This window comes from Myxococcales bacterium (genome assembly GCA_016703425.1).
Taxonomy (GTDB): Bacteria; Myxococcota_A; Polyangia; order Polyangiales; family Polyangiaceae; genus JADJCA01.
This window is the reverse complement of sequence record JADJCA010000007.1, coordinates 286,089-343,759: the sequence shown is the minus strand read 5'-3', so window position 1 is coordinate 343,759 and position 57,671 is coordinate 286,089. Positions and strand designations below refer to the sequence as shown.

45 protein-coding genes (1 of these 45 only partly in view) are annotated in these 57,671 nt (G+C 68.3%); 29 read left to right on the top strand and 16 right to left on the bottom strand.

Annotated elements, in window-relative coordinates; all coding sequences use genetic code 11:
- Window positions 1-97 precede the first annotated feature (97 nt).
- The 5 genes from IPG50_13410 to IPG50_13390 all read left to right on the top strand — a co-directional run bounded on the left by IPG50_13410 (window position 98) and on the right by IPG50_13390 (window position 4,698).
- Complete coding sequence (locus IPG50_13410) at window positions 98-1,381, top strand: sigma 54-dependent Fis family transcriptional regulator (GenBank protein MBK6693183.1); 1,284 nt, start codon at window positions 98-100, stop codon at window positions 1,379-1,381.
- Window positions 1,378-2,481: a hypothetical protein gene (locus IPG50_13405; GenBank protein ID MBK6693182.1), complete on the top strand. Its 1,104-nt coding sequence runs from the start codon at window positions 1,378-1,380 to the stop codon at window positions 2,479-2,481. The genes IPG50_13410 and IPG50_13405 overlap by 4 nt, the downstream gene beginning before the upstream one ends.
- A gap of 143 nt (window positions 2,482-2,624) precedes the next feature.
- Window positions 2,625-3,680: a lipase family protein gene (locus tag IPG50_13400; GenBank protein MBK6693181.1), complete on the top strand. Its 1,056-nt coding sequence runs from the start codon at window positions 2,625-2,627 to the stop codon at window positions 3,678-3,680.
- 174 nt (window positions 3,681-3,854) lie between these two features.
- Window positions 3,855-4,184, top strand: coding sequence for a hypothetical protein (locus IPG50_13395; protein MBK6693180.1), 330 nt, complete (start codon window positions 3,855-3,857; stop codon window positions 4,182-4,184).
- Window positions 4,185-4,278: 94 nt separating this feature from the next.
- The gene (locus tag IPG50_13390) at window positions 4,279-4,698 is read left to right on the top strand and encodes a hypothetical protein (protein MBK6693179.1); all 420 of its coding nucleotides are present in this window, start codon (window positions 4,279-4,281) and stop codon (window positions 4,696-4,698) included.
- A 58-nt stretch (window positions 4,699-4,756) separates the two neighbouring features.
- On the opposite strand, the gene IPG50_13385 is transcribed toward IPG50_13390, so the two are convergent.
- Together IPG50_13385 and IPG50_13380 are read right to left on the bottom strand one after the other, a co-directional pair.
- Window positions 4,757-5,545, bottom strand: coding sequence for a hypothetical protein (locus IPG50_13385; protein ID MBK6693178.1), 789 nt, complete (start codon window positions 5,543-5,545; stop codon window positions 4,757-4,759).
- Between the two features lie 614 nt (window positions 5,546-6,159).
- On the bottom strand, window positions 6,160-7,020 hold the full coding sequence (locus IPG50_13380; GenBank protein ID MBK6693177.1) for a hypothetical protein: 861 nt from the start codon (window positions 7,018-7,020) through the stop codon (window positions 6,160-6,162).
- A gap of 533 nt (window positions 7,021-7,553) precedes the next feature.
- Between IPG50_13380 and pilQ the strand changes: the two genes are divergently transcribed.
- Complete coding sequence (gene pilQ, locus IPG50_13375; GenBank protein MBK6693176.1) at window positions 7,554-9,845, top strand: type IV pilus secretin PilQ; 2,292 nt, start codon at window positions 7,554-7,556, stop codon at window positions 9,843-9,845.
- 138 nt (window positions 9,846-9,983) lie between these two features.
- Here pilQ and IPG50_13370 read toward each other — a convergent pair whose 3' ends face one another.
- From IPG50_13370 to IPG50_13360, 3 genes are all read right to left on the bottom strand, one after another.
- On the bottom strand, window positions 9,984-11,516 hold the full coding sequence (locus IPG50_13370; protein MBK6693175.1) for a sigma 54-interacting transcriptional regulator: 1,533 nt from the start codon (window positions 11,514-11,516) through the stop codon (window positions 9,984-9,986).
- A gap of 238 nt (window positions 11,517-11,754) precedes the next feature.
- A complete protein-coding gene (locus tag IPG50_13365; GenBank protein ID MBK6693174.1) occupies window positions 11,755-12,024 on the bottom strand; it encodes a hypothetical protein in 270 nt (89 codons plus the stop codon).
- A gap of 377 nt (window positions 12,025-12,401) precedes the next feature.
- Window positions 12,402-13,166, bottom strand: coding sequence for a hypothetical protein (locus IPG50_13360; protein ID MBK6693173.1), 765 nt, complete (start codon window positions 13,164-13,166; stop codon window positions 12,402-12,404).
- Between the two features lie 505 nt (window positions 13,167-13,671).
- Between IPG50_13360 and IPG50_13355 the strand changes: the two genes are divergently transcribed.
- The 3 genes from IPG50_13355 (at window position 13,672) to IPG50_13345 (ending at window position 18,127) form a co-directional block, all read left to right on the top strand.
- On the top strand, window positions 13,672-14,619 hold the full coding sequence (locus tag IPG50_13355; protein ID MBK6693172.1) for a hypothetical protein: 948 nt from the start codon (window positions 13,672-13,674) through the stop codon (window positions 14,617-14,619).
- 68 nt (window positions 14,620-14,687) lie between these two features.
- A complete protein-coding gene (locus IPG50_13350; GenBank protein MBK6693171.1) occupies window positions 14,688-17,351 on the top strand; it encodes a HEAT repeat domain-containing protein in 2,664 nt (887 codons plus the stop codon).
- The gene (locus IPG50_13345) at window positions 17,348-18,127 is read left to right on the top strand and encodes an enoyl-CoA hydratase/isomerase family protein (GenBank protein MBK6693170.1); all 780 of its coding nucleotides are present in this window, start codon (window positions 17,348-17,350) and stop codon (window positions 18,125-18,127) included. The genes IPG50_13350 and IPG50_13345 overlap by 4 nt, the downstream gene beginning before the upstream one ends.
- Here IPG50_13345 and IPG50_13340 read toward each other — a convergent pair.
- Complete coding sequence (locus tag IPG50_13340; protein MBK6693169.1) at window positions 18,114-19,319, bottom strand: acyltransferase; 1,206 nt, start codon at window positions 19,317-19,319, stop codon at window positions 18,114-18,116. The two genes, IPG50_13345 and IPG50_13340, sit on opposite strands and share 14 nt — an antisense overlap.
- Window positions 19,320-19,426: 107 nt before the next feature.
- Here IPG50_13340 and IPG50_13335 point away from each other — a divergent pair, with 107 nt between their 5' ends.
- The 5 genes from IPG50_13335 to IPG50_13315 all read left to right on the top strand — a co-directional run bounded on the left by IPG50_13335 (window position 19,427) and on the right by IPG50_13315 (window position 24,689).
- A complete protein-coding gene (locus IPG50_13335; GenBank protein MBK6693168.1) occupies window positions 19,427-20,959 on the top strand; it encodes an acyl-CoA carboxylase subunit beta in 1,533 nt (510 codons plus the stop codon).
- 155 nt (window positions 20,960-21,114) lie between these two features.
- Window positions 21,115-21,741, top strand: coding sequence for a hypothetical protein (locus IPG50_13330; protein ID MBK6693167.1), 627 nt, complete (start codon window positions 21,115-21,117; stop codon window positions 21,739-21,741).
- Between the two features lie 221 nt (window positions 21,742-21,962).
- Window positions 21,963-22,790: a hypothetical protein gene (locus IPG50_13325; GenBank protein ID MBK6693166.1), complete on the top strand. Its 828-nt coding sequence runs from the start codon at window positions 21,963-21,965 to the stop codon at window positions 22,788-22,790.
- Between the two features lie 12 nt (window positions 22,791-22,802).
- Window positions 22,803-23,312 carry an HIT domain-containing protein gene (locus IPG50_13320; protein ID MBK6693165.1) on the top strand — a complete coding sequence of 170 codons (510 nt, stop codon included), beginning with the start codon at window positions 22,803-22,805 and terminating at the stop codon, window positions 23,310-23,312.
- Between the two features lie 81 nt (window positions 23,313-23,393).
- Window positions 23,394-24,689, top strand: coding sequence for a hypothetical protein (locus tag IPG50_13315; GenBank protein MBK6693164.1), 1,296 nt, complete (start codon window positions 23,394-23,396; stop codon window positions 24,687-24,689).
- 41 nt (window positions 24,690-24,730) lie between these two features.
- Here the strand turns inward: IPG50_13315 and IPG50_13310 are convergent, their stop codons facing one another.
- Entirely contained in the window at window positions 24,731-25,201 is a 471-nt protein-coding gene (locus IPG50_13310) for a winged helix-turn-helix transcriptional regulator (GenBank protein ID MBK6693163.1), read from the bottom strand.
- 183 nt (window positions 25,202-25,384) lie between these two features.
- Between IPG50_13310 and IPG50_13305 the strand changes: the two genes are divergently transcribed.
- Both IPG50_13305 and IPG50_13300 read left to right on the top strand, forming a co-directional pair.
- A complete protein-coding gene (locus IPG50_13305; protein ID MBK6693162.1) occupies window positions 25,385-26,011 on the top strand; it encodes a hypothetical protein in 627 nt (208 codons plus the stop codon).
- Window positions 26,012-26,089: 78 nt separating this feature from the next.
- Window positions 26,090-27,889: a hypothetical protein gene (locus IPG50_13300; protein MBK6693161.1), complete on the top strand. Its 1,800-nt coding sequence runs from the start codon at window positions 26,090-26,092 to the stop codon at window positions 27,887-27,889.
- Between the two features lie 799 nt (window positions 27,890-28,688).
- On the opposite strand, the gene IPG50_13295 is transcribed toward IPG50_13300, so the two are convergent.
- Window positions 28,689-29,024, bottom strand: a complete 336-nt coding sequence (locus IPG50_13295) for an HPF/RaiA family ribosome-associated protein (GenBank protein MBK6693160.1) — start codon at window positions 29,022-29,024, stop codon at window positions 28,689-28,691.
- Between the two features lie 111 nt (window positions 29,025-29,135).
- Between IPG50_13295 and nhaR the strand changes: the two genes are divergently transcribed.
- Window positions 29,136-30,035, top strand: coding sequence for a transcriptional activator NhaR (nhaR, locus tag IPG50_13290; GenBank protein ID MBK6693159.1), 900 nt, complete (start codon window positions 29,136-29,138; stop codon window positions 30,033-30,035).
- Window positions 30,036-30,120: 85 nt separating this feature from the next.
- Here nhaR and IPG50_13285 read toward each other — a convergent pair whose 3' ends face one another.
- The gene (locus IPG50_13285; protein MBK6693158.1) at window positions 30,121-34,425 is read right to left on the bottom strand and encodes a hypothetical protein; all 4,305 of its coding nucleotides are present in this window, start codon (window positions 34,423-34,425) and stop codon (window positions 30,121-30,123) included.
- A 157-nt stretch (window positions 34,426-34,582) separates the two neighbouring features.
- Here IPG50_13285 and IPG50_13280 point away from each other — a divergent pair, with 157 nt between their 5' ends.
- The 5 genes from IPG50_13280 to IPG50_13260 all read left to right on the top strand — a co-directional run bounded on the left by IPG50_13280 (window position 34,583) and on the right by IPG50_13260 (window position 41,623).
- Window positions 34,583-35,344 (top strand): lamin tail domain-containing protein, encoded by a 762-nt coding sequence (locus IPG50_13280; GenBank protein MBK6693157.1) that lies wholly within the window; start codon window positions 34,583-34,585, stop codon window positions 35,342-35,344.
- A gap of 274 nt (window positions 35,345-35,618) precedes the next feature.
- Window positions 35,619-36,122 (top strand): response regulator, encoded by a 504-nt coding sequence (locus IPG50_13275; protein MBK6693156.1) that lies wholly within the window; start codon window positions 35,619-35,621, stop codon window positions 36,120-36,122.
- Window positions 36,123-36,212: 90 nt separating this feature from the next.
- A complete protein-coding gene (locus IPG50_13270) occupies window positions 36,213-37,955 on the top strand; it encodes a peptidase M14 (protein ID MBK6693155.1) in 1,743 nt (580 codons plus the stop codon).
- Window positions 37,956-38,027: 72 nt separating this feature from the next.
- Window positions 38,028-40,535: a S8 family serine peptidase gene (locus IPG50_13265; protein MBK6693154.1), complete on the top strand. Its 2,508-nt coding sequence runs from the start codon at window positions 38,028-38,030 to the stop codon at window positions 40,533-40,535.
- A 47-nt stretch (window positions 40,536-40,582) separates the two neighbouring features.
- Complete coding sequence (locus IPG50_13260) at window positions 40,583-41,623, top strand: hypothetical protein (protein ID MBK6693153.1); 1,041 nt, start codon at window positions 40,583-40,585, stop codon at window positions 41,621-41,623.
- A gap of 6 nt (window positions 41,624-41,629) precedes the next feature.
- Here the strand turns inward: IPG50_13260 and IPG50_13255 are convergent, their stop codons facing one another.
- From IPG50_13255 to IPG50_13235, 5 genes are read right to left on the bottom strand one after another with little or no spacing between them, the layout of a single operon-like run.
- The gene (locus IPG50_13255) at window positions 41,630-43,045 is read right to left on the bottom strand and encodes a hypothetical protein (GenBank protein ID MBK6693152.1); all 1,416 of its coding nucleotides are present in this window, start codon (window positions 43,043-43,045) and stop codon (window positions 41,630-41,632) included.
- Between the two features lie 40 nt (window positions 43,046-43,085).
- Complete coding sequence (locus tag IPG50_13250; GenBank protein ID MBK6693151.1) at window positions 43,086-43,727, bottom strand: helix-turn-helix transcriptional regulator; 642 nt, start codon at window positions 43,725-43,727, stop codon at window positions 43,086-43,088.
- Window positions 43,709-44,626, bottom strand: coding sequence for a tRNA (adenosine(37)-N6)-dimethylallyltransferase MiaA (miaA, locus tag IPG50_13245; GenBank protein MBK6693150.1), 918 nt, complete (start codon window positions 44,624-44,626; stop codon window positions 43,709-43,711). Before miaA ends, IPG50_13250 begins: the two co-directional genes overlap by 19 nt.
- Window positions 44,613-46,340 carry a DNA mismatch repair endonuclease MutL gene (mutL, locus tag IPG50_13240; GenBank protein ID MBK6693149.1) on the bottom strand — a complete coding sequence of 576 codons (1,728 nt, stop codon included), beginning with the start codon at window positions 46,338-46,340 and terminating at the stop codon, window positions 44,613-44,615. Before mutL ends, miaA begins: the two co-directional genes overlap by 14 nt.
- Entirely contained in the window at window positions 46,337-46,960 is a 624-nt protein-coding gene (locus IPG50_13235) for a hypothetical protein (protein ID MBK6693148.1), read from the bottom strand. Before IPG50_13235 ends, mutL begins: the two co-directional genes overlap by 4 nt.
- 103 nt (window positions 46,961-47,063) lie before the next feature.
- Here IPG50_13235 and IPG50_13230 point away from each other — a divergent pair, with 103 nt between their 5' ends.
- From IPG50_13230 to IPG50_13210, 5 genes are all read left to right on the top strand, one after another.
- Entirely contained in the window at window positions 47,064-47,903 is an 840-nt protein-coding gene (locus IPG50_13230; GenBank protein ID MBK6693147.1) for a HEAT repeat domain-containing protein, read from the top strand.
- Window positions 47,900-49,771, top strand: coding sequence for a PQQ-binding-like beta-propeller repeat protein (locus IPG50_13225; GenBank protein MBK6693146.1), 1,872 nt, complete (start codon window positions 47,900-47,902; stop codon window positions 49,769-49,771). The genes IPG50_13230 and IPG50_13225 overlap by 4 nt, the downstream gene beginning before the upstream one ends.
- Window positions 49,772-49,778: 7 nt before the next feature.
- Complete coding sequence (locus tag IPG50_13220) at window positions 49,779-50,453, top strand: hypothetical protein (GenBank protein ID MBK6693145.1); 675 nt, start codon at window positions 49,779-49,781, stop codon at window positions 50,451-50,453.
- A gap of 169 nt (window positions 50,454-50,622) precedes the next feature.
- Window positions 50,623-51,333, top strand: coding sequence for a murein L,D-transpeptidase catalytic domain family protein (locus tag IPG50_13215; GenBank protein ID MBK6693144.1), 711 nt, complete (start codon window positions 50,623-50,625; stop codon window positions 51,331-51,333).
- A 270-nt stretch (window positions 51,334-51,603) separates the two neighbouring features.
- Window positions 51,604-52,047, top strand: a complete 444-nt coding sequence (locus tag IPG50_13210) for a hypothetical protein (protein ID MBK6693143.1) — start codon at window positions 51,604-51,606, stop codon at window positions 52,045-52,047.
- Window positions 52,048-52,093: 46 nt separating this feature from the next.
- Here IPG50_13210 and IPG50_13205 read toward each other — a convergent pair whose 3' ends face one another.
- Window positions 52,094-52,744, bottom strand: coding sequence for a YkgJ family cysteine cluster protein (locus IPG50_13205; protein ID MBK6693142.1), 651 nt, complete (start codon window positions 52,742-52,744; stop codon window positions 52,094-52,096).
- Window positions 52,745-52,812: 68 nt separating this feature from the next.
- The gene (locus IPG50_13200; GenBank protein ID MBK6693141.1) at window positions 52,813-54,477 is read right to left on the bottom strand and encodes a CTP synthase; all 1,665 of its coding nucleotides are present in this window, start codon (window positions 54,475-54,477) and stop codon (window positions 52,813-52,815) included.
- A 300-nt stretch (window positions 54,478-54,777) separates the two neighbouring features.
- Between IPG50_13200 and IPG50_13195 the strand changes: the two genes are divergently transcribed.
- Together IPG50_13195 and IPG50_13190 are read left to right on the top strand one after the other, a co-directional pair.
- Window positions 54,778-57,267: a protein kinase gene (locus tag IPG50_13195; protein MBK6693140.1), complete on the top strand. Its 2,490-nt coding sequence runs from the start codon at window positions 54,778-54,780 to the stop codon at window positions 57,265-57,267.
- A 155-nt stretch (window positions 57,268-57,422) separates the two neighbouring features.
- Window positions 57,423-57,671, top strand: partial view of a trypsin-like serine protease gene (locus IPG50_13190; GenBank protein ID MBK6693139.1) — the 5' end (the start) only. 687 nt of this gene lie beyond the right edge of the window; 249 of the gene's 936 nt are visible here — the first part of the coding sequence; the start codon lies at window positions 57,423-57,425; its stop codon lies off the right edge, out of view.

Here is a 57,671-nt window from a genome sequence, read left to right as displayed (position 1 = left end):
AGCGGCCGAAACGAAGATTCTGGTCCGGATCGATTTCGCAAGCCTAGCGCACCACAACACGCGTCGACGCGCGACGATGAGCGCGTATTCTTCGCCCATGTCCGAACCCGCTCGCACCGCCAAGCTGGAGCGCAGGCATGGCCCTTCTGTGGTCGTCCGTCTTGTTGTTGAAGCGGGCCGCGACGCGGGCCAATCACTCCTTCTCGACGTGGCGAGCGGCGAGCGTCCGCTCATTGGAACGAGCCCTTCCTGCGCGCTCCGACTGCACGACCCTCACGTGTCGCGGCGCCACCTGCTGCTCGAGCCTTCGAGCGACGGTCTGCTGCTGCGCGACGTCGGGTCGACCAACGGCACGACGATCCACGGGGTTCGGATTCGCGAAGCCATCGTCGATATGGGGGCGCGCGTCGTCATCGGTGAGACGACGCTCCGCGTCGAAGCGGCGACGGAGGCCGTTGCGGCTCTGCCTGAGGCCGACGCGTTCGGGCGCATGGTCGGTGCGAGCCGCGCCATGCGACGGCTCTTTGCCATCGGGGAGCGACTCGCGGCAACGAACGCGCCGGTCCTCGTGGAGGGCGAGACAGGGACGGGAAAGACGCTGTTTTGCGAGTCGCTCCACGAGGCGGGGCCGCGAGCGGACCAGCCGTTCTTGGTCTTCGACGCGTCGGCTGTTCCGTCGAACCGCGTGGCGCCGATGATTTTCGGGGACACGAGAGGTGTTGGGCTTCTCCGTGAGGCAGAAGGAGGCACGCTCCTCATCCAGGAGCTGACCACGATCCCTACCGACGTTCAGCGCCGCCTCCTTCACCTCATCGAACGCGGCGAGGTCATGATGCACGACGGCTTCAGGGCCGCGAACGTGCGCCTGATGTTCTCCTCCCGGCCCGACGTGGATGCGGCCGTCGAAGACGGTCGCGTCCGCGAGGACCTGTTCCAAAAGCTGGTGGTTTCCCGTGTCGCCTTGCCCCCGCTCTCGCAGCGCGCGTACGACACCGACGTCATGGCTCGGCTCTTCTGGACGAAGAGCGGGGGCGCGGGCGAGATTCCCCAGGCGCTCCTCGAGCGCTACGCCGGATACTCGTGGCCCGGCAACGTCCGAGAGCTCGAGAGCACGGTCGCCAAACATGCCGCCGTTGGCCTGATCGACGAGGCACCGGTCGTGCCGAGCGAGGCGTCGGGCATGGCCCTCATCGATCAGCTGCTCGAACGCGACCTGCCCATCGCACAAGCGCGAGAGGAGCTGGTTCTCTTGTTTGAGCGTCGCTACGTGGACCGAGTGCTCAAGCGCTACGGAAACGTTCGAGCGGCCGCAGCGGCGTCGGGGCTCGCGCTCCGATATTTTCGAACGTTGAAGGCGAAGTACGGATACGGCGCCAAGTGACGCGGTGGTCGTCGCGAGTCTCCGCTTGTTTGGTCGCGGGAGCGGTTTCCGTCATCGCGGCATGCACGTGGCTTGCGCCCGATCCGGACCGACTCGACCGAGACTTCGGGCGCGTTGACGCGGGCAGCGTGGAGGATGGCGCGGCCCTGCCACGCACCTGCACCGCGGCGCGCCCTCCGCCTAGGCCTGCCGGCAACGAGAACCCGGGAGGACTCTCGTTGAGCTTCGTCGTCTCCGATCTCGCGCTCGCCCGCGCCGACGCCGGCGTTGGCTTCGATCTCGACGAGAGCTGCACCTGCCCCGACGAACCGAGTTGCACGCCTCCCGCGGGCGCGGGCCCACTCTGCGATGATCCCGGCGGCGTCGACAACGGCCTCGACCGAATCTACTCGAGCATCAAAGCGGCCGAGGTCCTCCTCAGCCCCACAAGTCTGACGCGACGCCTCGCGGAGGGGCGCGACAACTTGCTCATCCAGCTCGAGAGCTACAACGGCGAGGCTGATGATCCGAGTGTGGATGTCTACGCCATCCGGTCGCGCGGAATGCCCGACCTCGCCGATGGCGGCAGCGCGCGCCCCGCCTTCGACGGGACCGATCCGTTCCTCTGCACCGCAGAGGACGTGGTCCTTTGCGGCGACGGTGGCGTCACGCCTGCGGGACAGCCGCTCCGCGGCTACGTGGCGAGTCATGTGCTCGCGGTACCGAACGTTCTGATCGAACTGGCGTTGGTGCAGGGCTTCGGCGTCCGCGTACGCGGTTCGCTTACGGCGCGGCTGGTGCGTCTCGCAGGCGGCGGCTTTCGCCTCGAAGGCGGTCTTCTCGCGGGGGCTCTCGCGCCCGGCGACCTGCTGCAGGCCGTCGCTCGCGCCGAGTTGGCCGGCAACACCACGTTGTGCGAGACGCCCGGGGCGCTCCCCGCCGTAAGAAACCAGCTGTGTGCTGGTCGCGATGTCCGCCTTCTTGCAGGACCGAAGGGGCAACCGTGCGACGCCGTTTCTGGAGTCTTCACGTTCACCGCCGTGCCGTTCGTCGCGAGTGGGACTCGTCCCAACCCCACGACGTCGCTTTGTGATGCCGCGGTGCCGCTCTCCTGCGACTAGCGCCGGGCGGCACGACCGCGCGCCGCCCACCTGGCCGCGGCGGTCGACGTTGGCTCTCACCCGAGGCCCCGCTGCGCTGGCACCGCACCCCGCCTCCGCGCGGTCTTCTGCGACGAATTGGCAACCGCCACCAACTTCGCGGGGTGGCCCGACCGTTGCTCTCCGTGGTCACCATGAACTGCGACGCGAAGAAGGTGAGCTTGCGTGATTGGGGCGTTGGGGCGATGTCAGCCGCGCTCGTGTTGTGGACGGCGGCTTGCAGCCCGGCGTTCGCGGAGGGCGAAACGTCGCAGGAGAGCGCGCTCGAGGATGCCCAAGACACGACGACGCTTCGGCTCCGCGCGGAGACGCAAGGGTCGGTCAACGTCGCGAACGCCTACTGGATGGCGCGGCTCTCGGCTCTTGCCTATCAAAGCGAGCACGCGCAGCGGACCGCGCTCACGGCCCTCGGCGCGCCCATCGACGACGCGCACTACCGCTTCTTCGATCAGGCGGGCATGCAGGCGTTTTACGTCGCTACCGACCATGCCGCGATCCTCGCGTTTCGGGGAACCGAAGGCGGGAGCCTCCGCGACTTGTGGACCGACGCAGCCGCGCTCAATCGTGTCCAGGCATGGGTCGGGCGAGTGCATCGCGGCTTCGAGGAAGGCACCGAAGCGTTGTGGCACGATGGCGGCCTGGGCGACTTTCTTCGAAGTCGACACGGCTACGATCGGAAAGTCGATGGCCCGAGGCCGAGCCGACTTCCGTTGTTCGTCACGGGGCATAGCCTGGGCGGCGCCCTGGCCACGCTGGCAACGATGCGCTCGCTCATCGATGGGTGCCTCGAGGATCAGAGGGCGACCTTGCCGCGTAGCCTCGGCTGCAAGGATCGCCGCATTGTGGTCACCTCGCTGATGACGTTTGGCGCGCCCCGTGTCGGCGACCCGACGCTCGCCGCCTGGCTCGGAGCGGAGCTGAGCGAGCGAGGCGTCTCCGCGCACCGCTTCGTCAACGAGTCCGACGTGGTGCCGCAGGTCCCGGTGATCGACTACCGTCATGTGGCGCTGCGGAACGACGAGGACGCGTTTCTTCGCTACCTCGACGGCGGCGGTCGTCTCGTGTCGGGCCGCTTCAACGAGAACCGCTCGAGTCGCGTGAGCGATCACGGCATCGAGAAATACGTCACGAAGCTCGCGGTGCTCAGCGGCGGGCGGTGAGCGGCCGGCTTCGCCGCACGACCGCGCCGCCTCGCGGAGGCGCTGCACAGATTGGCGTGCGACCGGGGGCCTTCGCGCGCGGACTCCGTTCGTGGCAACCTATCCCCCTTGGCCCGTACACTCTCGTTGCCCGCGTTTTGTAGGCGCACACCACGCCTCGCGCTCCTCCTTCTCGTGCTCACCCTTGTCTCTTGTGCTGCGCACCCCTCAGCCGATGGTCGCGCTGCCGAAGCGGGGCGCGGCAAAGGCACGGCGGTCGCGCGGCCGATCGCACCGTCGTCGCTCCCGCCACGGAGCGACGATTGCCGCCGCGACAGTTGCTTGGGAATCGCGGAGACTTGCGTCAACGTTGGCGGCTGTGGTGGCCGTTGGGCCTGCGTCGAGTGCGCCAACGCGTGGGTGCACAAGCCGGTCGCCTTCTGTGGCTGCGATGGCGTGACATTCTTCACGAACGTCATCGGCTGCGACACACGCGAGTCCGCGCATCCCGGCGCGTGCCCGTGAGCGCCCCTCGGTCGTTGCGGCCAAGTCGCAAGCCTGGTCCTGGCGCCGCCAGTCTCCTTCGACGCGCGTGACGGTCTCGGTCTACGCTGCTCGCATGCGCGTCATCCCCGCCCGTTCGAAGCTCACGGCCGCCACCACGCTTCTCGTCGCTAGCTTCCTCGTGAGTGCCTGCTCATCGTCCACCACCGGCAGCGACGTCACCAACAGCGGCGTCAGCAGCGGCACTTGTGCCGCAGGCCAGGCGTGCTCGAGCTGCGTCGGCAGCGGCTCATGCGACAGGACGTGGTCCGGCAAAGGTTGCACCCTCGCTTGTGACGGCACCGGCTCCTGCTCGCTGACGTGCGCTCAAGGCGGGTGCACGCTCACGGCGACGGGGGGTGGCTCCGCCGCCCTGAGCTGCGCCGGCGGCGGCTGCACGTTGAACTGCAACGGTACCGGCGGCTGCAGCATCAGCGAATGCCCTTCGGGCACCTGCAGCTGCAAGCAAAGCGGGGCCGGCGCTTGCGCGCCGTGAGCCCATCGGCGCGTGCCCCATGCGTCGTGGCCAGGACGGGTGAACGAGCCGCGCTTGGCTAGTCGACGCGGGTCATGGCGACCGTGACGCTCGTCACGTCTTTGCCATCAACCTTCTCGGTCCGCTCCTCGCGACGGTCCACTCGGAGCTTCGAGCCGGGCGGGCAAAGCACCTCACCCTCGTAGGGCTTCTCGGACAACATTCCGATGAGGGGGCAGGTCTTGTGGGTGATTTGCATGGTGCCCGTCCCGCGAAAGTCTTCCGGGACGCTGCCGTTGGCGCTGGTGCTCAAGAAGGGCGCCTCCACCACTGTGGCGCTCTTTTGGTAGGCAGAGAGGTATTCGGCCTTGGTTCCCCGGTGGACCACAGCCTCCTGACTCGGTGGCAGCTTGTTGAGCGCCGAGGAGAGGACCTTGATGGTGTTCGCATAGGGCCGAAGGGCCTCGAAGGCCGCAGCGGGGCATGCCCGCGGGTGCGCCTCACGGCACAGCGTGGACGACTTCCGCAGCGCTCCGTTCATGGCGTCGTAGATGTTGTCCGTCGAGTAGATCCAAATGGCGACGCGCTCCTCGTCGACGAGGTTCTTGCGCAGCGGGTCGTCGGGACTCAACGGGCCGAAGTCACTCGTGTCGCCGCTGATCTTCCCTGCCACGGCGTTCAGAAACGCTCGGTAGTCGCCGCCCTCTCGGCCGCGGGCACGCTGGTCGACCTCGCTCTTGAACGCCGCGAGGGTTGCGGCGTCCGCGCGGTAGCGTGTCAGGGCCACAGCCTCCTCTGGCGAGAAGCGTGTGAGCGTTGCATCGAACGCCGCGGGAGCGTTTGCCTTGAGGGCACCCTCGTCCTCCACGTCCGCTTCCTCTGGAGCGGACGCGCAAGCGAAAAGCGTTGCCGAAATGACACCAGCGAGAGCGGCTCGGAGCATGTTCGCGACGCTGCACCGGGCGTGCCGCGTGCGTCGCGAAGCGGCGATCCGGGGGGCGTGCCGCGCGGGATCCCGAACTGTGCGCCTCGCCCGCCCGCGGCGGCGCCTAGAGCGTGCTCACGAGCCTGCTCGTGAAGAGAAGTCGCCGCCGCGCCTCAAACGGCGCCACGACGTCGACGCCACCTTCGCCGATCGTTGCCTCGAGGCGACAGGACGAGGGTCAACGTCCAACACTGGATCGGCCCACGGCCGAGGGGAGCGGCTACAGGTCCTCGCAGCGGCACGTGGCGAAGAGGCGCTCCTCGTGACGGTGGCGGAAGCGGGCCTCGGCCTCTTCACCGGCCCGACGTCCTCGCTCGCGAATCGAGGCGCTCCTCGGGCATCGAGCGGGCAAACGAATCGTGGCCCGCCCACGCTGTCACGTTCCGGGGTTCTCCATCGACGCCCACGAGCCTGCACGTTTACGACCCATCATCGTTCGTCGTCATGAGGCTCGCGATGTAGGAAGCGCCGAGGTCGCGACGCCAATGCGCCATCGCTCACGAGTAGTGGTCGAAGCCGGTGCCACCACTGCCATCGAAGCTGCCGCCGTCGAAGGTGCCGTCGAAGCCGCCAGCCTCGGGCGCGTGGGCGTCGACTGGCGCGCCGACTTCACTCGCAGCGCTCGCCGCCGCGTCAGAGAGTGTGCCCGGGTCGCCCTGCTCAATCACTATGTAGCCGCCAACGTCGCCACTCGGGTTCACGGGACCCATGAAATCGGGCGAGCCCGGGAGACTTGGGGCAAACGGTGTGAACTCCGTGAACGTCCCGCCGACGCTCGTGCCGTCGCTGTACCCTTCCAGCGTGAAGAGCGTGAGCTCGCCCACCGCGCCGAGGTCGCTGCCCGAGGTCGCGACGGTTAGGGCAACGTCACCGCTAGGGTCGACTTGGCTGAGATCGCCCATTGGGTTCCCGAGAGGAGCAGGCGCGGCGGCGGGCCGTTGGGCGGCGGCGTCGCGGGCGTCGAGAATGGTGTCGTCGACGTCGGGGTGAAACGGCGTGTTCGTCGAGGGTGAATCGCGAAGAATGGTCTCACGAAGCTCCGCTTGATACCGGTTCATCTCGGCCTGGTCGCGAGCCCAAGATTCGGCGTTGCGCTCGTAATTGTTGAGCTCCGCGGGCGTATTGATGGTGCGGGGCGTTTGGTCCGGCCACGCATCGTTGGAAGCGTCTAGGTCGCGGTCGAAGCGAGCGAAGGCGCCCGGTGAATCGAGCGGCGTCCGGGCGTCTTCGACGTTGGCCGAGTCGCGGTTGCCTTCCCAGCGCAACCCGCCAGTGACCTCTCCAAGGGTAGCGTCGTCCAGTTCGGCGAGTGCCCCAGGAGCGAGCGCCGACAGTGTCCCGCTTGCGGTGAGCTTCAAGTTGACGTCCTCTGCTTGGCGGGCGCCCTTCGCGGACGGCCCGGCGAAACAATCGGTGCGGCGCAGTCCTGTCGAGCACCCTTCGCCGCTACCGACGTCCGTCGCACTCCAGGGGTTGGGGCCAAATCACTGAGCATCGATTCGTTGGTCATGGCGGTCCGTGCTGCAGCCGCCATGCCGCGAGCGAACCGCGACTTTTGCCGCGGTATTTTCGTGGATACCTCGTGATCCAGTGCAAGCGCTTGTCGTTATCGGCGAGTGGCGTTGCCGCCGGCAACCCAAGGGGCACGCGTCATCAACGCCGCCGTTGCACTGATCCCCACGGTCCACCCCCGGCGCACCGCGAACCGTTCTTCAGCAGCGCGCGCGCCACGGGCGCTTACGTAAGCATCGCTGCGAAAACACGACGCGCGCCCGCGAGGCCTCTGACGCCCCCGCTCGTCGGCCCGCCACAAACTGGGAATCGCTTGGCCCCTCCGCCTACGCTTCCACTTGGCGCGCCGCCCTTCGCGAGCGCACCTGGAGCGAGTCACATGAAGCGTAGCCCCAACGTTGCTCTCGTCCGCTGGATGGCCCGTCGCGCCGCCGCGTTCACGTTGGCAACTGCACTGCCCCTCTACGCGATCAGCGCGAGCGCGGCACCGGCGCCGAATCACCTGAAAGAAGTGCGCGTCGAAGAGACGCGCGACGGCGCTCAGGAGATCGTCGTCGTTGGCACGCAGGGCTCGACCTACAGCGCCCGCCTCGAGGGAGGCGGCAAGCGTCTGCTCGTCGACCTCGCCGGCACCGACACGGCCAAGGCCATCGAAGCCGTCACGCCGAAGACCGGCGTTGTCGGCGGGGTCATGGCCACGACCTTCGGGGAAGGGGACGCGCGCTCCACGCGCCTCACCATTCACCTTAGAGACAAGGTCACCTACCGCATTCGCCCCGACGGCGCGACGCTTCGCATCGCCCTCTCGCCGGCCGCCGAGACCAACGCGGCGCCGGGCAGCGCGCAAGCGAAGACCGGCTCCGATGACGGCCAGCTCTCGCACGTCAAATTCGATCGCGGCTCCGGCCGGAGCCCCGAGCGCATCCTCGTCTCCGTCAGCGGAAGCCCGACCTACGCCGTCACGCAGCTCCCCGACAAGCGCCTCCGCCTCGAGATCCGCAAGACCCGCGTCCCCGAGAGCGAGAAGCGCACGATGGACGTCGCGTCGCTCAAGGGCACCGTGAAGAGCATCAGCATCTTCGACGATCCGTCGGCCAGCGCGGCCATCGTCGAGGTTTCGCGCGACGGCGACTCGCAAGGCTCCGTGAGCATCGAGGACGGCAAGCTCGTCTGGGCCTTCGACGCGCCCACCGGGACCGTGGGTAAGGGCGTCCGCCGCACCGTGACGGTCGCGCGGGAAGAAGCGCCCGCCGACGTGCCGAAGATCGAGACCTCGATTCGTCCCGAGATCTACGTCGAGACCGAGAAGGGCGTTCAAGCCGGCTTCACGCAGGGTGTTGCTGGCCAGGTTGGCGGCGAGAACCGCCGCTTCGCCGGTCGACGCATCGACCTCGATCTCAAAGACGCCGACATCCACAACATCCTTCGGCTCCTCGCCGACGTGGGTCGCGTCAACATCGTCACCGCCGACGACGTGCAAGGCAACATCACCATCCGCATGCGCAACGTCCCTTGGGACCAAGCGCTCGACGTGGTGCTCCAGGCCAAAGGTCTCGGCATGGTGCGGCAAGGGAACCTGATTCGCGTGGCGCCGATGTTCACGCTCCAGAAGGAGCGCGAGCTCAAGCTCACGCAACAGAAACAAGAGCTGGAGCTGGCGCCCCTCGAGACGCGCCTCATCCCCGTCAGCTACGCCAGCGCCGACGAGCTGCAAGCGCGCGCGAAGGACTTCCTCTCGCCGCGCGGCTCGCTCGCCGTCGACACGCGCACGAACGTGCTTATCGCCCGCGACGTGGCCGGCAACCTGAACCACATCGAGGAGCTGGTTCGCTCCCTCGACACGCAGACGCCGCAGGTGCTCGTCGAGGCGCGCATCGTCGAGGCCACGAGCCGCTACCTCCGCGACGTCGGTATCCAGTGGGGCGGTGACGCGACCTTCAGCGAAGCCACGGGCAACCCCACGGGCGTCGCGTTCCCGTCGCGCGCGGGCATCTCCGGCGGTAACTACGACAACCTGACGCCGACGGCCGGTCTCTCGCCGTTCCAGCGCAACATCCCGAACCCGAACTTCGCCGTGAACCTTCCGGCCACCGTCGGTACGGGGCAAGGCGGTGCGCTCGGTCTGTCGTTCGGCTCCATCGACAACAACTTCAACCTCGGCGTGCGCCTCTCGGCGGCCGAGGCGAGCGGTATGCTCCGCATCGTCTCGAGCCCGCGCATCTTGACGCTCGACAACCGCGACGCGCGCATCAGCCAAGGAACGCTCATCCCGTTCTCGCAGGTGAGCGCCCAAGGCGTGCAGACGACCTTCCAGGAAGCGAAGCTGCAGCTCCTCGTGAAGCCGCACGTCACCGCCGACGGCTCCGTCGCGATGCACGTTCGCATCAACCGAGACGAGCCCGACTTCAACCAAACCTCGGCCCGTGGCGATCCGACCATCTTGAAGCGCGAAGCCGAGACCGATCTCCTCGTCATGGACGGCCACACGGCGGTCATCGGTGGCATCTTCACGCGCAACACCGGTCGCAACCTCGATCAGGTGCCGTTCTTCGGCGACATTCCGATCCTCGGCGTCCTCTTCCAGCGTCGCCGCGCGAGCGATTCGCGCAACGAGCTCGTCATCTTCCTCACGCCGCGCATCGTCAACCGCGCCGAGGCCCTCGGACGGTAACACGGCGAAGTCGCCGCACGCCCGGCGGCTTCCGTCGGGCGGGTGCGTCAGCGTCGCGGGCGCGGGAGGTTGTACTTCTCCATGCGCCCGACGAGCGCACGGCGCGTGATACCGAGCACCTGCGCCGCCCGCGTTTGGTTAAGGGTTGGACGGCGGCCGCGCGGCGCGCATCTCCGGCGGGAGGTTGTCGACGGTGATGACGCCGCGGGCCTCGATGACCATCCGCTCGACGGTGCTCCGGAGCTCGCGCAGGTTGCCGCGCCACGGCTGACGCTCGAGCGTCGCGATGACGTCCGGTGAGAAGCGCGGCGTCGCTCGCTCGAGCAGCTCGGCGGCGCCGGCCGCGAACAACGTGATGAGGCTCGCGATCTCGCCGTGTCGCTCACGGAGCGGAGGCACGGGCATGCTGACGGCATTGAGCCGCGCATAGAGCTCGGGCAAGAAGGTGCCGTCGGTCGCCGACGTCGCCAGATCGGCGCTCGACGTCGCAATCCAGCGCACGTCGACGGGATGTGTCCCGTTGCCGCCGAGTCGGACCACGGCGCGCTGCTCGAGGACGCGAAGCAACTTCACTTGTGTGGGCTCGGGAAGCGCACCGACCTCACGGAGCACGAGGGTGCCGCCGCGGGCCGCGTCGAGGACGCCGGCCTTGCCGGTGGTGGTGCCCGGAACGGCGCCGGCTTCGTAGCCAAAGAGCTCGCCATCGACGACGTCTTCCGGCAACGCCGCGCAGTCGAACACGACGAAGGGGCCCTGCGTGCGCGGCGATCGATCATGAAGGCGCCGCGCGAGGCGTTGCTTGCCGACGCCTCGCTCGCCGACGATGAGAACGCAGCGCGCGTCGTCGGTGGCTCGGTCGGCCCGTTCGAACAAGGCCGCCATCGGGGCGCTGGTCGCCACGACGGGGGCCGGAGCACGCTTCCGCGGCTTGGTCGATTCGTTGCTCTCGTGGGGGAAGAGGTCGACGAGCACGGCGCCGTCCTCCGGGAAACTTCGAATGTCCGTCGCGACGATGCCCGCGAGCGTCGGGGGATCGTCCTTGAGGCACGACGCGACGGCCTCGAACCACTCGATGGCCGCGGCGCGCGGGATGCCCGGCAGCAAGATCGACATGACGTTCTCGCCGGTCACGGCGAGGGTGGCCGAGGGCGGCGCGAGGCCGACGACGACGGGCAGCCACCGCGCGACTTGTTCGCCGCGCAGGGCACCTACCGTGAGCGGTTGCTCGTTGCCGCGACCCACGGCGAGGTTGGTGCGCAGAAGCTGTTCGAGATCGGTGGCGAGCGCCTCGCGACCGACGGCCCAGCGTGCCTGCGCCGTCGACGGGCCCTCGTAGACGACGGCGATGACGTCACCGAGGGAGAAGAGCTGGCTCAGCGGCAAAACGCACGCTTCGTTGGGAACGAGCGGCTGAACACCGATGCGCGTGCCGTTGGCGCTGCCGAGGTCTGTGAGCGATAGGCCCGAAGGACCGGACGTGAGCGCCGCGTGAAGGCGCGAGACGGTGCTGTCTCTCACGACCACTTGCGCCTCGGTGCCGCGACCCAGGACGTAACGGCCCTGGTGCGGCAGTGAGGCGACCTCGATGGTTTGACCCCCAACGAGAAGGCGCAGGCTCCGAAGGGGGCTCGGTGCCGGGGGGGCGTCGACTCTGTGGGCGGGAGCGTTCAAGGGAGTGATTATCTCTCGGGCGGGGAGCAGGTCACAAGGGGAGCGATGGGCGGTCTCTTCGCGGAGGCTTTCCCGCGCTTGCACGGGTGCAGGGCTAGGGGGTGTCATAGACTCGACACGCTCCCATCACACCACTCACCATCGTCGCCACCTGTGGTCTCGGCGAGGAGTCCATCGTCGGTGATCTCGATCAAGGCATGGCCGTTTGCGGTGGGCTCCCAATTGGAGATTCTCGTCCTCATGGCTGATTCCCTCGTGTCCGGGTGGCGCGGGCGGGCGGTGAGACTGTTTCAGCAAGTGCGTTGGCTTCGCTGCCGTTGGCTACGACGCGAGTCTGCGAGGCGGGAGCATCGCGGTGGCCGCCCAGGCGCGCCAAGATCTGACGCTGAACCTGGGAGAGCCAGGCGCGGAGCTCGTCGTGCTCCTCCGTCGTGAGGTCGCGCCCGCGTCGCGCCGGCGACGGCACAAGTGCAAGGATGGTCGTGTCGAAGGGCGCGTTGGGGGTCATGGGAGGGCCTGGTGCGTCGCCGGCGCGACGGAAAACTTCAGTGCAGCTGACGCGCCAGCGCGCAAAGCGACCAAATTTCAGCCCAAATAGGCGTTGCGCCGGGCGTACCGAACGCCCGCGGTACAACTTGGACCGGCTGCGTACACAGTTGAGCTGAGCACCTCGTTGGGGTGATTGCCGCGCGCGGCGGTACGTTGCCGCACAGGGCTAATCTCGAACCTCCGGGCGGCGATCACGTCTCCAACAGGCGCCACTCCGCCGAACGTCGGCTCTTCGGCGCGGCCCCAAGGGGTCGGCACCATCGTGGCGGCCGTGGCGGTGCCAGGCCCGCAGCGTCTCCGCGAAGTCGGCGTCACCGCTCCTCCGCGCCGCGCCGTTCAGGGGGCGACCACGTCGGCCATGTTGCCTAGGTTGTCGTTGTTGGACAGGTCGGCGCGCTCGATGAGCTCGTTCGCTGCCCAGCGGCCGAGCGCCCCGCCCACCGCGGCGCCGACGGGGCCGCCAACGACTGCGCCCAACGCACCGCCAGCCTGCGACAGAGCGTAGCCGAGCACCGCGTAGCCGACCTCTCTGTCGGCGGAGGGCGTGTGGTCGTAAACCGGATCATGGTAGGGCTGTCGCTCCGGCGCACGCTCCGGCGCCGACGTCGGCGTGCGAGGGCCATCGTCGGCCCACGGGTTGTTGCCGCCTATGACGTAGACCCCGCGCTGCGGGTCTTGCGTGATCGAGGGCTCCGTGGCGGGCGGCAGCGGATCGGGCTCGACGTGAACGCTACCGGCGGAGTTGTAGGCGCCAGCGTCGTTCGGATCGATGTCGAGTGATGCAACGAATGGCTCGTCCGTCACGTCCTGCGATGGGTCCACGGAAGGATCGAAGCCGAGATCACCGGCGGCATCGAAGCCGAGGTCACCGGCGGGATCGAAGCCGAGGTCACCGGCGGGATCGAAGCCGAGGTCACCGGCGGGGTCGAAGCCGAGTCCGCCAGAGGGGTCGAACCAACCTCCTCCTCCTTCGTCAATGGCCACAACGTCGAGGAAGCCGCCGCTGGACTCGGCCAGCACTGCCTCGTCGGTTATCTCGCTCATGCGCGAGTCGGCAGAGCCCTGCGTGGCAGCGGGAAAGAAGGTCTGGATGAGCTTCATGGCGAGTGTTTCTCCGGTTGGCGGGCAACTTCAACGGTGCGTACTTGTGAGGTCGGAGCGCCGCGACGGCCCCCGAGTTGAGCGAGAAGCCCGGATTGCACGGCCGACAGCCAGCCCCGGAGCGCATCGTGCTCTTCCGTCGTGCGGTGACGCGCCCGTCGCGGCGGAGCCGGACGCTTTGCAACGAGGGTCGTGTCGCGGGAGTGGGCGGTGCTGTTCATGACGAAGCCGTTGGAGGCCGGACGGAGACTTACCGTTGCAGCGGTCGGGCCAGGTCACGGACGCCGAATCTTGCGGGCCGAAGTGGCGGTGAAGAGGCGGACCGACCCGCGTCGGTACGATTTGGACCGCCTGCGGCAGCGCGCTCGGGGCGTGGCATTTTATGCGCTTGCCTCGCGAGGCAGGCGATTGCCGGAGGAGGCTTCCCTCGCGAGGCGCCGGCGCAAAGGCGCCCGCTTCGCTACCTAGAGGCCGTGGCCCTTCCGCGGCACGTTATGCTGCTCCCGTGCATCGCACCGCTTACGCAACCCGCGTCCTCGCCGCTGTTCCCGCCTTCGCTGCGCTCGCGCTGCTGGCGGCCACCGCATCCAGCTGCGTGAAGAAGAATCCCGGCCCGCCGCCCCCGCCGCTCGCGTACCCGTATTCCACGCCCACAGCCTACGCGCCGACGTATCCAACGCAGGTGCCCCCGCCGGCGCCGCCTTATGCGCCGCCCGTTGCCACGGGCATTGGCCCCGCCGCGCCGCCGCCCGTTGCGCCACCGCAACCGGCCGGTATCGCGCCGGCGCCTGGCATTCCCTGCGGCAGCGACAACGAAGCGCAATGCCCCTTCGGTCGATGCGTGCGCGGACGCTGTGGTGGATGCTCGACGAGCGCCGATTGCAAGACCGGTGCAGGCTGCATCCCGACGTGGTTCGGCGGGAGCTGCTGGCCCGGTGGCCCCGTTGCGTCGCCATCGCCCGCGCCGCCCCCCGCGCCAGCACCACGTCCCACGCCGCCGCCGGTCGTCATGACGCCCATTCCAGTGCCGGCGCCCACGCCGGCTCCCACGCCGGCTCCCACGCCGTCGCCAAACCCCGGCGACCCCTTCGCCGCGGCCCGCGAGCGATGCGTGCAGCTTACCAACATGTATCGTGCACGCGTTGGCGTCGGGCCCGTGGCCCGCGATCCGTCCTCAGAGGCCTGCGCCGACAACCAGTCGGCGGCCGATGCCCGCACCCGCGTGGCTCACAAGAACTTCGGCAGTTGCCGCGAGTTCGCGCAGAACACCTGCCCCAACTACCCCGGCGAGAACGTCGATCAGGTCATGACGCGGTGCTTTCAGCAGATGTTCGACGAGGGGCCCGGCGGCGGTCACTACGACAACATGACGCGGAAGAAGTACACCCAGGTCTTTTGCGGCTTCGCGCAGCTTGGCGGCGGGCGCTTCTGGGTCAACCAGGATTTTCGCTGAGGGAGCGCGCGGCGTCTCTGTAACCGCGCCCTTTTCGTCCCGAAAATGGCAAACTCGCCGGTCACCGCATGTCGCTCGAAACGCGTTTTCACCGCTGCTCCTGTGTTGGCCTCCACTCCGTCTCCCTTCGCGAAGAGCGCACGGAAGAGCTCGCGCTAGAGCGAAGCGAACGCGCTCTTGCGCGGCCCTTTGGCCTCGCCACGTCGACGCGCCACTTCGAGCCCGACAGGCCCTTCGCCGTCACGCACCTCGCGGCCGAGCTGACCCTCGACTTCGACGCGCGCCGCGTGAGCGGCGAGGTCACACTCTCGCTCCGCCGCGTCGACCCCGCGGCCGCCGAGATCACGCTCGACGCGGTGGGCTTCGAGGCCCCCACGGCGCGCCTCGACGGGAAAGACGTCCCTTGCCACAACGACGGCAAGACGCTTCGTGTGCCCATTCCGGTCCCATTCGCCGAGGGGCGACTCACGGTCAAGTACGCGGCGACGCCGCGCCGCGGTCTCTACTTCCTCGCGCCCGACGAGCACGTGCCGGGACGTCCGCGCCAGGCGTGGACGCAGTGCCAAGACGAAGACGCGCGCCACTTCATCCCGTGCCACGACAAGCCGCACGTGAAGATGACCACGGAGATGCGCGTCACCGTGCCCAACGGTTTCACGGTGCTCTCCAACGGCGCTCTCGCGGCGAAAGACACGCCGGCGCTCGGCGCGTGGACGTTCCACTGGAAGATGGATGCGCCGCATCCGAGCTACCTGCTCACCGTGGTTGCTGGCGAGTTCAGTGAGACGACGGCCAGCGCAGGCGGCGTCCCCCTCTCGTACTTGGTGCCCAAGGATCGCGCCGGCGACGTGGAGCGGACCTTCGGCCGGACGCCGGACATGCTCACGCACTTCGGAGAGCTCCTCGGCGTCCCCTATCCCTGGAACAAATACGCGCAGGTGGTCGTCAGCGACTTCATCTTCGGCGGCATGGAGAACACCACGGCCACGACGCTCTACGAGCACCCGCTCCTAGACGCGCGTGCCGAGCTCGACATCACCTCCGACGACCTCATCGCCCATGAGCTCGCGCATCAATGGTTCGGCGACTACGTGACGTGCCGAGACTGGTCCGAGGGCTGGCTCAACGAAGGCTTCGCGACCTTCATGGAGCACGTCTTTCGCGAGCACCGCCTCGGCAAGGACGAATACGACTACGGCCTCCGCAGCGATCTCGATGCCTATGTGTCGGAGGCGCACGGCCGTTATCGTCGTCCCATCGTCTCGCAGCTCTACGACGCGCCGACGGACCTCTTTGACCGCCACCTCTACGAGAAGGGTGGGCTCTTCTTGCACGTCCTTCGTATGGAGCTCGGCGACGCGCTCTTTTGGAAGGGCGTTGGCGTCTACCTCAAGCGTCATGCCCACGGCGTGGTCGAGACGCGCGACCTCATGCGGGCCCTCGAAGAGGTCAGCGGCCGCAGCTTGGGGCGTCTCTTCGAGCAGTTCGTGCATAGGCCCGGTCACCCGGAGCTCGATGTCACGGTGACCTGGGAGAAGGGCGTCCTTTCGCTCGCCGTCAAGCAGACGCACGCGCACACCGACGATGTCCCAGTGACCTTCGAGCTGTCGTTCTATGTCGATCTCGTCGACGCCGACGGTCGTGAGCGCCGGGAACGCATCGCCGTGCGTTCGCGCGCCGAGACTTTCGCGCTTTCGAGCGCCGAACGACCGGCCTTCGTCGTCATCGACCCAGACTTCCGCGTGCTCGGAGAGGTCTCCCTCAAGGTCCCTGACGACATGCTCCATGCTCAGCTCGCGGGCGCGAAATCGGCGCGCGGCCGCTGGCTCGCGGCGCTGTCGCTCTCGCGCAGCGATACGTCGCTGACCGTGGCGGCCCTCGCCAAGTGCCTCGCCAACGACGAGGAGTTCTGGGGCGTTCGCTCCGCGTGCGCCGAGGCGCTTGGCCGCATTCGCGGCAAGGAGAGCGAAGCGGCTCTCCGCGGCGCCGTGTCCGTCGCTCATCCGAAGGTGCGGCGCGCCGTCTGCGCCGCCCTCGGCGCGTTCCGAACGACGACCGCCGTCGAGGCGCTCAAGCCGAAGGCGCTCAAGGATCCGAGTTACCTCGTCGAGGCGGAGGCGGCGCGGTCTCTCGGTCGCACGCGGCAGACGTCGACCTTCGAAACGCTCGTCGATCTCCTCGAGCGGTCGTCTTGGGCCGACGTGATTCGCGGCGCCGTCATCGATGGCCTCGCGGCCCTTCGTGACGACCGCGCGACGCCTCACCTCCTGGCGCGAACGCGTTATGGCCACAGCACGCGGACGCGTCGCGCCGCCATCGCAGCCGTGCCCAAGCTCATGAGCGATCGGCGCGGTCGCGAGGCCCTGGAGGAGCTCCTCGATGACGACGACCCTCACTTGCGCATGGACGTCGTGCGCGCGCTCGCCGAATACGGCGACACCAAGGCACGGCCGGCGCTAAGGGGGCGCCTCGAGGTCGACCTCGACGCGCGCGTTCGGCGACGCATTCGCGAAACGCTCCGCGACATGGGCGGCGAGGGCAAACGCGCCATGGAGTCACTGCGCGAAGAACTCGAGAAGCTCCAAAACGAACACGCGGAGTTGAAGGCGAAGGTGAGCGCCCTCGCGGCACGCGTCACCCCGGAAGAGCCGGCGGGCGCGGCCAAGGGGGCCGCGACGCAGGCGACCAAGAAGCCCAAGAGCAAGCCCGCCAAGAAGGAAGGCTCACGATGACCGAAGTGCGCGCCGAGCGACGAGGCAAAGTCGCTCTCTTTACGCTCAATCGCCCCGATCGCTCCAACGCGCTCTCGCGCGGCGTCCTGCTCGAGCTCGGGCGCCTCGCCCGCGAAGCCATTGGCGACCCCGCCGTCTCCGCCATCGTGCTCACGGGGGCGGGCCAAAAAGCCTTCTGCGCCGGCGCCGACTTGAAAGAGCGCCAGGGCATGACGGAGAACGATATCCGCGTTCAAGTCGAGCTCTATCGGAGCGAGCTCGGGCCCCTTGATCGCTCACCCAAGCCCGTCGTCGCGGCGCTCAACGGCGTCGCCCTCGGCGGCGGCCTCGAGCTGGCGCTCGTGTGCGACTTGCGCGTGGCCGTTTCGTCGGCGGTGCTCGCGCTGCCGGAGACGACGCTCGGCATCATTCCTGGTGCTGGGGGTACGCAAAGGCTCACGCGCCTCGTCGGTGAGGCCCGCGCGAAGGAGCTCATCCTCTTGGGGCGCCGAATCGGCGCGGCGGAGGCCTTGTCCTTCGGCCTCGTCAATCGCGTGGTGCCCGACGGCGTCGACCTCGTCGAAGACGTGCTCGCTTGGATCGAGCCCATCACTCAGGGCGCGCCCATCGCGCAGGCGGCGGCCCTCGAAGCCATCGATCGCGCCGGCGACACGACCCTCGAGCTAGGGCTCGAGCTTGAGAAGGTGAGCTACGACAAGGTGCTCGTCTCGGAGGATCGCCGCGAGGCGCTGCGCGCGTTTGCCGAGAAGCGAAAGCCCGACTTCAAGGGCCGCTGAGCCGAGCCGAGCGTCCCCAGCGGAGGAGGGCCGGGCGCTCGATGAACACGTAAGACGCGGTGCCTGCGGCGATGGCCAACGCGAGCGCGGCGATGCCTACGAGCGCGCCGTGGAGCCAAGGCGCAGCGGGCATCGGGAGCGCGGCCGCCGCGCGCCTCACGGCTTCGAGGGCGAGCTGATGGAACAGGAAGACGCCGTAGCTGACGACCCCGAGGCCCGTTAGCCATCGCCACCGCGCAAAGCGCTGCACGACGCCCGAGCCCGTCGCCGCAAAGACGAGCCCCGCCAGCGAGAGCGACACGAGCGCGTAAGGCGCGCCGCCGCCGCGGTGCCCGTAGAGCTGCGCGTCGAGGCGAAAGGCGACGAGCAACCCCGCCAGCGACGCGGCGGCGAGGCCATCGGCGTGAAGGCGGGGGAGGCGCGGCCTTCGCGTGGCGAACGCCGCGGCGGTCATGCCGAGAACGAACTGATCGAGTCGCGAACTGATGAAGCGGCGCTGCGAGAGCTCGAGAAGGCCCGGCCACGTTGCCGTCTTCTCAAGGGCGAGCTCGTGGAGGGCGGCGCGCGAGAGCCACGCGAAGAAGAAAAGCGCGATGGCCCACGGGATAGCTCGCGTTCCCGGCGAGAGGACGCGAGGCGCGAGCCAAGGGAAGAGCAGGTAGAAGCTCACCTCGGTCGTCAACGACCAGCTCGCGCCGATGAGAACGAGGCCGCCCGGCGAGAGGTACCCTTGGAGCATCAGCGCATGCGTCGCGAGTGCCGCTGCCGCGTCGCCAGGCGCGAGCGCGACGATGCGTTCTCGAAAAACGAGCGCGGCGGCGAAGACCGCAAGGGCGTAGGCGGGCACGAGCCGAGCGGCGCGACGGCGAAAGAACGTGGCGGCGGGTTGCACGGGCTGGTTCGACGCCGCGCGCGCGAGCCAAGGCAACGACAGCGTGAAGCCCGAGAGGACGAAGAAGAGGTCCACCCCGACGTGAGCGTGTGAGACGGTCGCCTCGACGAGCAGCCCGAGCGGGGAGGGGAGGCGCGAACAGAATTGACCGAGGCTCGGCCGGTAGCCGTCGAGCAGGTGCTGGAGGAACACGGCGAGCACGGCGAGCCCGCGCAAGCCGTCGAGCGCCGGCAAAGGCTCCGTGCCCGCCGAGGTCGTGCGGGCCGAGAGAAGCGAGGCGAGCGAGGGAAACGGGGCCACCGATCGCTCGTTTCGATATCACCGGCGACGAGCCGCTGGCAGGTCAACCGCCTGGTCGCGCCCGATTCCGTTCATCGCGGCTGAAAGTTGCGATAGCGTGCGCGCCGATGTTGCGCGACCGAGAACTCGAAGAGGCCCGTACCCGCATCGAAAAGGGCGGCGCGGAGAAGTACCACAAGAAAAATGGCGAGAGCGGCAAGCTCTTCGCGCGCGATCGCATCGCGCGCATCATCGACGCGGGCACGTTCGTCGAAGACGCGGCCTTCGCCAACAACCTCGACCCCGAGCTCCCCGCCGACGGCGTCATCACCGGCACCGCCAAGGTCGACGGCCGCGTCGTCGCCATCATGGCCAACGACTCGACGGTGAAGGCCGGCTCGTGGGGCAAGCGCACCGTCGAGAAGATCTTGCGTATCCAAGAGACGGCGGAGCGGCTCCGCGCCCCCCTGCTCTACCTGGTCGATTCGGCCGGCGCGCGCATCACCGATCAGATCGAGATGTTCCCGGGCCGGCGCGGCGCCGGGCGCATCTTCTTCAACGAGGTGCGCCTCTCGGGCCAGGTGCCGCAGGTGTGCTTGCTCTTCGGCCCGAGCGCCGCTGGTGGCGCGTACATCCCGGCCTTCTGCGACGTCGTCTGCATGGTCGAAGGCAACGCGAGCATGTACCTCGGCTCGCCGCGCATGGCCGAGATCGTCATCAAAGAGAAGGTGACGCTCGAGGAGATGGGCGGCGCGCGCATGCACTGCAGCGTCTCCGGCTGCGGCGACGTACTGGTGAAGACGGAGGAAGAAGCGCTGGCTTTCGCGAAGCGTTACCTCTCGTACTTCCCGTCGAACGAGGGGCTGCTCCCGCCCGCGGCGCCGCCCCGCGAGCCCCGCTCATCAGGCAAGCGCATCGAGGACATCATTCCGCCGGAGGAGAGCAAGTACTTCGACATGCACGCCGTCATCGGCGAGCTCATCGACGAAGGCTCGTTCCTCGAGATCAAGGCGCTCTTCGCGCGCGAGATGATCACCGGCCTGGCTCGCATCGAGGGGCGCGTCGTGGGCATCGTCGCCAACCAGCCGAAACACCTCGGTGGCACGCTCTTCGTCGACTCAGCCGACAAGGCCGCGCGCTTCATTTGGCTCTGCGACGCCTTCAACATTCCGCTGCTCTACCTGGCCGACGTCCCCGGCTTCATGATCGGCTCCAAGGTCGAGCGGCAAGGCATCATCCGCGCCGGCGCCAAGATGATCGCGGCGGTGAGCGAAGCGACGGTGCCGAAGATCAGCGTCATCTTGCGCAAGGCCTACGGCGCGGGCCTCTACGCCATGTGCGGGCCAGCCTTTGAGCCCGACGCTTGCCTCGCCTTGCCGACGGCGTCGATAGCGGTCATGGGGCCCGGGCCGGCGGTGAACGCGGTCTACTTCAACAAGGTGCAAGAGATCCCCGAGGGCCCCGAGCGCGAGGCCTTCGTGAAGAAGCTCCAAGACGAATACCGCGCCGACATCGACATCATGAAACTCGCCGCCGAGATGGTCGTCGACTCGGTCATCTCGGGCGACCGGCTCCGCGCCGAGATCGCAGAGCGCTTCGCCCGCCTCGAAGGGCGCCGCGACGTGCGACCGCGCAGAAAACACCTCGTTCCGCCAGTTTGATGGCTTTCCGCTGTTGGGTGGGCCGATGACCAGGAGGCTTCTCAACCGGAGCGACGGCTACCCAATTGGAGTCGTCCATGTGGGGGCGCGGCGCGCAACGAGGGCGAAAAGCACGAGTTCCGTGTCGGCACGGTCGGTGCTTGGAGTTGGGCACCATGAAGACCCGCGCCCTGCTCGCAACCCTCGCCGCCCTGACGCTCGCTACCGCTGTCGGATGCTCCTCCGGCACCGAGTCCACGTCCGATGTGGATCAAGGAGCTGTCGAGCTAGCTCATCCCGAGGTTGATGGTAGCTTCTCGGTCCCGCTCAAGGCGGGCGGCGAGACCTACAAGGTCAAGTTCAGCTTCAAGATGTCGGAGATCGATCTCCACGCGAAGACCGTCCTCTGGAACGCGAAGATCACCGACCGGGCCGGGCATCCCAACCTTTGGGACGACGAGAACGTCGCCGGGAAAGTGACCCGCGTGGCGCGATGCCCCGGTTGCTTCACGGCGGAGATGCCCGGCAGCAACGGTCACCCGCTCGCAGTCGTCAACGTGGACGACTGGAAGGTCACCTCCATCAAGTACGAAAACGTCGACGCACGGCTGCTTGCCGATGAGGCACCCGAGCCCGGAGGCGGCGGCTCCAGCAGCACAACCGGCGCCTGCATCATGAACGGCGGCGCTTGTTGGATCTCGGCGGCTGACAAGTGCAACAACCAGGGCATTCCGCCGGAGCAGCCGCGGCCGCGCTGCTGCACGACCTTCGAGTTCAAGGCCGGCGAAGCCTGTCCGCGCTGACAGCGGAGCACGTACGGACGTCGTCTGAGCGGAGACCGCCTCGAGGCGCCGGGAGGTCGTGGGCTCCGTGCTAGCTTCTCGCCAGCATGGAGCCCGTGTCGCGTCGTGCGTTTGGCCTTGGCGTCGCTTCGCTCGCGGCTTGTGGGCGACTCGAAGAACCCGGAGCCCCGCGCGACGACGCAGGGACGTCTCCAGCCGCATTCAATCCGGACGCGCGGCCTTTGTGCGCTTTTCCCGCGTGGCCCGCGCTCGGCGTCGACCCCAACGCGCCGGCGAGGCGAACGCTCTATTCGTGGACGAGCACGGCGCAGGCTGAGCAGCTAGCGGCTGACAAGCAGCTCTACACGCGAACCGCCGATGATCTCGGCCGCGCCGGCTACCTCTTCGAGCTCTTGGCGCAGCGTGCTCGAGGTGGTGACGAGGTAGCGAGGGCGCTGAGTCACGAGGAGTTCCGCCTTGGTCGCTTTTGCTGGACCTCCCCTTGGGCGAGCCAACTCGCCGGCGAGGACTACGGCACGGAGCTCATTCGCATCGACCTTAGTCGCAACTCGCTGTTTGTTCTGGTCGACTCCGAACGCGAGACCTACAGCGCCGTCGACATCGACAATCGCCCCGTCGCCGTGGCCGAGGCGCTCCGACAAAAAGAGCGCGTCGCGGGCATCTTCTTCACCAACGCTGTGGCCGCGCAGTACGGCTGCAACGACACATTTGCTGGAGGCACGCTGTATCGAGAGTTTCACCTGTGCCACATCGCAACCGTTGACTCGTGGTCCCTTGCCACCGAGGAACTCGACGCTGAGCTCGCCGCGAACATCGAATTGCTGCGACCGCTGACGGCACTCGAGCCAAGCCCCTGCATGGTCGAATCATGTGACGATTTGATCCGCCAATGGCGCCGGCCGGCGGTAGAGCCGTTCGAGCGATTCGTATCCTGTCTGATGAGAGTTCCGTACGGAGTGTCTTTTGCTGATTGGATTCGTCGCGCCATCGGACAACTCGAAGTGGCGCGTCGCTCGCGCCGCAATGTTCGGCACCGGCCAAACGGCTGAGCCTTGCGACGCTTGGCGAAGGACGAGGCGGTCGCGTTCGTCGAACGTGAACGCGCGCGGCTGCTGACGGAGACGGAGCGCTGCCTCATGTGCGTGCTCGGGCGCGCCGACCGGGATGAGAACCTTGTGGTGGCGGAAAACGACCACGCCACGCTGCGGCTCAATCGCCTCCCGTCGCGCCGGAGCGAGCTCATGGTCATTCTCCGCCGGCATGCTGAGCAGAACGCAGACGTTCGGCCCGACGAATACCTCGCCCTCTATTCGTTGGCGCACCGCGCCGCGTGCACCCTCGAGCGTCACCGCGGCGCATTGCGCGTCTTCGTCGCCCAGCTCGGCGCACCCGACGAGGTGCTGACGAGCTACCCGCACGTTCACGTCCACGTGCTGCCGCTCTACGAGGGAGGCGACGCGTCACGGCCGGCGCGCGTGTTCTCGTGGTCCGACGCCATCCACGGCTACGACGACGGGGAGGCTGAGGCCGAAGCCGCGTCGCTTCGCCACGCGTTCGGGCGCGAGCCGTAGGCGCCGCCGAGGCGGCTTGTCGTGGTCGCGCAGCGATGTGACTCTTCATCGGACCGAGACTCGGCGATAGGCTCTCCGGCAATGGCCGCGCGCAAGAAGTCGAACCGCTACGAGAAGCGCCTTCTGCAGCTCGCCAAAGACCTCGGAAAGGCCCGCCCCAAAGCGAGACACCGACTCCTCTTCGAGGCCTTTGAGGTCGTGGCCGCAGCCGGCAGCGTGAAGCACGCGAGCGCGCTGCTCGACTGGGCTTACGGTCCGCGCTCGCCAGCGCCTACCGAGGTGGCCACGGCGCTCTCGACGGCCGCCATCGATGGCTTCTGCTACGCGGCGGGCCTCGGGGATCGCACGGGGGGGCTCCCTCGCCACGAACGAACTGTCACGAGCCACGGCCCGCTTGCCGAGCGGGTGCGAGAGGCTGAGCAAACGGTCCGCGGCCGTCTCACCATGAACGCCTACGGCGACGCCATGCCGAGCACCGACGCGTGGATGAACAAGCCGCCGAACGACCGATGGCGAAGCATCGACCGGTGGCGCCGGATCCAACGCCTCGTTCAAGAGGGACGGGAGGCCGACGCGCTCGACCGCCTCGTCTCGCTCCTGGGCGAGCAGAGCGCCGACGAGCGAGGCGCCGGCTACGGCGATGAGCTGGTGCTCGCCCTCGACCTCGCGCTTCGGCTCGGTCGCGAAGAGTTGATCGGGGGCTGGCTAACGCGGCACGGGCATCGCTTTGAGAGCGAGGGCCTCTTGCTTCAGCTTTCACTTTGCCTGCCGCTCGTCGCGGCGAAGCTTGCCGAAGGGCTGCTCCGCGCCACCATCGGCTTGTCGGAGCAGGACCTCGACGCCGCGATGGCGGCGCTCGATGCGGCGTTGACGCTGTCCAACGCCGCGCTGCCGGTGAAGGCCGCGGTCAAGGTCCAGAAGCGTCGCGTGAGCTGCGAGTACAGCCAAGTGCATCTCCAGCCCGAGAGTCTCGACGAAGCCGAGCTCTCGCAGGTGTTCTTCCAGAAACCGGACGACAGCCAGCAGGGCATGTCGCTGTTTCCGACAAAGGTCGGCATCGCGACGCCGAGCGACACCGACTACGTCGACGCCGAGATCACCCTCTCCGACGAGCGCGAACCGGCGCTCGCCGACGTCGTGCAGGCGGTGGCCTTTCCCCTCGTCGTGCGCGGTCCGTTGGTGCTTGCGAGCGTCAGCAGCGACGGCGAAGAGGAGCCGCTAGCGATTCCGCCGGGGACGTACGATGTCTTGGCGCGCTTCGTTCCGAAGAAGGCGCCCAAAGCATCGGCCAGCGCCGGGCTGCGCGTCTTTGCGTTGCGCTTGTCGTTCCACCCCACGATGTCGCTCGGGGCACCCCGGACGCTGCGCGTCGAGTAACGCCAAGGGGCGAGGGGAGCGAGGGGAGCGAGTCCGGGGGCCTAGCCAGAGGGCGGGTCGATCACGGAAAGGATCGCGAGCACGCCCTCGCGAAGCCCAGCCATGGTGGCGGTGCCGACGCGCTCCGTGAGCTCGGCCTCAAGTGCCCGGAGGACGCCCAGCCCCTCGAGCAGAGTCGCGCGACCCTTGTCCGTGAAGAGCACCCGCTTGGCGCGCGCGTCGGCCGCGTCGACTTCCCGCCGCAAGACGCCCATCGCCTCGAGGTCGTCGACGAGCTGCGACACCGCTTGCTTGGTGACACCGAGCCGTTCCGCGAGATCGCTCACGCGAGTCCCTTCGAGGTCGATGTGGGGCAAGAGGCTAGTGTGGGAGCGCCTTAGCCTCGGTGCGCCTTTTGAGCGGGCCACTCGCGCGATCGCCTCCTCGTCGAGCCTCCGAGCCGCCTTGAAGAGTAGCTGCAGCGTGCTGCCGTCTTTCTGCCGCTCGAGCTGTCGTTTGAAGGTTTTTGACATGGTGGCCGCCTGCGGGGCAATGGTCAATCGCGCTTGACTAAATGATCAAGCATGCTTGACTATATCTCAATCGCCGCTCCGCGCACCGGACGCGTGAGGCAAGGGAGGCTATTTATGAATTCGACCGTCAGAACCTTTGAGTCCCGACAGGGCGTTGGTCTGGGCTTCAATTTGCCCGCCCGCATGACGGCTCTGCGCGCGGGCCGAGGGTTCGCCCTTGTTTCCCCAACGCGCATCGACGACGAGCTCGCCGATGCGCTGACCGCCGAGGGGCCGGTGAAGTGGCTCATCGCGCCGAACCTGTTTCATCACCTCCACATCGGTGAGGCGCGGCGTCGCTTTCCCAAGGCGCTGCTTCTCGCGCCGCGCGGGCTCGCGAAGAAGCGGCCGGACCTCACGGTTGATCACGCCCTCGAGGACGGCCTCCCTGGCGAGCTGGCCGAGCACGTCACACACGTTCCGCTTCAGGGGGCAGACCGCATCCGTGAGCATGTCCTCTTCGACCGCGCCTCGGGCACCCTCGTGGCGACCGATCTCGTCTTCAACGTGACGAAGCCAGAGGGGCTCGTGACGAAACTCATCCTTTCGCTCGTGGGGGCCAACGGGTGCCTCGCCCAAAGCCGCTCCTGGCGATTGTTCACGAGCGATGGCGCGCGCTTTCGCGAGAGCCTGGCGGCGGTTCTGGAGCTGCCCATCCGGCGCCTCGTGATGGCGCATGGCGAGGTCGTCGAAGAGCACGCCCACGACCTGCTCCGTCAGGCGTTGGGCTTTGCGGCGCCGCCCGCCGCGCTCACCGCTGGCGTGATCTAGGCCCCGCGATCGGCTGCGACGACCTCGCTTCCGGCCCGCCCTTGCTGCGGGTGCAGCGTCGGCCTAAGTCGCGCTTCTATGAAGACGACGCACCTGTCCGCTTTGGCCCTCCTCGTTGGGCTCGTTGGGCTGCCGTTTGCCTGTGTGCCAAGCGACCCTCCGCCCCCCGCGTCGGACGTCGATGGCGGAACGATAGCGGTGGAGGCCGGAGCCTTCGACGCGGGCGCGACGTCCGATGCGAGCCCCCCGCCGCCCGACGCGGCGCCTGACGCGACCGTGCTCGACGCGAACGTCAGTGATGCGGGCGACGCCGGCAGCGACGCGAGCGGTGACGCCGGAGGTGACGCCGTCAGTGATGCGAGCAGTGACGCGAGCGACGCCGCGACCGACGCGGCGCCCCCGTTCTCCACGACGTTTGACGTCGCCATGGCCGACAACAGCTCGTGCGCGGTGTTCGGCGACGGGAAGATGAAGTGCTGGGGCCTCAACACCGGTCAGGCCGGCGCGATCGGCGACGGGCCCAACGAAATGGGCGCAGACCTGCCCTTCATGACGTTGCCCAAGCGTGTAAAGCGCGTTCGCGGCGGCTACAACGCCACGCTCTGCGCCATCTTTGAGGATGGCACGTTGCGGTGTTGGGGTGGCAGCCTTCCCGGGCAGACGGGGACGACGACGACGTTGGGCCAAATCACGACCGACGTGGACCTCGGTGCCGGTCGCACGGCCGTCGACGTCTCGCTGGGCAACACTCACGCGTGCGCCGTCCTCGACGACGGCTCCGTCAAGTGTTGGGGGACCAACAGCGAGGGGCAGCTTGGCCAGGGAGACACCACCACGCGCGCGGTCCCACCGGTGCTGCCCGTCGACTTGGGCACCGGGCTCACCGCGAAGTCTGTGCACGCCGGCTCGTACTTCACCTGCGCCCTGCTCAACAACGATCGGCTCAAGTGCTGGGGCCGCGGCAACAACACGACGGGCGACACGGGCCAAGGTGGCCAGCTGGGCATCGGGAACACGGCGCACATGGGTAACGGCCTCGGAGAGATGGGCGACAACCTTCCCTTTGCCAAGCTCGGGACCAACCCGAACACGAGCCAACCTTGGAAGGTGACGAAGGTCGGCGCAGGCAACGTCACGGCCTGCGCGCTCCTCGAGAACGGTCGCGTCAAGTGCTGGGGTCGCAACGACGGCTACCCCTACCTCGGCTCGCAGAACGCCGTCTCCTACGGAAGCACCGGCGCGCTGGTCGATGACGCGATTCCCTTCGTCAACGTAGGCACCGACCCGGGCACCTCTCAGCCGTGGGTCGTGAAAGATCTGGCCGTTGGCCAATACGCGACGTGCGTGCTCTTGGCCAACGACACGATTCGGTGTTGGGGCGCAGACACGGGCCAGGGCCTCTTGGGCAAGGGCACAACGAACAGCTCCATCGGCGACGACGTTGGAGAGATGGGCGACCAACTGCCGGTTCCGGCCCTCGGAACGGGCAAGGTGCCGACGAAGCTGCCGCGGGCAATCGCTTCTGCGCGCGCGTTGGCGCGAGCACCCTCAACTGTTGGGGCCAGAACTTCCAGGGGGTCCTCGGGCAGGGAACGCCCTACTCGGGAACGACGACCTTCATCGGCGACGCGAACGGCGAAATGGGCGCCGCCCTCGTCGACACGTTGCTCGAATGACAGTCGAGCGAGGGGGCAGACGCCAGCAACTCACACGCCAGGACTCGCCGAGGGGCGCCTTAGGAGCGACGCCCCAATCGACGCGAGCAGCGTGAGCAGAATGACAAGCAGCGACGCCCCGATGGGCACCTTGTACACGTCGATGAGGAGCATCTTCGCGCCAACGAAGACGAGCACCAGCGACAGGCCGACCTTCAGGTAGACGAACTTCGTGATGACGCTGGCCAGAAGGAAGTAGAGCGAGCGAAGGCCCAAAATCGCGAAGATGTTCGACGTGAAGACGATAAAGGGGTCTTTGGTCACGGCGAAGACGGCCGGGATCGAATCGACCGCGAAGATCACGTCGGTAACCTCCACGGCGACGAGGGCGACGAGCAGCGGAGTCGCGTAGCGGCGACCGTCGCGCCGCACGGTGAAGCGGTCGCCCGCGAACTCGTGCGTGGCCGGCACCAGCTTCTGGAACCAGCGAACCAGCACGTTCTGCTCTGGGTGCAGCTCCTTGTTGCGGTCCAAGAGGAGCTTGATGCCGGTGGCCACGAGCACCAGACCGAAGACGTACATGGTCCAGTGAAATCGCTGGATGAGCGCTCCGCCAGCGAAGATGAATCCGGCCCGCATCACCAGGGCGCCGAGCACGCCCCAGAAGAGAACCCGGTGCTGGTAGCGAGCCGGAACGCGAAATGCGGAGAAGATGACGACGAAGACGAAGATGTTGTCGACGGCGAGTGCCTTCTCGATGAGGTACCCGGTCGTGAACTCAAGCCCGCGCACCGGCCCCGCCCACCGGAAGACGCCGAGGTTGAACACCGCCGCGAGGAGAAGCCACACAAGGCTCCAGCCGGCCGCCTCCTTCACGCTCACCTCATGCGCGTTCCGATGGAACACTCCGAGGTCGACGGCGAGCATCAAGAGTACGAAGGCAACGAAGCCGCCCCACAGCAAGGGCGAGCCGATGGATTCAAGCGGCACGAGAGGGGGTCCTTTCTACGCGGCGAGCGAGGTCAAGAGACTTTGCGGAGCGGGACGTGGCGCGAGCTCCGACCTCGCTCGAGCTCCCGGCCGATGCATCGCCCCACGCGCTCTATGGCGCCGTCGATGGCCGAGTAGACGTCCCCTGTCAGCTCTTCAAGCGTGATGACCCCCATGCGCGGCCCGTGAACGACCACGCGGCACCGCTTGTCGATGCCTCCTTTGGGGCCGTTGTCGTCGGCCACGCGAACTGAGACCGTCGCCACTTCGTGGCCAAAGCGACTCAAGTGGTAGTGGATGCGACGGCGTGCGTGCTCAGTGATGGCGTCCGATGACTCAATGCCGCGGAAACGAACGTCGATTTTCATGGGTCCTCCGGGGCCCCCAGCGGGGCACCCGTTCCATGTAAGGCTCGGTCGTCGTGTCGACCATGTCGAAATATCTAATCAATATGTTGAGCTGAGCTACACGTAGCGGCGATGGACTCGGTCAACTACCACCACTTGAAGTACTTCTGGGCCGTTGCACGAGAAGGCGGGCTCGTTCCTGCGGGCAAGCTCCTGCACCTCTCTCACCCGACGCTGAGCGTCCAAATCCACGCGCTCGAGGAGCACCTTGGCGAAAAGCTCCTTACCAAGGTCGGCCGCAAGCTCGTGCTCACGGAGGTCGGTCGGGTTGTCTACCGCTATGCGGAAGAGATCTTCGCGCTTGGCACGGAGATGCTCGAGACCGTGCAGGGGCGCGGCGAGGGGCGACCCCTGCGGCTCAACGTCGGCATCGCAGATGTCTTGCCCAAGCTCGTGGTGCGGCGCTTGCTCCAGCCGGCGCTGGGGCTCGCCGCGCCCGTGCACCTGGTCTGCTACGAGGAGTCCTTCGACCGGCTGCTGGCGGGGCTCGCCGCGCACTCGCTCGACATCGTGATCGCCGACACGCCCGTCCCGAGCGGCGCGAGCGTGCGTGCCTTCAGCCATCTTCTCGGCGAGACGCCGGTGACGTTTTTCGCGACGAAAGCGCTCGCGACGACCTACCGACGCGGATTCCCATCGTCCTTGTCGGGCGCCCCGATGCTCCTGCCGCTCGAAAACGTCGCGTTGCGGCGCGCCCTCAATCATTGGTTCGACCGACAGCACCTGAAGCCCCGCGTCATCGCCGAATTCGAGGACAGTGCGCTGCTGAAGGTCTTCGGTGCTGATGGCGTCGGCATCTTCGCCGCACCGACGGTCGTCGAGGCGGAGATCCGAACGCAGTACCGTGTCGACGTCGTCGGACGTGCGCCCGATGTGCGCGAACGCTTCTACGCCATCTCTGCCGAGCGCCGCCTCAAACACCCTGCCGTCGTGGCCATCTCCAGCGCTGCGCGGGAAGAGTTCTTTGCGTAGCCGCAACGACGACGCGCCGACTCTCGGCGAGGCGCGCTAGCGCCGGCGCCTCGAAAGACCGTCGCCGCGCGGCTCACCGTCGAACTCATTGCGAGGGCAACGAGCCTTCGTCGAGGCCCTGCTGGAACGTCGTCGTGAGCTGCCTCAGCGTGTCGATGTTGCTCACGTACTTTCGGAGCGCACCCTCAGCAGCGGCGCCATCGGTCGCGAGCTTCGGCTTTCCGCCCGCGTCGAGGACGAGCTTCAAGCTGCCGTCGACGTTGACGAGCGGCACGTCCTTCGCGTCGCGTTGCACTTCGTAAGCGAGCGCAGTGAGCGTGTTCGCCCACTCGAGGACGCGCGCGCCGATGCCCCGCTGGTGCGTCTTTCCGAAGTGCACCTCCGTGCCCTGGGCGTGGGCGCGGTAGGTGATGCCCGTCGCCGGGTCGTAGAACGCGTAGGTCTCGGCAGGAGGCCAACCAATCTGCTCGCCCGCGAGCGCCGTGATGCGCGAGTCGTTGATGAACTTCATGGACCAATCGGTGGGGAAGAACATGGTGCCCCACACCATGGCGAAGAGCTGCTCGTTCCAGCCGAAGTTCGGGTCGATGGCCATGGCGCCCGCGGGCCGCGCCGCGGGCCCCGCCGCATCGGTCCAGCTGGGGTATTGGACCGTCACCGGGCCATTGCCAGCGGCCTTGGTGGCCCATGGCGCATACGCCTCTTGATCGCCCGTGAGCAGGTTGGCGAAGAGCCGCCGCACCTGCGCCGGGTACACCGTGCCGAAGCTCACGTTCTTGTAGCGGCCGTCCGTGAAGTCCTCCTTGGAGTTCGAAACGAACGAGTCGAAGGCTTCGGCGAGGTAGTAGATGGCCCAGATCTTTTCGTAGTAGGCGCCGGCCTGCGACTGGTAGTCGGACCACCAGTAGCCCTTGCCGTAGTCGAAGTCGTTGTGCACGTAGCGCCCCACGCCGAGTGGGATCGTGAAGCGGTAGCTGCCGGCGGCCGTCGGCACCGGATCGGCGTTGTGCATGACGAGGTCGACGCCTTCCGGCGCATAGAACGGGCACGTGTCCTCGTCGCTCCCGCAATACGAGCCTGGCTCGGGTCGCGTGAGGATGCGCGCGAAGAGATCCATGGCGACGGTCGCGCCAAGCGCCAAGGGACCGTAGTGGCCGTCGGCGAGGAGCGCGTCGGCGGGCGCGGCCGGATCACCCTCAAGGACGGCGCCAAAGGCCCACGCCTTGGAGATCTGTTGGATGCCGTCCAAGTAATGCGACTGGATCCGCGAGATGTAGTCGTAGGAGTTGAAGCCGGTGCGGTTCCGCCGGAACGCGTCGAGCACGTAACGTTGCTCGTACGCGGCCTCGAAGAAGCGGATCTGCTCGTAGGCGTCGGCGCCCGAATCGTACGTAAACGACGGCACGTTGCCCGAGTCAGAGAACTCGTCCGACGAGAACATGTAGCCGCGCCGCACGCGGCCCTGCTCGTCGACGGCTCGGCGATAGGAGAGCGACGGGTAGCTCGCGTAGGCCGGATCGGCGGCGAAGTCCTGCATCGACAGGTAGTCGACGACGTCCATGGGGCGTTCGGCGCACTTCTGTCCGAGCACGGAGCCTTCGCCACCGTCGCTCTTGCACTCGCCCAGGAGGCCGAAGGTCTTCTGGTACTGACTGTAGTGAATGTGCTCGTAGGGCTCGGCCGGGTCGACGGGCGGGAAATCGATGATGCCCCAAAGGCCCGGCGGCTGGGTGAAGCCGAGCAGACGGTAGGCTTCGACCTGGCCGGCGCCGCTCCCCTTCACGCGAACACTGTCCTTGTTCCAGACGTCGACGACGCCGCCGTAGCCAAAGCGCACCGCGGCGCGGTCGTACTTGCCCGGCAAGAGCTGATCGTGGTTGGCGTCGCCGGGGTAGTCCATCACGCTCGAGGTCGAGTAGCGCTGGATGTTGTTGTCGATCTCGGTTTGCGAAATGGGATCGCGCCACCGAGGTCCGACGCAAGCGTCGCCGTTCGTGTTGTCGTCGGGGCAGTCGGCGGTGAGCGAGCCGTTCTTCGTGCGGAGCTGCCAATACGGCGCCTGGTAGTTGAGCGCGTCGAAGGACGCCGCGAAGTTGTGGCGAAGGCCCATGGAGTGGCCGAACTCGTGCGCGTAGACGCCCTTCGAGAACTCTTGCCGCGCCCAGGTGTAGATCTTCTGCTGCCGATCGGCCGCGGCGGCGGCGTCGCCCTTGGGGGCCGGCGGGAAGAGCTTCTGCGCCGCCTTGGCGAGGCCGAGCAGGTTGTCGGGTTCGGCCGCCGCCAAGTGACACGAGTGGCGCGCTGCGAGGCCGGCGCGCCGGGAGCGCTCGTGGGACTTCTTCCACGCGGGGCTCATGCGCGCGAAGGGGCTCGCGCGCTCCACCACGCTCTTCGACAGCGGTCCCGTTGGGTCGAAGCCCGCCGCTTGGACGAGCTCCGGCGAGACGAGCTTCGTTTCGATGGGCGACCCCCGGAGCCGCGCGAGGCGCGACGAGAGCTCCTGGTTGCCGGGCCCGAGCTTGCCGGCGTCGAGCAGCTCGCGGTAGCGCGCCTGCCGTCGCACCGCGGGCGGCCCGGCGAGCCTCTTCTTGGTGTTGCCAACACGTGAGGTCAGCACCTTCGGGTCGAAGGCGTTCTTTCGCGCGGCGACTTCAGCGCCACTCATGGCCGCGGCGGCGTGCTGTCCCGTCCCCGTGCGGAGGCCACCTACCCAGTCGTCGACGTTTTTCCCCTTGATGAAGTCGGTTGCCGCGACGTCGCCGTTGATGAGGCCCAAGATGTCGACGAGCGAGCCAGCAGCGCGGTCCAGCGTCGCGCCCCACTGCGAGACGCTCCCGGAGATCTTCTCACCGGTGAGCGGGTCCTCCGCATCCATCATGATGCCCCACGGCGACTCGACCTGCGGCGAGGCGACATGGGTCACCATGTTGAAGCGCAGGTCGCCTTGCCGCGCGACGGCGCCTTTGTCGCCGCATGTCGCGTCGTCGCCCTTCGTCGGGTCGACGGGGTTGTGGCACAGCACGAAGACGTTCGGCACCTCCGCCGGTGAGCTGTTGCCGGCCGGCGGCACGTAGTCATCGGCCCAGCGCGCGGGCCACCCCATCTGGCTTTCGCAGCCGTCCTCCTTCGCGCGTCGGCACTCGGCGAGGCGACCTGCGAGAATCGCGACGCGGATCGAGTCGCTCCAAGAGCGGACCACGTCGGCGGTGCCGGCGAAGAGCTCCTCGGGGAAGTCGGCGTTGACGTGCCAAGGGATGGTCTTCACCTTTCGGTCGCGCATCGGCAGCGTGCACTCGCCGCGAAACGCGTCGCAGCGAGAGCCGCGGCCGATCTTGGCGCACTCGTCTTCGGTGCCGTCGCCGTTCTCGTCGCGGTGAGGATCGGCCCCAGCGGGCGTCGTCTCGGCGGTGTTGCAGCGCGTGAGCGGCGACGCGTGGGAGGCGTGAAATACGTTCCAACGCGCCGCGAAGCGGTGCCACTTCTCGTCGACCACGCCGTAGCGCCGGTCGTAACCGAGTCGGTCGGAGGTGAAGTAGCCGAACAGCTCCATGCGCAAGCCGTCGAAGTCGAGGGGCTCGTAGTCGTGGTCTTCGACGCGGAGGAACGCGCTCCGGAGCACGAGCTCGCTCGGGTTGCAGCTCTCTCTCGGCCAGCTCCCCACGAGCCAGCAAGCGGGGAAGTCTCCGTATTCGTCTTGAATGATGCGCGGCGACGCCAGGACCTTGTGCGTGATGTCGAGGTAGCCGCGCTTCTCGTCGTAGACGGCCGCGTCCTCCGATTCGGGGTTGTTCGCGTAGTGCGACAGCGGCTCGAAGGCGACGCCGGCATAGACACCGAGCTGGGAGAGCGTGTCGAGGTCGTAGGCGTCGGTGACGACGTTCTTGGACCAGTCGACGCGCATGAACTCGCGCTGGTACCAGGGGCGGTCGACGTCGTTTTCGACGAAGAGGTTCGACTCGTCACCGGTGGTGACGTTGTATTCGCGGCGCGCGTCGAAGTGCTTGAGGATGTCGAAGGCGGCGACGACCTGTCCGTCGTTGGTGCGGCGCGCACCTTTGCGATCGGTGTCTTTGATGAGCTCGTAGGTGAGGCGAGCGATGAGGCGTTGCTCGGTGATCTCCCATTTCACGCGCACCGTGGGCATCGAATCGGAGTTCGTAAAGAGGCCCTCGCCGCCGGCGCCAGCGGCCACGTCGATGACGCTGGTCCGCATGTAGAACTCGGGATCGTCGCCCTTGTCTTGGAGGAGGCCACCCACGAAGAACGACTTGGCGAAGGCCCCCGCCTGGATTCGATTGATGGGTTCGCGCTCCGTTGCGCAGCCCGTCTGGGACGCGGAGCCGAACACCACCACGAGCGCCATCACCACCGCGCGAAGAAAACGACCCATGCGCCTTGTCCTCCCCGGACGAGGCCCGTGACCCCGACCCCGGCGTTTTTTCGCCTCGTAGCACGGAAGGCCGGTCGAGGGGATCGGCGGGGCGCCGGCCGCGACAGGACGGCACGGGGACGTTCGTCGAGGCCTCGCACTGTGCTAGCCCAGCGGCATGACGGGTCGGACGTTCTGGGGGGCCTGGCTCATCGCGGGGGGCGCCTTTTGCGCTTGTTCGGAGGGGCAAGGCGTGACCCCGAAGGCGCGCCCCGACGAGCCCGATGCGGGGGTCTTGGAGCCTCGCGCGGGCGACAGGCCGGCCGGCGTCGCCACTGGCCGCGACGCGGGCCCGCTGCGCGGCGACCCCGACTCGGGCACCGAGCTCGACTTCACGGGCCTCGTGCTCAACGAGGTGGACTACGACCAGGTCAGTGTGGACTACACGGAGTTCGTCGAGATCTACAACGGCGCCGCCACGGCCCTCCCGCTCGATGGCTTCGCCGTGGTCTTCGCCAACGCAACCGACGAGACCAACCGCGTGCCGCTCACGGGGGTGCTCCCCAAGGGCGGTTACGCCATCGTGGCGTCGCCCATGGTCAAGGTCAGCGCCGATGCAGGCGTGGTGCTGCGCTTCGACATGCCCGCGACGTCGAACGCCATGCCGAACACGAGCCCCGTGGCCGTTGGGCTCCTCGACACCGAGCAAGGTCTGCTCTTCGACTCGGTCTCCTTCGGGGGCGCCGTGACCGGCGTGGCGGTCGTCGGCGTTACCGACCCGTTGGACTTCGTGGAGGGAACCGGTGCCGCTGCCGATTCCAACGCGTTGGAGCGTTCACTCGGGCGCGAGCCCAACGGCGTCGACACCGACGACAACGCCGCCGACTGGAGCGCGAGCAAGACCCCGACGCCGGGCGCCCGAAACGTCCTCACGCCCTGACGAGTGCGCATTTCACAACCACGGCACGCCGAAGTCGGGCTTGCCCCGGCTTGGCAAGCAAGCCCGATTGCGGCGGGAGCGCACGTGTCCGTTCACACGGGACGGTCCTGGTTTCGAGCGCATTCACGTTGTGAAATGCGCTCTAAAGTTCGGCCCGCCGTGACCGTTCTTTGGCGAGGGGTTCGCCATGTCGCTCGCAAAACCACCGCCGCTTCCGGTCGCTCGCGCACGAAGGGTCGCACCGCCCCCCCTCCCGCCACCAAAGGGGCGAGCCGTGGAGCCCCTGGCCGTCGACACCGAGGAGGTCGTCCCGGTCGATGGCTGGGAGATTGAGGCGATTGAAGAGGTCGAGGAGGTCGAGGAGAGCGAGGCCCTCGGCGTCGCCTCGTCGCCCGTCCCGGAGGTGGCCCACGCAGGGGCCAAAGTGATCGTGGTCGTTGAAGACGACGCGGACATGCGTGGGCTCCTGGTTGCCGTCTTCGAGGACCTGTACACGGTGTACGTAGCCAAGAGCGGCACCGAAGCCATTGAACTCTTCGGCCGTGTGACCCCCTCGCTCGTCATCAGCGATGTCGGCCTGCCCGGCGCCGACGGTTACGCCGTCGCCGAAGCGCTCAAGAAGCGCTTCGGGAGCCGCCATGTACCCCTCATCTTCCTCACCGCTCACGGGACGTCGCAGGACGTCATTCGAGGCATCAACGCGGGCGCGCGGCACTACCTGACGAAACCGATCTCGCCGCCCGATCTTCGCGCGCGGGTCGACAAGATCCTGCGCTGAGGCGGCGCCAGCGGCGCGTGGCGAAAACCAGCTCGCTTGCCGAATGGGCTCGCGAGCGCGTCGCCGACGGGGCACGATTCCGACTCCGCCATGACCGCTGCACAGCTCGCGTCACTCTCGCTCGGCTTCCGCAACCGCTACCTCTCGTACGACGAGCTCACGACGCAGCTCTCCGCGTGGGCGAGCGCTTTTCCTGAACACGCGCGCCTCGAGTCCATCGGCAAGACGCCGGAGGGGCGCGACCTATGGGTCCTTACGGTGGGCGACGATCGCCGCGGGCAGCCCGCCGTTTGGGTCGACGGCAACATGCACGCGACAGAAGTCGCGGGCTCGTCCGTCGCGCTAGCCATTGCAGAGGACGCGTTGGCGTTGCGACTGGGGCAAGCGCCCTCGGCCGCGCTCCCGCCGGCCACCTTGAAGGCTCTCCGTGACGTCGTCTTTCACGTCATGCCTCGAATGTCGCCCGACGGCGCCGAGACCGTGCTCTCGACGGGCCGTTACGTCCGCTCGGTGCCCCGCGACGCAAGGCCCCATCGTCAGAAGGCGCGTTGGAGCGCGGGGGACGTCGACGGCGACGGGCTGGCCCTCTTGATGCGCGTCGCCGACGAGACGGGCGAATACGTGGAGGACCAGGAGGTGCCAGGTCTCTTGATCCCGCGCGGCCTCGAGGACGAGGGGCCGTTCTATCGGCTCTTCCCCGAAGGCCACATCGAAAACTTCGACGGCCATCACGTGCCCGAGCCGCACTTTCTCTCGGACAACGACCCAGACTTGAACCGGAACTTCCCCGCGAGCTGGGCGCCCGAGCCGGAGCAAGTTGGCGCCGGCCGCTTCGCCACGAGCGAACCCGAGTCGCGCGCCGTCGTCGACTACGTCGTCGCGCGCCCCAACTTGTTCGCCTGGTTCAACCTCCACACCTACGGAGGCTGTTTCATTCGGCCGCCCGGCGATCACGCCGACAACAAGATGGATCAGGAGGACCTCGCCATCTATCGCGAGGTCGGCGACTACTCGGAGCGACTGACTGGCTACCCGATGGTCAGCGGCTTCGAAGAGTTCACGTACGCACCCGACACGCCGCTTCGCGGCGACCTCTGCGATTTCGCCTACCTTCACCGCGGCTGCATCGCCTACGTCTGCGAGCTGTGGGACCTCTTTCACCAGCTCGGGATGGAGCGGCCGAAGCGCTTCGTCGACTTCTATCGCTCCGTGTCTCGCGAAGCGCTCCACAAGCTCGTGGCCCTCGACCGTGGGAAGAACGAGGGCCGCATCTTTCGGCCGTGGAAGAAGGTCACGCACCCACAACTTGGCGCCGTCGAGGTGGGCGGCCTCGACCCGCGCATCGGTATCTCGAATCCGCCGCTCTCGATGCTCGCCGACGTGTGTCGTGCGCAAACGGCCGCGTGGCTCCGCACCGCATCGCTCGTTCCGCGCGTCGTCGTCAGCAAAGTCGCTACCTTCGACCTCGAGAGTGGTCTGACTGAGGTCGAAGTGGTCATCGAAAATCACGGGTATCTCGCGACGTATGGCCTTCCTAGCGCCAAGCGATTGCCTTGGAATGAGCCGCTCTGGGCGACCATCGCGCCGGGCGACGGCGTGACGCTCCTCGAGCCTGCTGCCGCGCGCCGTCAGGAAGTTGGACACCTTGAAGGTTGGGGTCGAGGCAAGGACTCGGGCGCCTCGTCGACGTGGTTCGCCAGGAGCCGCGGCACCGCGAGTCGACGCGTGGTGCGGTTCGTCGTGCGCGGCGCTGGCACGGTCGACGTGACCGTTGAGAGCTGTCGCGTGGGCCGCACGTCGGTCCGCGTTGATGTGCGCGCGGAACAAAAGTGAGAACGCGAACGAAAAAAGCGTACGCCGAGCTTCCCAGCGGCCTTCGGCCTTGAAAGACTGACGAGCCCGTTCATGAAAGTCGCGAAGCTGTGCAGTGTGGTGCTCGGTGGGCTCTTGGCCGCGCTGCCGAGCGCGGCGTTCGCTCAGCCGGCAAAGGCGCCTCTCATCAAGCCCCGGCCCGGCGGCGCGGACTTCATCCGAATGCTCGGCCCGCACGCGTCGGCCACGTTGGCTCCCGCGTCGGGGCAAGTTGGGGCGCTCGTGGAGCTGCCGCGCGGAACAACGGCTCAAGCGCTCGGCCTCGACGAGGTGGCGCCGGGCATCGGTCGACTGCGAGCGTCGCCGGAGCGCGTGACGGCGTTCGCGGACGCGCATCCGGAGCTTCACCTCGAGGTCGCGCCGCCGCTGCGCATCCTCGTCGATCGGGCCGCGCAGATCGTCGGCCTACCGTTGGCGCGACTCCTCTACTCGCAGGCCGGCAAGACCAACGTCGATGGCCAAGGCGTCATTGTCGGCATCGCCGACACGGGCCTGGACGTCAGCCATCCCGATTTCCTCGACGACGGCGCCATCAAGCGGGTTGCATGGCTCCTGGACCTCTCGCTGAAGCCCGTTGGGCTGCATCCCGAGCTGGAGCAGAAGTTCGGAATTCGCGACGCCAACGGTGCGCTCGTGGCCGGGGCCGTGCTCAACGCCGACGACATGCAGCTCCTCTACGCGCGTGGGCAGAAGCTGCCCGACGACGAGGTCGGCCACGGCACCCACGTCGCGTCGCTCGCGGCCGGCGGCGGAGGCGGCGGCTCCTACAAGGGCATGGCGCGCGCCGCCACGCTCGTCATCGCCCGGCTCACGCGGTCGACCGGCGAGAGCATCGAGAACGACGACCTCTTGCGCGGCGCGCAGTTCATCTTCGACCGCGCCGACTTCATGAAGATGCCGGCGGTGGCGAACCTCTCGCTCGGCAGCGACTTCGGCCCCCACGACGGCTCGATGCTCTGGGAGCGAACCCTCGCGAGCTACGTCGGGCCCGACAAGCCGGGACGCGTGATCGTCGCCGCCGCCGGCAATAGCGGCTCCATCGTCACGGCGCCGTCGCACCAAACGGTGCGCGTGACGCCGGGCGCCCAGGTGCGCGTGCCCATCGAGACCAACGGCGCGACGAAGGGCGGCGTCCAGGTCTGGGTGAACCTCCGGCCCACGAAGGGCGCGATGGCCATAGGTCTCGACGGCCCCGATGAGACGTGGATCTCGCCCGTCGACGAGGGCACGAAGCGCGGGCGGAACCAGGGCGGCTACAACGCGGGCGTCATCTTCGGCTCCAACGTCGAAGGGAGCCCGGTTCAAGCAGGCTCGCGCGGCGCGGTCGTCTTGTGGAGCGGCAGTTGGCCGCGTGGCCGCTATCACGTGACCCTCGAAGGCGACGGCTTCGCCGACCTCTACCTCCAGGCGACGGGTGACGCCGCCCTCAGGCCGGCGGCGTTCTTGGGCGGCGTTCGCGAGGGCACCGTCAACCTCCCGGCGGCCCATCCGGCGATCCTCGCCGTCGGCTGCACGGCGTCGCGGCCCAAATGGACGAGCATCGCCAAACAGCCGTCGGGCCTGCTCGTGCCGGTCCTCGACGAAGCGGGCGGCTACTTCGGCGGCGCGACGCGAGAGCTTGAAGAGGGCGAGGTCTGCTGGTTCTCGAGCGCGGGTCCCAACGCCGACGGCGTCCCCAAGCCGCAAATCGCCGCCCCTGGCGCCGCCATCATCGGCGCCATGAGCCGGCAAGCGGTCCCCGGCAACGCGTCGAGTATCTTCTCCACCTCGAATTGCCCTCCCATTCCTGGCACCGAGAACCGCGATCCTCGGTGCCTTCAGGTCGACAAGGGGCACGGCGTCTCGGTTGGGACGTCGATGTCGTCGCCCATCGTGGCCGGCGCCGTCGCGCTCCTGCTCGAGCGAGATCCGACGCTGACGCAGGACGGTGTCACGGCGCTGCTCCAGGCGGGAGCGCATCGCATCCGCGGCGCCGCACTGTTCGACGACCAGGCTGGTCCCGGTGAGCTTGACGTCGCCGGTTCCATCGCCGTCATGGAGCAGCTCAAGGACAAGCGCGCCGCCTTGCCGAGCCCCGACGCGAGTTGGATCACGCTGAGCTCGAGCTACGCCGCGGCCGACGGTTCAAGGCCCATCACGGCGATCGTGGAGCTTCGCGCCGATCGCTCCACAACGGAGCGGCCCGACCTCTTCGAGCTTGCGCGGCTTCGCGCCGAGGTGCTCTTCGATGGCAAGCTCCTCGAGGACGCGCCAACGATGCGCCGCCATGGCCCTGGCGTCTTTTCCTATTCGTATACGCCGCCGCCGGGAAGCGGAGGGTCGGTGCTCACCTTCGCTGCGACCTTCGACGGCGGACGCGTCGTTGCGCCCAAAGTGATCCCCATCGCGACGGACCCGTGGACGGCGCGGTATCCGGTCCGCGCCGAAGGTGGCTGCGCCACGTCGGGGACGGCGGAAACGCGAGGCGGCGGCCCCTTCGTCTGGGCCCTCGCGCTCGCCGCCCTTGGGGTAGGGAGACGTCGGAGGCGCGGGGCCCTCTGACCGTCGTGCCGTTGGCGAGCGCTCCGCCTCTCGCGTAGCCTTTCGCCATGGTGCGAACGTGCCTTTGGTCCCTGCGGCTGCCGGCCGCCTTCTTTGCCCTGTCTTGTTCGTCGTCGGAGCCAGCCGCGCCCGCGGCGCCGGAGCTTCCCGCGTGTCCCCCGGACGGCGCCACGGCGCCCACGGAGCTTCGGTGCACGGGGCTCTTCTCCGATTGGAAGACGAAGAAGCTCGCCGTGGAGGCTTCGCCGTTCAAACCCGGGGCCGAGCTCTGGAGCGACGGCGCCGAAAAGCTGCGTTATGCACTGATTCCCAAGGGCACGAAGATCGACACGACGAACCCCGACGACTGGGTGTTTCCCGTTGGCACAAAGACGTGGAAGGAATTCCGCGTCGGCGGCAAGCGCATCGAGACCCGCTTCTATTGGAAGGTCTCCGCGAGTCAGTGGGCTTGGGCCACCTACCTGTGGTCCCCCGACGAGTCACGCGCCGAGCGCGACGACAAGGGCAAGCCCGAGGCGGCCAACAACTACGATGTTCCGTCGGTCGAGAGCTGTGACAAGTGCCACGCGGGGGCAAAAGACAAGGTCCTGGGCATCCAGGCGCTCCTCACATCGCTCCCCGAGGCTCAAGGACTCACGCTTGCCAAGCTCAAGGCTGACGGATTGCTCTCCGCCGATGTGACGGTGCCGCCGATCCCCGAAGACGCCACCGGGAAAGCGCGCGCCGCGCTCACATACCTGCATGTCAATTGCGGCGCCGCTTGCCACGACTCGGCGAGCTATTCACCGGGGCTTCAGAGCGGGCTCTTCATGAAGCTGAACATGGCGGAGCTGGCGCTTGGCAAGGTCTCCGAGCTAGGCGCGTACAAGACCACGGTCGGGCGCGAGGTCTTTGGCAACGCCTACTTCGAATACAAGGCCAAGGGCTTCCTTCGCATCAAGCCAGGCGTGGCCGCCGAGAGCCTCTTGCCCGAGTTGGCCAAGGTGCGGGGCCCGCAGATCCAAATGCCGCCGGTCGGTTCACGGCAGCCGGACCCGACGGGGCGCGGACTCGTGGAGGCGTGGATCAACGCACTCCCGCCGAATTGATGGACGCTATTCGTTGGCGATCGTGAGCAGGTACCCGTGCGGCTCCAAGACGGCGTCGTCGGGGTCAAAGGGCCGCGCGTGATCGCCGGCGTTCATCGCCATGAGGACGACCGCTTGGGCACCATCGAGCTCCGTGACCGTCACCTGCGCGCTCGTCGCGCGCGGTACGGCGGGCACCAAGACCGACTGAAGCACACGTCCCGAGCCGTCGAGCTTGAAGGCCATCCACCGGAGCCGCGCGTGCTCCTCCCACTCGGCCTCGACGCGAAGGCGTGAACCCTTGGCGGCGCCCTGACGGCCGACGCGCACGAACGAAACGCCGGTGGGCTCTAGCGGCCGAGGCGAAAGGAACCGCCGCGGGACGAGCGGCCAATCGACCGAGAGGTCCAGCGCGATTTTGCCGGCGTCGCCCCACGCGCGGCTCGTGAGCAGCGTCGCCTCATCGGCGTTGGACCCAAAGGTGAGTCGGGACGCTGCGAAGCGGAGGAACAAGTCGTCGAGCGTTGAGTTGACCGAGAGGACCCCGCGGAAGCTCGTTTCGACGACGTCGATAAGGTCGGGGTTCCACGACAGCCGCGCCGCGTCGTGCGCGGTCTTCGTCGCGGCGAGCGCCCACGTGGCGCGGACGAGGCCGCCGGGCTCGCGGCCGAAGCGCGAGTCGGCCCAGTCGAAGAAGGCCGCGGCGCCTCGCGCCGCGCGTCGTTCGAGGGCGCTCTCTCCGGAGCGGAAGAGCGCACGGCTCGGCAGCGCTTGAAACGTGGCGGTGTCGTCAAGGAGCGCGATGGCGCAGGGCAGCGTGAGTCGCGTGAGGTGCTCGCCCGTCGAAGCGCGGAGCCCCTCGCTCGTAGCGGGGGCCGTGCCGAGGGCGATGGCCTCGAAGATCGCCCGGCTCACGGCCGCGTCGCGCGCGCAGCCGTCCAATGACGCGTCGACGCGCCCGCCGGCCGTCGCGCGATCGAAGGATGCCAGCGGATCTCTCTCCACGAGGACGACCTGTGCCTCGCCACCGAGGCCGTCCACGAGCTCGACTTCGAAGGTGCCTGTCTCAAGTGGCGTGCCAGGTCGTGGCAAACGGAGCGCGCCAGTGGCGATGGCCCACGCCTCATCGGCGGCGCGAAGGGCCCCGAGGACGCGCGCCTCGGAGCCGCGTGGGCCGCGAACGCACAAAGGATGGCCGCGGGTGCTGCACGCCACGACGCTCCCGCGTGTCAGCGGCACGACCGGCAGCGCGCTCGCGCCCTGCTCCCAGGGGTCGACGGCCTGGACGCCCGCGTCGTTCGTCGCGACGTCCGTCGCCGCAGCCGCGTCCGCGCCAGCCTCCGCGGTGACCGGTGCGTGCGCCGCGGCAGGGCGCGTCGTCGCGAGCGCGACGGTCAACAACGCCGCGTGCCAAAGCGAAGGTCGAGAGGCAGCGGCGTGCATCGGCTCCGCATCGTCGCACGATTGGCGCGCCTCGGGTGGTCTACGCCGAGCCACGCCGCCGCCCTTCGCGGAGGCCGCGGAGCGTCGTGCTGAGCAGCGAGCGCAGTCGCTCCCGTCGCTTGAGCGACGACCCCATCGAGAAGGCGCCCTCTAACGTAAGCGCCGCCACGCCGTGGGCCAAAGCGAGGAGCTGACTCGCGCCGTCCTGGCGCGCCTCCGCGGGCAGCGCGGCCGCCGCGATCGCCTCGTCGATGAGCGCGCCGAGGACAACGAGCGGCGCGAACGGCGTGCGCGGTCCGCTGCCGCGCGGCGCGCGAAGGAGGGCGAATTGCGACGCGTGCGTCCACGCGAAGTCGACGTAGGCCGTCGCCGCGGCGAGGACGCGAGCCGTGGCGCGGGCGCTGCGTCGCCCCGCCGTGGCGGCGTCAGCGGCGCGCGCCATGCGCTCCGCGATGTCGGCAGCGATGGTCACCCGCACAGCCCGGAGCAACGCGTCCTTGCTCGTGAAGTGGCGGTAGCTGGCGGTGGCCGCGACGTCCAAGCGCCGAGCGAGCTCGCGCACCGTCAGCGCCTCTGCGCCGCGCTCCGTCGCGATGGCGCGGGCCTCGTGGACGAGCGCGCGTTTGAGGTCGCCGTGGTGGTAACGCCGCGTCTTGGCGGACTTTACGGCGCGGGAAGCCACTCGACCTCCGCTTGCTTCAAGAACGTCCGCTGCCTCCGCGCGTACACCCGCGTCGCGCGCACGATGGCCTCCTCGAGCGCTTCGCGCGGCAGCTCACCGCGGAGGTGCGTCGCGACCTCCCGGTAGCCAACGGAGGACATGGCTCTTGCTCCGCCGAAGCCCGCGTCCAAGAGCGCACGCGTCTCGTCGACCCACCCGCCCGTGAGCCACGCGCGAACGCGCGCCCTTATGCGCGCCGTCAGCTCGTCTTGACTCCGCGTGACGCCGAAGAGGCGGACGGCGCGACGCGCTGTGCGGAAGCCGTGACCCGCCTGGAGGTCGCTCAAGCGTTGGCCTGTCGTCTGAAAGACCTCCAGCGCTCGGCTCACACGGACGAGATCGTTCGGGTGGAGGCGCGCCGCCGATGCCGGGTCCACGTTCGCGAGCTTCTCGTGCAGCGCGGGGCGCCCCTCGCGCAAGGCGAAGGCCTTGTGCGTGTCGCGAATGGCAATGTCCGCCGCGGGAGCGTCGACGAGTCCCCAGACGAGGGCGCGCACCCAAAGAAAGGTGCCGCCGCACACGATGACGCGCTTGCCTCGGCGCTCGATGTCGCGAGCCGACTCGTCGGCCATGGTCGCGAAGCGTGACGCGTCGATGCTCTCGAGCGGGTCGACGGCGTCGATGAGGTGATGCGGAATCCGCGAGCGCTCTTCGGGCGTCGGCTTTCCCGAACCCACGTCGAAGCCGCGGACGATTTGCACGCTGTCGGCGCTTACGATCTCACCGCCCACGGCGGAGGCGGCAGCCAACGCGAGGTCGCTCTTCCCGCTGGCCGTCGGTCCCACCAGGACGAGCCAAGCGGACGGCGCTTCTGCCGCGACGGCGCACACGCGCGACAGCGCTGCTTCAGCGACCGACACGGCGCTCGAGCTCCGAAAAGGGGAGTCGCGACACGATGGGGCGACCGTGCGGGCAGTGCCCCGCGAAGTCGACTTCGTCGAGGGCGCGCAGCAGCGCACGGGCCTCTTCTTCGCCGACGGCATCGCCGGCGCGGACCGAACCGTGGCACGCCATGGTGGCGAGCACCAGGTCGACGGCGCCTTCGAAGGGGCGCGTCGCGTCGCGCGACAGCTCGGCCGCAAGATCGGTCACGAGCTCGCGCGGCGTGGCGCGCGCGAGGAGCGTCGGTACCGCGTGCACGGCGACCGCCGTCGGGCCTGCCGCGCGGACCTCGAGGCCCAGCGACACGACGCGCTCCGCGTTCTCTTCGAACGCGGCCACCTGGTCAGCCGTCAACTCAAGGACCTCGGGGACCAAGAGACGCTGCATGGCCAGAGAACGCGACCGATAGGCCTCGCGCAGCCGATGGAAGGTGACGCGCTCCGCGGCGGCGTGTTGGTCGAGGATGTACAGGCCGTCCTCGCCCTCGCACAGCAAGAACGTGCCGCGAAGCTGCGCCAGAAACGCGAGGTTCGCGTAAAAGCCGCGGGTCTTCTCGAAGAGGCCCGCTTGGGGCAAGGAGCCGCCCTCGGAGAGCGGGAGCTCTTCGCTTGAGGAGGCGAACGACGGGGTCGAGGCGGCGGGCGCGTCGGGGAATGGCCGCGCCCCGGAATAGAAGGCCGGTGCGTACGACGGTGGCCCGACGCTCGGGAGAGCAAATGCCGTCGCGAGCTGACCGTGGAGCTCACGCACGATCGCGTCGAAGAGCGCGCGCGCGTCTTGAAAGCGGACCTCGGCCTTCTGAGGGTGCACGTTGATGTCCACGAGCTCGGGCGCGAGATCCAAGTAGACGACGCCGATAGGGTAGCGGCCCCCCTCCAACACGGAGCCGTAGCTTTGCGCCACGGCGCGCGCCAAGGACCGGTCCCGCACGGGGCGGCCGTTGACGAAGAGGTGCAGGCCGCTGGCGCCGGCGCGAGCTCGCTCGGGAGCCGCCAAGAGCGCCTCGATGGTGAGCGGGCCGCAGGTGCCAATCGCACGCACGAGTCGCTCCGCCGAGAGCGCTTGCCGCACGCGGTCTTCGCGCGACGTGGCACGCAAATACTCGCGGACCACACGCCCGTCGCGGGCCAACGTGAAGGTCACGAGCGGACACGCCAAGGCGGCGAGCAGCACGACTTCGCCGACGTGTGCGCCCTCGGTGCCCGTGCTCTTCAGGAATTTGCGACGCGCCGGGACGTTGAAGAAGAGGTCGGCCACAGTGATCGTCGTGCCGACGTTCGCTCCGGCGGGGCGCACCTTGGCGTCGCCACCACCCTCCACGTCGAGCTGCGTGGCTTCGGGGTCTTCGCGCGTGCGCGTCACCATAGTGAAGCGCGAGACTGACGCGATGCTCGGGACCGCCTCGCCGCGAAAGCCGAAGGTGCGCAGCGAGAAGAGATCTTCGGCGCGGGCGATCTTGCTGGTGGCGTGCCGTTCGAGGCAAAGGAGCGCGTCGTCTCGCGCCATGCCTTCTCCGTCGTCGGACACCTGAACGAGCGCGAGGCCACCTTGCGCGATCTCGACACGAACCCGGGTGGCGTTCGCGTCGACGGAGTTCTCCACGAGCTCCTTGACGACGCTCGCGGGGCGCTCGACGACCTCGCCGGCGGCGATTTGGTTGGCGAGGTCGTTCGAGAGTCGCCGGATCTTCACGCCCGATCCCGCTCCGTCTGCGCGCGCTCGGCGGCATCAAAGTAGTCGCGCGTGCGCCTTCGCATCAGCGCCAGGACGATGAGCGCCGCGCCCGCCGTGCGCGCCGCCGTCGCGCCGAGCGCGGCCTTGTCGCGGAGCGCGGGCGTGAGTCGATCGACGACGGTGGCGTCGGCCTTCTTGTTTTGAAGGTCGAGCTTCAGAACGAGACGCTCCACGTCAAAACATGCCGCACCGATCTCGCGCGTGGCTAGATCGCGAACGACGACGAAGAGCCCTTGCGCGAGCATGAGCTGCACCAAGAACACGCGCGCCGAGTTCTTGCCCGCGAGCGAACGGGCCGCGAAGAGCACCACCGCGATGCCGAGCACCAGCGACGCGACGCCGAGGGGGAAGACTTTGGGCTTGGCCGCGTCGGTCGCCGCGAAGCAGCGGGTCGTGGCGTCGGCGAGCGCCTTCTTGTCGTCGTCGCCGTGGGCGCGGCCCGCGATCTCGGCGATGTCCGGCACCGGGCTCCAGTAGGAGCCAATGATGTAGGTCCCCTGCGTGCAGCCGCCAACGCCGAAGAGCCAAGCCACGACGAGCGCGACGAGGAGGTAAAACGGCCGTTTCGGCGCCTGCATCGGGCCGAGATAGCACGGCCGCCGCGGGGCCGGGGACGCGACCGAACTCGGCGGGCCACGGCGCGAAGACCGCGGCTCCGAGACGTGGTAGATCGCGCCGGTCATGCACGCCAATGGCCCGCTCCGCCGTGTGCTCGTCCTCGCGGCCCTCCTTGTGTCTCCCCACGTCTCGGCGGACCCGCCGAAGAAGCCTGCCCCGCCGCGCGGCGCGGCGGTCACGGTGTCACCGGACGTCGCCAAGAAGCTCAAGTCCGACGATCCCGCGGAGGTGCAGTCGGCCCTCGACGAGGTTCGCATCGCCGGTCCGGCGGCGTCGCACCTCGCGACCGACATCGCAGCCATCCTCGACCGCGGCGCGTCGCGCGCGCTCACGGAGGCCGCTCTCGAGACGCTCGGTGACCTGGAAGCGGAGAGCGCAGCTCCCGCCGTCGCGCACTACGGCGTTCATCGGGACGTGAAGCTGCGACGACTGGCCATGCAGACCCTCGGGCGTCTTCGCGGGCCCGTGGCCGTCAAGGCGCTCCGAGCTCGCCTCCACGACGCCGACGGCATGGTCCGCGGCACCGCGGCGTCCGCCCTCGGGGCCATGAAGGCAAAGGAAGCGCTCCCGGACCTCTTCATCGCCTTCGATCACAAGGTCGCTGAGGCGGCCGCCAGCATCGGACAACTTTGCCTGCCCAAGGACTGCGACGACTTCGCAGGGCGACTTGGCCGCCAGCCCTTCGAGGTCATGACCGGCGGCTTCGACCAAATCCTCTTCCGGCCGACCGGTGAGGTCCCCGAAGACGTCAAGGTGAAGGTCATCGGGCGCATTCGCGAGCTCGGGACGCCGGAGGCCAACAAGTTCCTCCGCGACGTGCAGAAGCGACTCAAGGCTGCGTCGCCGCGGCTGAAGCAGGCCATCGAGCAGGCCATTGCGGCGACGGCGGGAGGTGCATCGTGAAGCTGCCTTCGCTCGCCGGCCTCGCGGCCGTCTCCACCATGGTCGTCGCGTGCGGCGGCGCGCCCCTCGTCGGCGGCGGCACGTCGCCTTTCGGCGAGTGGAACGATGACCAAGGCGCGTCGGCCGCCACTCTCTGGTCGCGCCTGAAGGGCGCACCCGTGGTCCGCGCGACCGACGTGGCCGTCGGCGTCGCCAACGGCAAGCTCATCGGCGTGCCGCTCGACGGCAGCGCCAAGTGGACGACCAGCTACGCGCTCGACGCGCGCCCGGTCCTGACGGGCTCGCTCGTCGTGGCCACCGGCGGCGGCAACATCGTGGCCTTCGACGCGAAGAGCGGCCAGAAGGTGTGGACCGCGTCGTCGCCGGGGAGCCTCCGCGGCGCCGGCGACGACGGCGCGTTGACGGCCGTCGTGCTCGGTCACGGCAAGGGCTCGCTGCTCGTGGTCGTGAGCCGCGACGGCCGCGTCGTATCGCGAACCGAGACCGACGTCTCCCTCGGAACACCAGCGATGCTGAGCGGCGTCGTCTTCGTGCCGTGGGGCTCGCAATACGTGAGCGCCATCGACGCGAAGTCCGGCAGCGAGCTGGCGCGCATCCTCGTGCGCGAGAAGACGAGCCACGCGTGGACCGCGGGCGGTCATCTCTACTTCGGCGAGGTGGGGATCTTTCGCTTCGACGACAAGACGCGGTTCGCGTCGCAAAATCGCGCCTCCCATGTGACCGTGCCGCCGCGCGAACTAGCCGGCTCGCCGACGCTTTTTTCGGCGCCAGAGACGAAGTTTCCCATCATCGCTGGCGCTCGCGATCGCATTCGCCTCTACGCACGCGCCGCCGATCGCGAAGGTGCCCTCACGTTGGACTCGGGGCGCTACTTCGCCACCTACTACCGCCTCGTCATGGGACTCCGCGCCGAGCGCGGGCAACTCACCTGGGCCCTCGCTCGGCCCGCCGACGTCATCGGCGGCGTCGCCGGCAGCGGGGTTATGGCTGTGTGCGATGCGTCGGGCAAGGTCGCGGTGATCGACGCCCAGTCAGGCGGCGTGGCGCGGGAGCTCGATGCCGGAGAAGCGCTTCAGTCGTGCGTCGTTGGGATGGATGAGCTCCGCGTTCCCCATGCTGCCGCGCCTCCGCTCGCGCAGCAGCTCGCCGACGTCCTCGGAAAGAAGGACGCGGAGCTAGCGACCGCGCACCGGCTGCTCCTCCGCGAGCTCGCGACCCTCGAGGACGAGGTGGCCACCAAGGCGCTCATCGATCTCGTGTCCGATTCAAAGACGCCCGTTCCCGTCGCCGCGGACGCGCGGACGTCACTCGCGGGGAGGCGAAACGGCGGCCGCTTCATGATCGAGGCGCTCCGCCGCCACTACGACTTCTTGTCCGACGTGCTCATTCCGCCGCCGTCGGGCCCCATCGCGCAGGCGCTTGGCCGCATGAAGGAACCCGGCGCCGCGCAGGTGCTCGTCCTTCACCTGCTCGATCCGGCCACCCCTGACGCGGATCTTCGGCACATCGCCGCGGCCCTCGCCACCGTGGCTCGCCCCGACGACGCCAAGGAGCTTCGTCAGTTTTTCGCGATGTACCACGGCACGGCGCAGGGCGACGATCAGGAGCTTGCCGTCACGAGCGTCGCGCAGGCGCTCCTGCGCGTCGGCGGCAAGGACGGCAAGGCGACCGTCGACGCGGCGCTTGCGCGCGGGAGCATGGCCGAGACGCTCAAGGCCCGGATCCAATCGGTTCTTGAGGCCAACACCCACCCCAAAGACGGGGCCGGCGACGCATCCAAAGACGCGGCGACGCCGAAACCGGTCGCGAAACCGGACGCGAAACCGGACGCGAAACCTGACGCGAAGAAGAAGCCACCGGCCAAGTGAGCGCTCCGTGGACCGACCTGATCTGAACGGCCGATGTGCCACCTGCGCCCGCTTCGTTCACGTCGTCGAGACCATCGACGACAAAGGTGAGGTGCGCCGCACCGGCGAGTGCCTCCTGAACGTTTGGCCGGCGCCGATCTACGAGACGAACACCTGCTCGAGCTGGGCCAAGCTCGACGACCTCATCGCCGCGAAACGCCGGGCGGAGGCGCGCGGTGCTCGTGGAACGCCAGCGCGGGCGCGCTCGTCTTCGCCCGGCGCCACGGCGCCGCGGGCCATCGTGCCGTCCCAGCCCACCGACTTCGACATTCCCGAGGAGCTTCTCGACATGGACAAGAACGAGTTTCGCCAAATTCTGAGGGCCGTGATTCGCGACGAGCTTGGCGTCGGGGACGCGCCGCTCGCGGCACGGTTCGTCGGCGGCGAGGTCATCATCAAACCGGGCAAAGAGGGCACTCAGGAGAAGCGCATCCCCATCGACGGCTTCTTTCATAAGGTCGTCATGGTGCGGGACAAGCTCCGCGTGCTTGAACAAAAGATCAACGCGCACCCTCAGCTCGGCGACGACGAGAAGGTGCAGATGCAGCAATACGTCACCGCCTGTTACGGCTCGCTCACGACCTTCAACGTCCTCTTCTCCGACAAAGACGACCACTTCGTGGGGCAGCGAAGCGACGACTGACGTTCCGATTCGGGGGCGGTTGGTGTCTCCGTCCGTCACCGCGGTGCGACGGAACCTCTAGCTACCGGCGGAAAGTTCGCCCAAGGGCGCCCGTTTGAGCGACGCCAGCGCACAGCTCCGCTCTTGGTGGATCGCCGGCGGTGGTGCGGTCCGTGCTCTAGCGCTGGGCATGCGGCTCTCGACTCACTCACTGGTTGTTCTGGCGTTCCTCGGATTGACCGCGTGCTCCGTTGCCGCGACAGACGACGATTCGGGTGGCGAGCCGGCCGCCGACGAGAGCGCGCTCACCATCGACGGATTCGTAGAACCGACGGCGGAGGACGAGGCTCACATGGTGGAGCGCTTCCCCCAGCTTGACCCGGACCGCGTTGTGCCGCGCGACCTTCTCTACCGAGCCGTCGCCTTCTGGGAGCTCAATCGCGAGCGCGTGACCAATCGCCGGTACCTCAGCGTCATCGACTTTTCGCGGCACTCGTCGAAGAAGCGCCTCTTCATCGTCGAAATGGACACGGGGCGCGTCGACGCTCACGTGGTGGCGCACGGCTCCGGTAGCGATCCCGACCACACTGGCTACGCGCGGCGCTTCAGCAACGTCTCGGGCTCCAACGCCTCGTCGGTGGGCTTCTACCTCACGGGGGAGACCTACCAAGGCAATCACGGTTTGTCGCTTCGCCTCGATGGCGTGTCGGACACCAACAGCAACGCACGGTCGCGAGCGGTGGTGATGCACAGCGCCGACTACGTCGAGGAGGGCTCGGCGAAGCAGGGGCGCTCCTGGGGTTGCCCAGCGATCCCCAACAACATGCGCGAGGCGATCATTCGGCGGCTGAAGGGAGGAAGCGTCCTCTACATCGAGCGGGCGGGTCGAGGCGACCCGTGAGGCCTGTCGCGAGACGCCTTTGAATTGCTCTGGCGTTGCGCGTTTTCGCAGCAGGAGCGGATGGGGGGCGAAAAGCGCGCGTAAATCACGCTTGCGCTCGTGATAGCGGTGGGGCGCTCGCCACAAGGAGCGAGCTCGGAGGCCCCCATGCGAAGTGCACCTCGTCCGCGAACTGGTTCCGCTCCCAGCCCGGGACAGCCAGGCTCTTCCGGCGCCTCCGGTCCGCCGCGCCCCGATTCCTCCGCGACGCCGCTCGCGCCGCGACCCCGCATGTTGACGCTGCGCGATCCCTTCGAGATCGAGCCCGCGCCGTCGATGCCGCCGTCGAGCGAGCTCTTCGAGAGCTACGTGCAGCGCGTCGCGCCGCCGGTCGCTCCAACGGGCGAGCAGCGCACGCCCGCCGTCGGCGCGGCGCCAGCTCCGCCGCGCACGACCACGTTGCTCCCGCCGGCGAAGGTCCCCTCGGCGCTGCGCGTTTTCGCCAAACCCGTCGTCGAGCGGGCCGCCGCGCCGCCGCCCGTCGCGAGGAGCGCGCCCAAGGGAGGGACGCCGCCGCTGGCGGCGCGTGCGCCGCTCCCACCGCGCGCTGCGACGCCCAGTGCGCCGCGGCCCGCCGTGAAGGCGCCGCCCTTGCCCAGCGCCGTCCCGCCGACGTGGCCCGTCGTTCAATCGCGCGCGCGTGCCCGCGCGTGGCTCAGCGACGACGTGAGCTAGAGTGCTCTAAGCCGTCGACCGTCCACGAGCGAAAGCGCGCTCCGCCTCAGTCTCTGGCACCGTCGACGAGGCCGAGCTCCTCTTCCCGCGCGAAGAGGCAACACTCGCTCGCCACGGGAAACAAGCTGCACGCGTCGGGACGCAGCGGGTAGATGCGGCACTTGTTGTCCTTTTGGAGGTGCCGGCAGTCCTTCGACTTGAGCAGCGTCAGCACAATCTTCTTGTCGCGGCGCCGCCGCGCGTAGGGCTTCTTGAGGAGGTCCGGCCGGCCGCCCTTCTGAAAGCGCACGATGTCGACCTTCTGCAGCACCACCTCGTTGTCGCGGCAACACGCCCCACACTCGAGGCAGTCGAAGGAGACCTTGCGCGTGGCGCCTCGCCAGACCGAGTCGCGCCGAACCCAACCTTCTACGATGTCGTGGTGCTCGCGCGGCACGAGCGAGGTGGCGAGGCCGCGAAAGGCGCCGCGGCTCTCGACGTCAAAGCGCTGCTTGCCCAAGTCCAAGAGCGCCCACTCGCCGAGGTCTTGATCGTTGCCTTCGCGCGGCTCTTGGAACACGAGGCGCGCTCGCTTTTCCGACTCCCAAAAGATGGCGAGCCCGCCTTGGCGAACGTGAGCGATGGCCTCGCGGGCGTAAGCGGCCTTGAACGAGCGAACGACGGGGCGTGTGACGCGCATGCGGAAGAGAGGTGACACGAGCGCAGGCTCGGCTGCAATAAAGGATTGGGCGTCGCGCAAGAACGACGCGGCGGCGACTCCACCCGTCAGTTGACTTCCGGTTGCGGCGTGGGCTTCTTGCCCTCTTGGCCGCGCGTGCGGAGGGCTTGGCGCTCGAGGGCCGCCTTCACGAAGCGCGCAAAGAGCGGGTGCGCTTGCGCCGGGCGGCTCTTGAACTCGGGGTGGAACTGGCATCCCAAGAAATAGGGGTGCTCGCGCAGCTCGACCATTTCGACGAGCTTCTTGTCGGGCGACGTGCCCGACAGGACGAGGCCCGCGCCCTCGAGCTGGTCTTTGTATTCGTTGGCGAACTCGTAGCGGTGCCGGTGGCGCTCGGAGATCTCGGTGGCGCCGTAGGCTTCGGCGGCGATGGTGCCGGGCTTCAGCGAGCAGGGGAAAGCTCCGAGGCGCATCGTGCCGCCCTTGTTGCGCGTGCCGCGTTGGTCGGGGAGGAAGTCGATGACGGGGTGGGCGCAGTCCTTGTCGAACTCCGTGGAGCTCGCGCCAGCGAGGTTGGCGACGTGGCGCGCAAACTCCACGACGGCGAGCTGCATGCCGAGGCAAATGCCAAAGAACGGAACCTTGTTCTCACGCGCGTATTGAATCGCGGAGATCTTTCCTTCGGTGCCCCGGTCGCCGAAGCCACCGGGCACGAGGATCGCGTCGAGGTGGGCAAGCTTCGCCTCGGCGCCAGCCTGTTCGATCTCTTCCGAGTCGATGTATTCGAGCTCGACCTTGCACTCGTTCTGAAGGCCGCCGTGGACCAGCGACTCATGGAGCGATTTGTACGCGTCGCGTAGGTGCACGTACTTGCCAACGACGCCGATGGTCACGCTGCCGCGCGCCGGTCGGGTGAAGCGGTCAACGGTGCGTTGCCACGCCGACAGATCAGGCTGGCGACTCCAGATGTTGAGCCGCTCGCAGATGAGATAGTCGAGCCCCTCCTTGTTGAACCAAAGGGGCACCTCGTAGATGCAGCCGACGTCGATGGCCGAGACGACGGCCTCGACGGCGACGTTGGAGAACATCGAGATCTTCTCCTTGGTGCTCCGCGTTAGGGGTCGCTCCGTGCGGCAGATGAGGATGTCGGGCTGGATGCCGATCTCGCGCATCTCCTTGACGGAGTGTTGCGTGGGCTTCGTCTTGAGCTCGCCGGCCGTAGGGATGTACGGCACCAGCGTCACGTGCATGCTGAGGGCGTTCTGCGGGCCCGCCTCGATCTTCATTTGGCGGATCGCTTCGAGGAACGGCAGCGACTCGATGTCGCCGACGGTGCCACCGATCTCGATGATGGCAACGTCGACGCCGCTCGTGGCGTCGCGCACGCGCGCCTTGATCTCGTCGGTGATATGCGGAATCACCTGCACCGTGGCGCCGAGGTATTCACCGCGCCGCTCCTTCGAGATGACCGCCTCGTAGATGCGGCCCGTCGTCAGGTTGTTGGCCCGCGTCATGCGCACCGTCGTGAAGCGCTCGTAGTGCCCGAGATCGAGATCCGTCTCGGCGCCATCGTCGGTGACGAAGACCTCGCCGTGCTGGTACGGGCTCATCGTGCCCGGGTCGACGTTAATGTACGGGTCGAGCTTCACATGGGTGATGCGTAGACCTCGCGCTTCGAGGAGGGCTCCAACGGACGCGCTAGCCAAGCCCTTGCCAATGGACGAGACGACGCCGCCGGTAACAAACACGTACTTCGTCGGTTTCCGGCTCATCGACCCTCGCTCCTGTCACGCCGGCCCGAGGATTCGGACGGGCGAAATTGGTTGGACTCGGTCTCCCCGCACCGCCGCTTTCGGTGCTCCCGCGATGACAGCCGGATAGCACAAAGCACAACCGTTCGCGAGATTCGCGGGCTTCGGAATTTTCTGCGTCGCGCGTCGGTCGGCACGGCGGGCGCGGCGGCGCCGCAGATTCACCGCGCCAGTCGAGCTTTCGGGCACCCAGAGACCGTGCTAACCCGCCACGCGCACATTGGGGCATGCCGCTCGCGGCGCCTGAACGGATTGGGGTGGATGGTTCGAGTTGCCGGCAGGTACGAGCTTGGAGCGTTGATCGGAACGGGCGGCTTCGCCTCCGTGTACCGCGCTCGCGACCTGTCGACAGCGCGTGACGTCGCGCTCAAGCTCATTGCCCACGGGGAGCTCTCGTCGTTCGATCGCTTTCGCCACGAGGCGCTCGCGCTCTCGCGCCTCAAGTCGCGTCACATCGCGCGCGTTCACGACTTCGGTCGCGACGAAGAGCTCGGCCACTATCTCACGATGGAGCTCATCGACGGCGTGCCGCTCGAGACCGCTTCCCTCGGCCGAGCGCTGTTGCCCCACGAAGTGCTACGCGTGGCCCGGGGGCTCCTCTCGGCGCTCGCGGAGGCGCACCTGGCGGGCATCGTGCATCGCGACATCAAGCCGTCGAACGTCATCGTGCCCGGTGGCCTCGCGGGGCTTCATGACGTGCGACTCTTGGACTTCGGCATCGCTCGCGATGAACGAAGGGCCCAGCTTCGTGAAGGTATCGGCGAGATGGACACCCACGAGGGCACGGTCGTCGGCACGCCGGCGTACTTGGCGCCCGAGCTCGTCGCCGGTGGTCGGGCGTCTCCGGCGACCGACGTGTACGCGGCGGGGCTTGTCCTCTTTGACCTCCTGGGCCAGGGGCCCCTCTATCCGGGAGAGACCATCAGCGATCAGCTCGCCGGCCGGCTCGGTGGCGATCCCGCGCTTCACGGCCGCGTGGACCAGCCGCTGGCGAACTTGTTCGTGCGAATGCTCGCGCGTGATCCGTCGGCGCGCTTCGCCCGAGGCGACGCAGCGGTGCGGTTCATCTCCGAGCTTGAGACGGCGCCCGTCACGGCCGATGAGCTGGCGACTGGCGCGAGCGAGGCTCCGAGCCGGAGGCGGCCGAGCGCCCCGCCCATGTCCACGACGTTGCCGGCTTCGCGGCGGCCCAGCCAGCCGCCGCGTTCGATCCCGCCGAGCGTTCATCCGCCCTCCGGCGCGCCCGAATCGCTAAGGCCCGGTAGGCCCGCAGGCCTCTTCGGCACGCGGCGTTTAACGCGCCTCGACGATGAGCCCGTGGCCGCGCTTCTTGGATGCCTCCACGCGCTCGACCTCGCGATGCTCGATGCGCTCGCTCGACGCGAACGCCACTCCCAGTGGGGTGGCTTGGCGGCGGGCATCGCCTCCGCTTTGCGCTTGGACTTTCGCGCCGCCACCGACGTCCTCGCGCGGCTGTCGTGTCCCGAGGCTCGCGCCGCGTTGGCCACGCTTATCGTGCCGCGCGCATCGCGCGCCCTCGTCGCGCGCGCCGACTGCCCCGACGAAGCGTGGCTCTCGGTCATCGAGCCTGAGCTGGCGGCTGTTTTTTGCGCCATCGGCCTGTCGCTCACGACGCAAGAGGCGGCGCGCCGTCACGGAGAGCGCTGCCGAACGGTCAGCACACGCCTCGTCGAGGCGCTCGCGGGAGCCGCGTGGGAGGCCGCGCCCGACCTCTCCGGCGTCCTGGGCACGGGCGCGCGGCGGACGTCGATGCGCACGACGCTCCTCATGGCCGATTGGTGCGCGCGGGCGCTCCTCGGGGACGTGCCGCGCTCGCGCGCGAAAGACGAGCTGCTGCTGTTGCGCGATGCGGAGACGCTGCCGCTGAGCCCGCTCCAGGTGTTTCTTCGGGCCATGCTCGTGGCCTTCGCGACGGCCAACGCGGACCAACACGTCACACGCGATCAGCTCGAACGCGCGTCCAAGCTCGCCGTCGAATCGGGAGCCACGCTCCTCGAGGTGAGGGCCATGGTGGCTTGGGGAGGGCTCCTGCTCGAGATCCCGGGTCGTGCCGAGCAGGGAACCACGGTCCTCGATCGCGCCGCCACGATGCTCGCGGGAGCCGACTCGCCTTCGCTCCTCTACATCGCGGAGCACAACCGAGGCGCAGCCTTGCTCATTCAGGGCCGCTACGCCGAGGCGGCGCCGCACCCGCGTCGCGCGCGCGAGGCTGCGCAAGGCGAGCTCTCGCTCGACCACGAGCTGCTCTCGACGAACAACGAGGTTCATGCGCTCTTGGCGCTCGGCGATCGCGAAGGCGCCGCGGCGCTGATCCCGCTCATCTCCGAGGCGCGCGCTTCCGGTGCCCGAGCGCGAACGCGAATGCACCTCCGCTGTTCGCGGTGCCTTGAGGCGTTGCAGCGAGGCGACGTCGCGCGCGCGGAAGCGGAGCTCTCGCAAGAAGGGGAGCGGCGAAAGGAGGCGGAGGCCTCGGGCGACGGCTACCTCTTCGCCGAGGCGCTCGGCATCCTCTGCGCGTGGGCCCGCGGCCAGACGGCGGACTTCTTGGCCCGCACCGCCGACCTCGAGAAGGTCGCGCAGGATCGTGGCGTGACGAATCTCTACTTCCTGCAAGTGGTCGAGGCCATCGCCACGCACATTGAGGACCGGACCCTCAGGGATCGGGTGGCGGAGGCTGCGTCCCGGCTGTCCTTGTTGCTCAACCCCGAACGGGCCTCCCGGGAGGCGTGACGGCCCAGCTTGGGGGTGGTCGGGCTCCGAGCGTCTCCCGAGCCCCCGCGTCCCTGGATCGCCGGGTCGCCAATTCGTTGTCCCGGCGCGAAACCAGGGCTGCGGGGAGGGCCGGGGCCTTTGGCATCGCTGATGCACTTGGACCTGGGGTCGCCATGATGTTTCCTTCGCGCAGCTTGCTCGTAGCCGTAGTCGCCGCGGCGGGCTCGTTGGCGGCCGGCTGCGGGGCCACGCGTGAGAGCGAGGACGTCGAAGAGGGGGCGATCCTCGATGGCTTCGACGTCACCGATGCAAGAGCCGACGCGATTGGGAGCGTGGGCTTCATCTACGGGCCCACGACCTTCGACGGCAAGTGCACCGGGACGCTCATCGCGCGCGACCGCGTCCTCACGGCCAAGCACTGC

Excerpts from the sequence above, each read along its gene's own strand:
- IPG50_13410 (MBK6693183.1), top strand. The coding sequence starts at position 98 with ATGTCCGAACCCGCTCGCACCGCCAAGCTGGAGCGCAGGCATGGCCCT.
- IPG50_13390 (MBK6693179.1), top strand. The coding sequence starts at position 4,279 with ATGCGCGTCATCCCCGCCCGTTCGAAGCTCACGGCCGCCACCACGCTT.
- pilQ (MBK6693176.1), top strand. The coding sequence starts at position 7,554 with ATGAAGCGTAGCCCCAACGTTGCTCTCGTCCGCTGGATGGCCCGTCGC.
- IPG50_13365 (MBK6693174.1), bottom strand. The coding sequence starts at position 12,024 with ATGACCCCCAACGCGCCCTTCGACACGACCATCCTTGCACTTGTGCCG.
- IPG50_13360 (MBK6693173.1), bottom strand. The coding sequence starts at position 13,166 with ATGAAGCTCATCCAGACCTTCTTTCCCGCTGCCACGCAGGGCTCTGCC.
- IPG50_13350 (MBK6693171.1), top strand. The coding sequence starts at position 14,688 with ATGTCGCTCGAAACGCGTTTTCACCGCTGCTCCTGTGTTGGCCTCCAC.
- IPG50_13345 (MBK6693170.1), top strand. The coding sequence starts at position 17,348 with ATGACCGAAGTGCGCGCCGAGCGACGAGGCAAAGTCGCTCTCTTTACG.
- IPG50_13335 (MBK6693168.1), top strand. The coding sequence starts at position 19,427 with ATGTTGCGCGACCGAGAACTCGAAGAGGCCCGTACCCGCATCGAAAAG.
- IPG50_13330 (MBK6693167.1), top strand. The coding sequence starts at position 21,115 with ATGAAGACCCGCGCCCTGCTCGCAACCCTCGCCGCCCTGACGCTCGCT.
- IPG50_13315 (MBK6693164.1), top strand. The coding sequence starts at position 23,394 with ATGGCCGCGCGCAAGAAGTCGAACCGCTACGAGAAGCGCCTTCTGCAG.
- IPG50_13310 (MBK6693163.1), bottom strand. The coding sequence starts at position 25,201 with ATGTCAAAAACCTTCAAACGACAGCTCGAGCGGCAGAAAGACGGCAGC.
- IPG50_13305 (MBK6693162.1), top strand. The coding sequence starts at position 25,385 with ATGACGGCTCTGCGCGCGGGCCGAGGGTTCGCCCTTGTTTCCCCAACG.
- IPG50_13300 (MBK6693161.1), top strand. The coding sequence starts at position 26,090 with ATGAAGACGACGCACCTGTCCGCTTTGGCCCTCCTCGTTGGGCTCGTT.
- IPG50_13295 (MBK6693160.1), bottom strand. The coding sequence starts at position 29,024 with ATGAAAATCGACGTTCGTTTCCGCGGCATTGAGTCATCGGACGCCATC.
- nhaR (MBK6693159.1), top strand. The coding sequence starts at position 29,136 with ATGGACTCGGTCAACTACCACCACTTGAAGTACTTCTGGGCCGTTGCA.
- IPG50_13285 (MBK6693158.1), bottom strand. The coding sequence starts at position 34,425 with ATGGGTCGTTTTCTTCGCGCGGTGGTGATGGCGCTCGTGGTGGTGTTC.
- IPG50_13280 (MBK6693157.1), top strand. The coding sequence starts at position 34,583 with ATGACGGGTCGGACGTTCTGGGGGGCCTGGCTCATCGCGGGGGGCGCC.
- IPG50_13270 (MBK6693155.1), top strand. The coding sequence starts at position 36,213 with ATGACCGCTGCACAGCTCGCGTCACTCTCGCTCGGCTTCCGCAACCGC.
- IPG50_13265 (MBK6693154.1), top strand. The coding sequence starts at position 38,028 with ATGAAAGTCGCGAAGCTGTGCAGTGTGGTGCTCGGTGGGCTCTTGGCC.
- IPG50_13260 (MBK6693153.1), top strand. The coding sequence starts at position 40,583 with ATGGTGCGAACGTGCCTTTGGTCCCTGCGGCTGCCGGCCGCCTTCTTT.
- IPG50_13255 (MBK6693152.1), bottom strand. The coding sequence starts at position 43,045 with ATGCACGCCGCTGCCTCTCGACCTTCGCTTTGGCACGCGGCGTTGTTG.
- IPG50_13235 (MBK6693148.1), bottom strand. The coding sequence starts at position 46,960 with ATGCAGGCGCCGAAACGGCCGTTTTACCTCCTCGTCGCGCTCGTCGTG.
- IPG50_13230 (MBK6693147.1), top strand. The coding sequence starts at position 47,064 with ATGCACGCCAATGGCCCGCTCCGCCGTGTGCTCGTCCTCGCGGCCCTC.
- IPG50_13215 (MBK6693144.1), top strand. The coding sequence starts at position 50,623 with ATGCGGCTCTCGACTCACTCACTGGTTGTTCTGGCGTTCCTCGGATTG.
- IPG50_13210 (MBK6693143.1), top strand. The coding sequence starts at position 51,604 with ATGTTGACGCTGCGCGATCCCTTCGAGATCGAGCCCGCGCCGTCGATG.
- IPG50_13200 (MBK6693141.1), bottom strand. The coding sequence starts at position 54,477 with ATGAGCCGGAAACCGACGAAGTACGTGTTTGTTACCGGCGGCGTCGTC.
- IPG50_13195 (MBK6693140.1), top strand. The coding sequence starts at position 54,778 with ATGGTTCGAGTTGCCGGCAGGTACGAGCTTGGAGCGTTGATCGGAACG.